We start from the raw sequence: 52,946 nt of genomic DNA on the forward strand, positions 1-52,946 counted from the left end.
TCACAACCACCCCAGCTACGTCGATCCCTTCGACGGCGCGGCCACGGGCGTCGGCGGGATCGTCCGCGACATCCTCTCGATGGGTGCGTACCCGATCGCGCTGACCGACAGCCTCTATTTCGGTGACTTCGAGAGGGAGTACCCCCGCTATCTCTTCGAGGGGGTCGTCGAGGGGATCTCGCATTACGGCAACAGCATCGGCGTCCCCACGGTCGCCGGCAGCGTCGCCTTCCACGACGGCTACGAGGGTAACCCCCTGGTGAACGTCGCCTGCGTGGGGCTGACCGACTCCGACCGACTCGTCACCGCAGAGGCACAGGAGCCCGGCAACAAGCTCGTCCTCGTGGGCCGAGAAACCGGCCGTGACGGCATGGGTGGCGCTTCCTTCGCGAGCGAAGACCTCGCCGAGGACGCCGAGACCGAGGACCGCCCCGCGGTCCAGGTCGGCGATCCCTACAGCGAGAAGCTCCTGATCGAGTGCAACGAGCAACTGATTGACGAGGACCTGATCGAATCGGCCCGCGACCTCGGCGCGGCCGGACTGGGCGGGGCGTCCTCGGAACTGGTCGCGAAAGGCGGGCTCGGAGCCGCGATCGAACTCGAACGGGTCCATCAGCGCGAACCCGGGATGAACGGCACCGAGATCCTGCTGTCGGAGTCTCAGGAGCGGATGGTCTACGAAGTCAGGCCCGACGACGTCGACCGCGTCAGCGAGATCGCCGAGCGCTACGACCTGCAAGCCTCTCTCATCGGCGAGACGACAGAGGACGGGATCTACCACTGCACCTTCGAGGGCGAGACGGTCGTCGAGGCCGACGCGGAATTCCTCGGCGAGGGTGCACCGATGAACGACCTCGATCACGTCGAGCCGGCCCAGCCCGAGCGTGACCTGCCCGAACTCGATCTCGAAACGGCTTTCGAGACTGTCGTCGGGTCACCAAACACCGCGAGCAAACGCTGGGTCTACCGCCAGTACGACCACGAAGTGCAGGTCCGGACGGCCACGCCGCCGGGCGACGACGCGGCCGTTCTATCTATCCGGAAAGCAGAACAGGGACTGGCGATCTCGGCCGGTGCGGACCCCAACTGGACGGCCGCGGCACCCTACGAGGGCGCTCGTGCGGTCGGACTGGAGAACGCGACCAACATCGCCGCGAAGGGTGCGACCCCACTGGCCGCAGTTGACTGTCTCAACGGCGGCAACCCCGAGAAGTCAGACGTCTACGGCGGGTTCAAGGCGATCGTCGACGGGCTGGCCGACATCTGTTCGACGCTCGAGACACCGGTCGTCGGCGGTAACGTCTCGCTGTACAACGACTCCGTCGAGGGACCGATCCCGCCGACGCCGACGCTGACGATGGTCGGCACGAAAGATGGCTACGACGCCCCACCGATGGCACTATCCGGCGACGGGACGCTGCTTCTGGTCGGCGGGACCGACGACGAGCCCGCCCTCGGTGGTTCCGAGCTACTCGCCCAACTTGGCGGGAGCGATCGCTTCCCCGAACTCCCGGCGGATCCCGCCGAGTTGATCGAGACGATCGCCAAGGTCGCGGACTTCGAGAGCACGCTGGCGACCCACGACGTCAGCCACGGTGGCCTGGCGGTCACGCTCGCGGAGATGGTCTCCGACGACGCCGGGGTGGACGTGACCGTCGAGAGTCCGATCGCCCTGTTCGACGAACAGCCCGGCCGGGTCGTCGTCGAAACGACCGACCCCGAGGCCGTACGCGAGGCGTTCGACGGCGTCGCCCCCGTCCAGGAGCTGGGAGAGGCGACGTCCGACGGCACGCTCTCGATCGCGGCCGGCGAAGCGTCGCTGGCCGCCGACGCGGCCGACGTGGCCGAGTTGCGTGGCGTCATCGAAGAGGAGCTGTAGGTTTCTGCTGGAGGCGTCGAGAGTCGTCCTGGTGCCGTCGACAGGATCGAAGACGAACTGTGGGTTTTTGTCGATAGTGGTCGAATCGCTGCCCATGAATGAGAGATCCCCGCTGGAACGGGCTCGTGAGAACCTCACCGGGATCGTCTCCGTACTCGTCACCGGGATCTGGCTCGCCGCGATGTTCACTGGACAGGGGTGGTGGCTCCCGTTCATGTTGTTCGGGTACATCGTGATCGTCCCGCTGACGGCGCTCCTGTTCGGCGACGAGGACGACGTCGCCGAGTGGTGGGACGATGAGGACAGTGTCGAGAGCACGAAAGCGAAAGAGCACACCGACGACCAGCTCGACGCCCTGGAGACGCTGCGCGAACGATACGCCCGCGGTGAACTCACCGACGAGCAGTTCGAACGCAAGGTCGAGCGGCTGCTCGAAACGGAGACGCTCGAAGACATCGAGGACCGATCCCGCGCCGCGTCAAGCCGCGAAGACCCGGCGGGCGATCGGGAACCGGAACGGGAGTTCTCGTAGTCGCGATCATCAACAGTTATCGCCCTCCCGCCCTCGAAGGCAGGTATGACCGACTTCTCACGGCGAGTCGAACAGGTGTCGATCTCGGGGATCCGCGAGGTGTTCGAGGCCGCGGGCGAGGACGCGATCAACCTCGGACTCGGACAGCCGGACTTTCCGACGCCCGAGCACGCCCGCCAGGCCGCCATCGAAGCGATCCGGGCCGGCGACGCCGACGGCTACACCTCGAACAAGGGGACCCGCGAACTCCGGGAGGCGATCAGCGCGAAACACGCCCGGGACAACGACCTCGACGTCGATCCCGAGGACGTCATCGCGACAGCGGGCGGCAGCGAGGCGCTGCACCTCGCCCTGGAGGCACACGTCGACGCGGGCGAGGAAGTGATCTTCCCGGACCCGGGCTTCGTCTCCTACGACGCGCTGACCCGCCTCGCCGACGGCACCCCCAGGCCCGTCCCGCTACGGGAGGATCTGACGCTCGATCCCGAAACGGTCGAGGAGGCGATCACCGACGACACCGCCGCGTTCGTGGTCAACAGCCCCGCCAATCCGACGGGTGCAGCCCAGTCGCCCGCGGACATGCGGGAGTTCGCCCGGATCGCCGACGAACACGACGTGCTCTGTATCACCGACGAGGTGTACGAACACATCGTCTTCGAGGGCGAGCACCGCTCGCCGCTGGAGTTCTCAGAGGAGGGCAACGTCGTCCTGATCAACGCCTGCTCGAAGACCTACTCGATGACCGGGTGGCGGCTCGGCTGGGTCACCGGTCCGACCGACCGGATCGAGCGGATGTTGCGCGTCCACCAGTACATCCAGGCCTGTGCCAGCGCACCCGCCCAGTACGCCGCCGAGGCCGCACTGTCGGGTCCACAGGACGCCGTCGGGGAGATGGTCACCGCCTTCCAGCGGCGGCGAGACGTCCTGCTCGACGGCTTCGACGACATGGGACTGACGTATCCGACCCCGAAGGGCGCGTTCTACGCGATGCCGAAGGTACCCGACGGCTGGGTCGAGGAAGTGCTCGACCGCGGTGTCGTGGTCGTGCCCGGCGACGCCTTCGGCCAGCACGGCGAGGGGTACGCCCGGATCTCGTACGCGACCGGGATCGAAGAGCTGAAAGACGCGATCGAGATCATGGACGACGCGACGCGGGCGATCCGGTAGCTCGTCGTTTCCGGTTTTCTTCGCAGCAATGCACACGGTCGTAGATTTGGACCCGATGCCAGACGTGCTCACGGTGTTGCGCGCGTCTGCCGTGGTTCACATCCTGGCTCGCAGCAGTCGCTCGCGAGTTTGCGAGCGACAGAATGCTCGGTCAGGGATTTGAACCCTGGTCCTCGGCTCGAAAGGCCAAGATGATTGGCCGGACTACACCAACCGAGCGTTCGACATCGGGAACGATGGCTTGCGGGTTTATAAATTACACCAATCGGAGCGAGCACGGGTCGTGCTACACTATCTCGCAGACGGGAGCAGGACCGCGACGACGAGCGGAGCGTCGATCGCTGTCGCAACATCCATACCCACTGGGAGATACCGACGCGTATGGGACTGTTCGATCGGCTGTTCGGCTCGTCCGCGGGCACGTCGCGGGTCGCACTGCTCGTCGACGGGCCGAACGTTCTCCGCGAGGAGTTCGACGTCGACCTGGACGACCTCCGGGACGTCGCGAGCGCACGTGGCCGACTCGTGAGGACGCGACTATATCTCGACGAACACGCGACCCCCGGACTGATCCAGGCGGCCGAGGCCCGCGGGTTCGAGGTCGTCACGACCAGCGGCGACGTCGACGTCAAACTTGCCGTCGACGCGGCAGCCATCGCCGCCCGCGGTGACGCCGACGTGCTGGCGATCGCCTCCCGCGACACCGACTTCAAACCGGTGCTGGAACTCGCCGCACGCGAGGGGCTCCGGACGGTCGCGATCGCACCCGGCACGTACGGCCGCTCCGACGCGCTTCGGAACGCCGCTCACGAGGCAGTCACGCTTGACGGCGAAAGCTGACATCTATCTCTACAGACCGGCAAAAAGAGGAGCTCAGCGACGGACTCCGATCGATTCACGACCTGTGGAATCTTTTATTAGGTTAGCCTGAGATATCTTCAGTAGTATGGGAACGAATACCTCTCAAGGTCCGTTGTACAGCTTCTATCGAAATCGGGTCGGCGAGCCGGACACCGACGACGAGGTTCGCGGCTACTGGGTGTTCCTGATCGGCTTGCTCCTCGGGGTCGCCGGGCTCGTCCTGTTTTTCCTCAGCGAGTCTGCGGTCGGAGCCGACGGGTTCACGCTCCGTGAGGGAAGTATCATGCTACTGGCGGTCGGGCTGTCGATGCTCGTCGCCGGACCAGTGATTCGGCTCCCACTGCAGTCGTGGGCGACCTACGCGGCGTATCTCGGCCAGGCGGTCTGTTTCGCTGCCGTCGCCTGGTTCACCGTCGTCTTCCCGACCGACTGGCCGACGCTCACCGGCAACCAGCCAGTGATCTTTCTGTATGCCGCCGGGCTGGCGATCATCACGCTGGCCGGCGTCGCCGGTTCGGTCATCGGCGGGGCGACTCGCGAAGCGCTCGAAACCAGCGAACAACGCACCTCGGAACTTGAAGCCGAGTTGGAGGCGACACGACAGGAGCGCGAAACCATCCAGTCGGAGCTGACCTCCGACCTCGAAGAACTCGAAGGACTCGTCGATTCGCTACACACCAGTCAGGCACAGTTCGAGCTATACGAGGACCGGGCAGCGCAGTGGCGCTGGCGGCTGCGCCACCGCAACGGGAACGTCATCGCCGACAGCGGCGAGAGTTACACCCGCAAGCACAACGCGAAAAAGGGGATGGCGAGCGTTAGACGTAACGCCCTCGGCGCGACGCTGCTGGAGATCGTCCCCGAACCACAGGAAGAGCCCGAGGATGCGCTCGAAGCGGCCCCGCTCATTCCAGACATGAACGACGAGAGCCGGGCGACGTTCGAGTTGTACGAGGACAGCGCCGGACAGTGGCGCTGGCGGCTGGTCCACGACAACGGCAACGTCATCGCCGACAGCGGTGAAGGCTACTCCAGCAAACAGAAAGCGCGACAGGGGATCGACAGCGTCAAAGGGAACGCTGGCCCGGCCAGTTACCTGCAGTTCGATCCGGCGTCGTTCGAGATCTACCGCGACAGTGCTGGCGAGTGGCGGTTCCGCCTGCTCCATCGCAACGGGAACATCCTCGCGGCGGCTAGCGAAGGGTACACCCGCCGGCGAGACGCCAAACGGGCTGTCGACTCGTTGCGAGAGGACGTCTCGGACGACCGGTTCGAGACCTACGAGGACAACCGCGGCGAAACCCGCTGGCGCTGGCGGGCCGCAAACGGTGAGATCGTCGCCACGAGCGGCGAGGGATACAGCTCCAGATCGGACGCCGAAGAGGCAGTCGAGCGCGTCCAGCGTCTCGCGCCCGAGGCAGACGCGCTCGATGTCGGGCTCGCGGCGTTCGAGGTCTTCGAGGATGAGGGAGAGGAATGGCGCTGGCGGCTGCGCCACCGCAACGGGAACGTCATCGCCGACAGCGGCGAGGGCTACGCGGAGCGCAACAAGGTCCACGACGCCATCGAGAGCGTCAAGAAGAACGCTCCCGGGGCCGACATCGAATAGGGGTCCAGCCGAGCACTCCCGTCGCGTAGCTACTTTCTCGAATATTAAGACTGTCAGCGTTCGCGACTACGGCTTTGCTGGCGTTCGCGACACTGCCGTCGCTCACCGTCTACGACGTCCCGGTGAAGGCTCACTATCAGCCATTGCGACGAGAAGCACTTAAACGATCGTCACTCTGACTCGAACAGGTCCGGGTTTTCGAGAGCGAACTCGATACCTTCACGGAAACCGGCCCGGAACCACGCGCGGCGCTTCGCGTCGACGTCGCCCCCACTCGCTGCCGAGAGATCGCTCGCGTCGATATCTGCAAGGTCGCCCGCGTCCGCCTTCCCGCCAGTGGATTCGGGCGATGCATCGACGCTCGACTCCGGCCCGGCGTCGTCCGACTCCGTGGTCGCGTCCGCCGGCGTCGAGCCGTCGCCTCCGACCCCCGGGTCGATGTCGTCGACGTCCGGGACGTCCACGTCTTCTGCTTCGGGCTCGGGATCGCCGTTCTCGGCCCACTGTTCGAGACTGCCGTACTCGTCTTTGATCTCCGCGAAGGTCGCGTCCGCGTCTGCCGGACCGAGGAACTGTTCGAGGACCTGCTTGTAGAACATCTTGACGTGCTGTCCCTCTTCGGCGAGGCGGTCGAGGTCGACCGGCCACTCCTCGGCGATCTTCTCGGCTGCGTCCGACTGCTGGTCGGTCTTGAAGTTCGTCTCGACGATCTCGACTTCGTCGGGATACTGCTCGGAGCTCATCGTCCCCGCTATCGCTCCCGATCACTATCAAATGCGGGGGATGTCGCCCCCGTCCAGGGAATTATATTTATCCAGGCCGCCACACTGTACGCCCGTGACTGCGTTGTCGAATCTCGTCTACATCGTCGCGTTTGCATTCACGTCGCTGACCTGTTTTGCCAGCCTCGCCCGTGCCAAACGAATCGAGGATCGCGATACACGGATCGGACTGATTGGGCTGCTCACAGGGAGCGGCGCGTGGGCCGGCGCACACACCGCAGTGCTCCTGCTCCCCGGCTTTCAACTGAAGAACGCAGCCTACCTGGTCGGGCTCGTCTTCGGCTTCTCGACGGTCTGGGCGTGGCTGTACTTCACGTCGGCATACACCGGGCGAACCTATCACCGGGAGTCGACGTTCCGGCGTGCCGGCATCGCGACGTACCTGCTCGTCGTCGCCGTCAAGCTCACGAACCCGCTGCACTCCCAGTACTACGAGGCTACGCTCGTCGAGGACGGGTTCACGCACCTAGTGATCCAGCAGGGGGTCGTCCACTGGACGGTGACGGGGCTGTCCTACGCGCTGGCCTCGATCGGGCTGTTCATGCTCTTCGAGCAGTTCGCCGAGTCCGATCACGGCACCCGGATCGTCGCCGCACTCGCGTCGCTGACGGCAGTGCCGGTCGTCCTCGACATCGCGGCGTACTCGATCCCGCAACTCGTCAACATCATCCACGCGCCTTTCGGCGTCGCCGCGTTTGCGCTCGGCGCGCTCTTTCTCTACCAGGAGCGGTTCCTGGCCGTCCACTTCTCGGCCGACGTCGACGACGCGGTCGTCTTTCTCGACGACAACGATCGGATTCGGGACTACAACGATGCCGCCACACGGATCGTCCCCGGGCTAGACGGAATGCGGGGTGAATCAGTCGAACATGTGGAACCGCTTGCGGACGCACTCGGCGCGGGGCGGACTGTTCTCGATATTCGGATCGATGCCGAAACGCGTCATTTCCTGGTGACTGAAAGCGACTTCTCGCTCGGCCAGACCGGGTACGGACGGATGATCGTGTTGACCGACGTCACCCGGATCGAGCGCCAGCGCCGTGAGCTGAAACGCCACAACGATCAACTGGAGGATCTATCCGTCGGTATCCGCCACGAGTTGCGCAACACACTCCAGATCGTCGCCGGGAATATCGAGGCCGCCGAACAGTACGTCGAACGCGACCCGGAGACGGCAGCCCGCGCGCTCTCGACAGCGTCTGCGACGACCAAGCGGATGCGCGAGATTGTCGACGATCTGTCGATGCTGGCCGAGTACAGCCAGACAGTCGAAGGGACCCAGCGAGTGCCGTTTCGCGAGACCGCCGAGGCAGCCTGGCGACGAGCCGATCCTGACGGACTCGAACTACAGCTAGAGGGGGACGGCGCCCTCGAGGCCGACGAGAGTCGGTTCGAGGAGTTGCTCTACCGCGCGTTCCTCTTCGCCGACGCCGTCGAGGGATCGTCGGTCACGCTCGCGCTCGATGGTAACGGGCTGGTGTTCGAGACTGACGGTGACCGTCCAGTGGGGACCAGCGCGGAGACGTTCTTCGAGTTCGAGGAGTCGGTCCCGACTGCCGAGGCCGGGATGGCGTTGCCGAGCCTCCGGGCGCTCGCCCGCGCTCACGGCTGGGAACCCGTCTTCGATTCCGGCTACGACGAAGGCGTCCGGATCGTGGTCGAAGGCGTCGTGACGTCTCCGGGCGCGGTCGCTGCGGAGTGACCGAGACGGTCACGGCGGACAACTTGCCGGTCTCGGCACCCCCGAACGCACAGCCGGCAGTATCAAGAGCGTCGCTTCCCAACGAGTCCACGAATGCCCCAGGAGATCCGGGAATTGGATCCGACCACCGTCGAACGGATCGCCGCCGGCGAGGTCGTCGAGCGACCCGCCTCGGTCGTCAAGGAGCTGGTCGAGAACAGTCTCGACGCCGACGCCTCGCGGATCCGCGTCGCCGTCGCGAGCGGCGGCACCGAGTCGATCCGCGTCAGTGACGACGGCGTCGGCATGGACGAAGACGCGCTCCGGCAGGCGGTCAGACAGCACACGACTTCGAAGATCCGCGACATCGACGACCTGGAGGGGGGTCTCGCGACGCTCGGCTTCCGCGGCGAGGCCCTGCACGCGATCGGTGCAGTCTCTCGCACGACGATCACCTCCCGGCCGCGAGACGAACGCGCTGACCGTGGCGCGGAGATAACCGTCGAAGGTGGCGACGCTGGAACCGTCCAGCCGGCCGGGTGTCCGGTCGGGACGACCGTCGAAGTCGAGGACCTGTTCTACAACGTGCCCGCCCGCCGGAAGTACCTCGCACAGGACGCTACGGAGTTCGCCCACGTCAACAGCGTCGTCACCGCGTACGCGCTGGCCAATCCCGACGTCGCCGTGACGTTGGAACACGACGGTCGAGAGGTCTTCTCGACGACCGGACGGGGGAACCTCACGGAGACGGTCCTCGATGTCTACGGACGCGAGGTCGCGCAGGCGATGATCGAGATCGACGACGGGAAACTCCCCGAGGGGCCCCTGGAAGGTGTCTCGGGGCTGGTCAGCCATCCCGAGACCAACCGCGCAAGCCGGGAGTACCTCTCGACGTACGTCAACGGACGGTTCGTCACCGCCGACGCCGTCCGCGAGGCCGTGCTGGAGGCCTACGAGGGGCAACTCGCGAGCGACCGGTATCCCTTCGCCGTCCTGTTCGTCGAGGTCGACCCCGCACTGGTCGACGTCAACGTCCACCCCCGGAAGATGGACGTCAGGTTCGCGAACAGCGAGGGCGTTCGCGAGCAGATCACCGCCGCCGTCGAGGACGCGCTCCGGCGTGAAGGTGCCCTCCGATCGCGGGCGCCACGCGGCCAATCGGCCCCCGAGCAGACGGAAATCTCCCCTGGGGAGGGGTCGAACGAAGCGGGCGACGTCGTCGAGGGCGACTCGACCGTGGCCAGCACCGACGCGTCGGCTGGGAGTCGTCCCGAAAACGGCCCGGCCGGAGCGCCAGAGACGCCCGGAACGCCGGCATCAGACGGATCGGCGTCACCTGCAGCAGACGACAGTGATCGACCCGACACGGACCGGGAGTCGAGCGCGTCGGGATCGGACAGTCGGACCGGCGAAGCCGCATCGAGTGGCAAGCCGGGCGTCACCGAGAGCGATCGATCGAAGTCCCCTGGCGACAGTCGCCCGGGAACTCCCGAGGAGCGGCGTGCGGGCGCCTCCGAAGGCAGCTACTCGGACGCTTTCGAGGGTAACTACTCGGGCACCGCTGAGGACAGCTATCCGGAGACGACGGACGCGGCGCCCGGAGGTACAGAGACGACGAACGCGACGTCCGGGCAAGCAGAAACGACGGATTCGACACCGTCGGTGACGGCGACGGAACAACAGCGGTTCGGCGACGACGATCCCGCGGTACAGTCGTTCGACTCGCTGCCGTCGATGCGCGTGCTCGGACAGATCCAGGACAGCTACGTAGTCGCCGAGACCGGCGACGGACTGGTGCTGGTCGACCAGCACGCGGCGGACGAACGGATCAACTACGAGCGACTTCGCGAACAGTTCCTCGGGGAGACGACGACACAGGTGCTTGCAGACGCCGTCGAGATCGAGCTGACCGCCCGGGAGTCGGCGCTGTTCGAGCAGTTCACCGAGGCGCTGTCACGCCTGGGATTTCAGGCCGAGCGGATCGACGGCCGGACCATCGAGGTGCGGACGGTCCCGTCGCTGATCGCCGAGGCCGGCGGCCCCGAACTCGTCCGTGACGTCCTCTCGTCGTTCGTCGAGCGCGACAGCGACGCCGCCGGGACGGTCGAGGCAGTCGCCGACGAACTGCTGGCCGATCTGGCCTGCTATCCATCAGTGACGGCCAACACCTCGATGACAGACGGCTCGATCGTCTCACTGCTGGAGGCGCTCGCCGACTGCGAGAACCCGTATGCCTGTCCGCACGGCCGCCCGGTGTTGATCGAAATCGACGCCGAAGAGATCGAAACCCGTTTCGAACGGGATTATCCCGGACACGCCTAGGTCACCTTCCAGTCGGGTGCGACACTAGACCTAAGCCCTTCCATTGTGATACCTCGGTATGGTCGAACTGGTGACTGTTGGGGACACGTCTCTTCGGCTGTCGCCGAGGGACAACGAGCGACTCGAGACGGCGACCGACGTTCGAATGTACGCGACCGGCACCGAGAGTAACGTCGCAGTCGCGGCCAGTCGGTTCGGAACCGACGCGGTCTGGCTCTCGAAACTGCCCGAGACGCCGCTCGGTCGTCGTGTCGTCTCTGAACTCCACGAACACGGGATCGAGACGCAGGTCGACTGGAGCGACGACGGCCGGCAGGGGTTGACGTTCTACGAACCGCCGTGCGAGCCACGCGAGCGCGTCCGGATCGACGACCGCGGGTCGGCGGCGGCCGCGACAATGACACCCGGCGACCTCGATATGAATCTCGTCCAGTCGGCCTCGAGTGTCTTTGTCGCCGGCAGCACCCTCGCGCTCTCGGAGACGGCGGCCGAAACGGGGGCGGCGGTGCTTCGGGCCGGCAGCAGCGGAGAAGGCGTATCCGCGCTGGAGCTGGACTATCGGCCGGAGCTGTGGTCGCCGGACGCGGCTCGCGAAACGCTGACCGGCGTCTTCGACTCGGTCGACGTGCTGTTCGCGTCCGAGGACGACGTGCGAGACGTACTCGACCAGAGCGGACAGGCCAGAGAGATCGCCCCGACAGTGGCCGCGGAATGGGGCTTCCAGATGGTCGTGCTCACCCGCAGCGAATACGGTGCGCTGGTCTATCACGACGGCGTCATTCACGACCGCGACGCGATCGAGACCGAGGCAGTCGACGAGACCGGACAGCACGACGCGTTCATCGGTGCCTTCCTCGCGACGCTACTCGATGGCGACGGGCCGGACGTGGCGCTGTCGAACGCCGTCGCGACGGCTGCCCTCGCCCGGACGATTCCCGGCCCGCTGGCGACGGTCGACGACGACGAAGTCGAGCGGCTCGTCGACTCGATCGACCAGAGCGGCTTCTGATACTGCCGGCTGTAACTTTTCGAAATGATTCGGCACGCCGGCGTACCGAATATCTTTAGAACTTACAGCCGGCAGTATGAGCGACCCTGGGCGCGTCATCAGGCCCGTTCGACGGTCAACTCGACCGTCCACCGGTCGTCGCTGTGGGCGTCCAGCGTCTCGTAGAACTGGCGCAACCCTGCGGACTCCGTCGCCGGCAGGACGTATAACTCGACGGTCCCTCCGCGGACCGCGACCCGAAAGACGTCCCCCGTCTGTTCGTCGTGTACGAGATACAGCGGCATCGGGAGGTCCAGCCAGTCGCCGTAGGTGTAGGCTCCGCCCCCGAGTATCTCCTCGACGAGCGCCTGCAATCCCGATTCGGACCAGTCGGTCGTCGGCCGGAGGCGAAATACCGTCTCGCCCTCGTACTCGACCCCGCCACTGTACGGATAGCGGCGCTGTGGTCGGGCCGGGATCTCGAACGACGGATCCGTGGTCACACCGGTCGCTACGGCGTGATAGAATATAAAAACGCGCCCACGATCGACTACTCTTCGGCGGCTTTCTCGCCGGTTCGGTCCTTGACTTGACCGACGAATTCATCGACCGAGACACGCTTTTCACCGACGGTCGCGCCGACGAGCGCGCCGAGGCCGGCCCCGGTACTGGCCGCGTTGCGACTGATGAGACCGCCGACGAACGCCCCGACCGAGGCGCCTATTGCTGCGTACTTTGCACGACTGATCGTCTGTTTGATTCGCTTGCCCATACTTCTACTACGTGTCGGAGCGTAAAAAGATATGTGTACTCTCGGCCCTACTCGACGGGATAGCCTTCGTCTTCCAGGTAGTCCTCGACGCGGTCGACGTGATCGCCCTGGAGTTCGATCCGGCCGTCGTCGACGGTCCCGCCACAGGCGAGTTTGGATTTGAGATCCGACGCCAGTTCCCCGACGTCGACGTCGTCGGGATCGAGTCCGTCGACGATCGTCATCTGCTTGCCGTACCGCCGCTCGTCTGTTTCGACCGAGACCTCCTGGGACTGCTTTGCGACGTCCTCACAGACGCAGAGTTCTTCCGGGAGTCCACACGTCGGGCAGACCTCTGCCATTACCTGGTATACGACCGGCGGAGTGAAAAGCCCTGCCCCCGCGTTCGAGAAACGACTGTCGACGCGTTGTCCGTGTTCCGCTCGCGGAACCACTGGATGTCGGCCTGCGACGCTATTCGAGTTCGTCTTCCTCGACCGGCGCGCGCATGTCGTCGATGACCAGCACGAGAACGTTGTTCGTCTCGTCTTTGCCGTCGATCGTGCCGATAATCTGCAGGCCAGCAGACGGCGTCGGGCCGGCGGTGATCGTATCGCCCGGCTCGAAGTCGGACATCGACCCCTGGAGGTAGATCTCGGCGCGGCACTTCTCGGGATGGTGGACGCTCGTCAGGTTGATCTCGGTGACGTTTGCCTCCTCGACGTACTCACCGTTGTGATAGAGCGAGACGTCAGCCGAGCGGTCCATCTGCTGGATCTGCAGCGCGTCGTAGGCCTTTGCTGTCGGTTTGTACCCGCCTTTCGGACCCGGAACGCCTTCGACCAGCTGCAGGGCCTTGAGGCTCTGCATCTGGTTTCGGATCGTCCCGGCGCTGCGGTCGATCTCCTCGGCGATCCGCTCGCCTTTGACCGCGCTGTCGCTCTCGCGGTAGCTGTTTACCAGTTCCTGCAGGATCGTCTGTTGACTCGCTGTGAGCTCGATGCCTGACATAGTCGGTGTTCGTAACTCCGTACCGACGGCTAAAACTGTTTTTGTATAGGTCGATCGTTCACGATGTGAAAACCCGCCAGCTAGTATACGCTGATCCCGTGCGACTCCCGTGCGTGTTCGAGGAGTTCCTCCGTGCTCTCGAACTCGGCGCCACAGGTACACGTGTGATACCCCGTCTGGGATTGCTGGCGTGTCGCCATACACGTCACTGTTCGTGCCCGAGTATAATAATTGTTTGTGGATGTTTGGTACCGCGACACACACATCAGGGGAGGGAAAACTACACATCTGACGGCTCAATAGGTGGAAATTCGGGTATTTTCGAAAGAACGTTCACACAGTTTCCGCACGGAATGTGGGAAGGATCGTCTCTGGCCGGGGCGCGCACCGCTCGTTCAACCGGGGGCATATCGTTCGTTCAGCCGGAGCGCGCACCATTGGATGTCCAGCGATCGGGCCCGTTCGGTCCGATAATCACGCTGAAGACCCTGGGGTGTCCTGTATCGGGTATGTTCGACGAGATCATGAAGAAATTCGAGGACAGCCCGAGTCAGCAGCGGGTGATCCGCCTCTTGCTCGAACGGGGGTTTTCAGTCAATGACGAGGGGCGGGTCGTCTCCGGGGGAATCGAGATCCCGAACACGGGGATCGCCCGCGAGATCGATGTCGACCGGCGAGTCGTCGACGCCACGACCGACGCGATCCTGGCGGACCCGGAGTTGCGTCGCATCTTCCAGAACATCTCCGCGATCCCGAGTCTGATGGATCTCGCGCCGGTGCTGGATCTGACTGTCTTGACGGTGACTGTCGGTGACGCCGAGGAGACGGGGATCGTCGCCACAGTCACGAGTGCGATCGCCGAGCAGGACATCGCGATCCGGCAGGTCATCAGCGACGACCCGGAGTTCTCCGACGAGCCGAAGCTGTACGTCATCACCGGCCAGCAACTCCCCGGCGAACTGATCAACGAGATCCGCAACATGCCGTTCGTCCGGAAGATCGAATTGCAGTGAGGGCAGAGCGCCCCGTGTTCACTCCTCGTCGGCGTCGATCACGCGCTTGCCGGCCGCCTGCGGAACGACGCGCTTCTCGGCGTCGCGCCACTCGCGTTCGAGCTCCCGGCCCTCGAACAATCGGTCGAGAAACACGGCCAGTGCGGCGATCTCCGAGTGTGGCTGGTTCGTCACGCCGACGTTGAAATCGGCGCGTTCGTAGACCTCGAAAGGGACTTTCTCCGCGCCGACGACGACGAGCAACGGTTCCTCTCGATGGACAGAACGGATCTCGTCTTCGACGTCCTGGACCGGCTGGCCGTACATCGTCAGGTGTGCGATCGCCCCGTCCCACGATCGGACCCGACCCAGCGGCTGGTCGGTCACTTCGACCTCGAAGGGGCCGCCGAAGCGATCGGTGATGTCGGTGACGGTCTCCTTGCGTCCCGAGGCCGCCGCTTCGAGAACGAGCCGATCGGCTCCGAGCGCGCGCGCAGTAAGCCCGACGTGGGTGGTCATCCGTTCGTCGCGGCCCGGGCGATGACCGAGTCTGAGGACGACGACCGGCGGTTCGTCTTGCATACCTACCCCGTCTCTCGGCACAGGTTAGCCGCTTTCGGATCGATCAGCGGTTCGGAGGATTACAGTGCGTCGTCGATGGCCTGCGAGATCGTCTCGAAGTCGTAACTATCGAGGGCGGTGTCGTTCACGAACACCGTCGGCGTGGCCTCGACGCCGAGGCTGTCGCCGAACTGTTTGTCGGCCTGGATCGTCTCGCTGTACTGCTCGTCGACAGCAGCGCTTCGAACGAGACCGGGATCGGCACCCACGTCTTCGGCCAGTGATTCGTAGAGGTCGGGACCCAGATCTGACTGGTTGCGGTACAGTCGCTGTGAATATTCCCAGTAGGCCGCGCTTCCGGCGGTGTCCTGGACGGCGCGGGCCGCGTTCGGAGCGCGCCAGGACTCCTCGCTCAGCGGAAGCGGGAACTCGTGGTGCTCGTACCGGATCGTCCCCGGCTGGATGTACTCTTCACCCAGGTCCGGGAAGTGCTCGACCACGTAGCTGGCGCAGTGACCGCAGACGTAGTCCTCGAAGACCATGACCGTCACGTCGGCGTCGGGATCGCCGAGTACGGGCGTCGGAAGGAGTCCGTCCTCGTCTGGTGTGACCGTCGATTCGGACGCGTCCGGCTGATAGAGTTTCCCCTCCGGGTCCCCCCCTTCGCTCAGGGCGCCACAGCCTGCCAGTCCAGCCGCTCCTGTGACGGCCGCACCTGCGAGAAATCTCCGGCGTGTCGTCGACGTTCGTTCTGTCATGGGTGTGGATCCGCGTTTGCCCCTGATAATGTTGATCATCCTGGCTTGTGTTGCCCGTTCCATCGTCGTCGCTACGCGGTCGTCGCGACACGATCGACGTCCTCCACGCACAGCCGGCAGAATCGGCGTGCCGATGGCAAGGGCCAAAACCCTCCGGCCGCTACGGCAGGGCGTGCAGATCGTCGGCTACGAGACGGGTGCGCCGGACGGCGAGCCTGCATTGATCCTCGCCGCAGACGGTGACCTCGAGCGAGAGCCACTCCGGTCGGGCGAGCGACTCGCGCTGACGCTGGAAGAGCGCCACTGTGCCGGGACGATCGACGGCTCCGGCGACACGGCGCGCCATCTCGCCTGTGACGCGCCAGAAGCCCCCTACTGTCCCCAGCACACCGATCGCTGGCCGTGTGCACGCTGTACAGGTGACTGTAACCTGCCCCTGGAGACCTGCCGCGAGGAGCACGCGGTCTACCTGGCGGCGTTCGCACCGGCGACGTTCAAGGTGGGCGTCACCCGCTCGTGGCGACTCGAAACCCGGCTTCGCGAGCAAGGGGCCGACCGGGCAGCCCACGTCCGGACGGTCGAAAACGGTCGCATCGCCAGACAGATCGAGGCGGACATCGCCGCTGACGTCGGCGATCGGGTCCGGGTCCCAACGAAGATCGAGGGGCTTCACCGCGCCGTCGACTCGGACGCCTGGGCGGATCTGCTGGACGCGTACGATCCCATTGCGACCTATACCTTCGAGTACGGGCTCGACCTCGCTGACCGACCAGTCGTCGAAACGATGGCGACCGGAACGGTTCGGGGCTCGAAAGGGCGCGTGCTCGTCCTCGAACGGGGCGGGAGCACGTACGCCGTAGACATGCGCGAACTGGTCGGGTACGACGTCAGCCGTCAGGCCGCATCGCGGCAGTTGCAATCCAGTTTGAGTGCCTTCGAGTGACTCGTTCCACTCCGTGCTTTCGACGGGTTTATATTTTCAGATCCATCTTGGCGGCACAAAACACTTATAGCGGCGTTAAGCAGTCAGATGTGTGCAACGCGAATACGCACTCGTGGGGGCGGCGGCGGTGGTACTTGCCGTCTCCATTCTGCTCGCCCTGGTCGCACCGGGCGCCCTGGCGGACATCGAAGACGACTCGGAGCCGACCCCCGACGGGGAGTTGCGTCTCTCGGAGATCCGTCTCACGCCACTCGACGTCTCCGGGGACTCGGCGACGCTGACGGTGACGAACTGGATCTCACACGAGGGCGGGACGTCCGAGAACGTCTCGCTGCTCGTCCGCGTGATCGATACCGACACGGGTCTCGTCGAGACGCGGGCACGCCGATCGATCGGCGTGCTCGAAGGCGATAGCGACGACCCCGTCGGCCTGAACGTGACGGTCGAGCGATCCGGCGGCTATCGCTTCGAGACGCTGGTGTTCGTCGATAGCGAGCGTCGAGCGACTCGGTCGGCGGGAATCGACGGAATCGAGGCACTCCAGCCGACCACCGCGAACACGGGGCTGCAGTTTCACGAGTTCGGTCCGCTGTTCCCGACGATAACCTACGACGTCGTCGCCTCGGATGACGGTGACGTGACGCTCAACACGACGGCGTTTCTGACGAACCGCGGCGATCAGCCGGCCGATGACCTGCAGTTGCTCGTGCGCGCCCGCCAGTCCGACTCGAACATTGTCGCCGACCGGGCCACCGTCGAGGTCGAGGACGTTCGTCCCGGCCGGACGAGTACGCCGACCGCCCGCCTGTCCGTCCCCGACAACTACTCCTACCAGCTCGACGCGATCCTCACTCGCGACGACGTGATCGTCGACACCGCGGCCGCCGCGGCGAACCTCGATCCCACGGAGACGGTCGACGTGAACCGGACGACCCGGTCGGTCGACCTGAGCGTCGACGACTTCGTCGCAGATGAGCCCGATGACGGGCGGGAGCGTGAACCGCGAACCACGATGACCAAGACCGGCGGCGGTGACGGCCCCGGATTCGGCGTCGCCGTCGCACTCGTCGCCGTCCTCGCAAGTACCCTCCTGCTCAGGCGGATACACCATGACTGACACGGACCACCCCACTGACGATCCGGACGAACAGGCAGCACAAGCACGTTCGGAGGGGCCTGACGACCCCACGGACGCGCAATCCGATGGCGTGGCCGAGACGCCGTCCGACGAAACGGACACGAGCGACACCATCTCTGTCGGCGCGGAAAGCCGTGACGAACAGCAGACAGCGTCTCGGAGCGACTCCGGGGAGCAGGGTCGGAGACGTTCCGCTGGCAGGGACGAGCGGTCACTGCGAGAACGGCTCGAACTGCTCGCGCTGATCGGGCTGGCACTGTTCGCTGCCATCACCGCGTACGGCTTCTACACGAACGCCAGCCAGGCGATCTCGGAGTTCGTCTCCGCGTCGTACGTGTCGCTGTTCCAGGCGGCGTTCAACCTCGCGCTGCTGTTGCTGGCGCTGGCGGGCCTCTCGCTGCTGGCGCGCCGACAGTTCGATTTCGCCGGCTAGACCCATCCACAAGACAACGCTTTTCCGAACCCCACGCAAAGACCTGGGCATGACAGACGACGAGGAACCAGACCAGTCCGACGCCGAGGAACAGGAAGACATCCCCTCCCCCCGGAACACGCCCCGGGCGTCCGATCCCGACGAGGCAAGCGAGCGTAGCGAAGAGGGAGACGACAGCGAGGGCGGCGAGGACGGGAAATCCTTCCGCGAGCGGGTCGAGGAGATCCGCCAGCAGCGAGCCGAGGAGCGAGAAGAGGGCGAAGGCAGCGAGATGAGTCGCGAAGAGCGCATGGAAGAGATGATGGGCGGTGGCGGCCCCGGCGGGATGGGTGGCGGCAACCCCTTCGCACAGATGATGGGTGGCATGATGGGCGGCGGTCCCGGCGGTCCCGGCGGCATGGGCGGCGGCCCCGGCGGCCGCGGCCGCGAGGAAGAAGGCGACAACGAAGAGATGGTTCGCGAACTGCGCAAACTCCGGGACGAGGTCCACGACCTCCGGCGGTCGGTCGACCGGATCGCCGACGCGCTCGAAGACTAACCCCGGTTTTCCGCCACCATTCCACTCGGATAGCTCTCGGTGGCTCGGGGAGCGCTCGAAGGCTAACCCCGGTTTTCCGCCAACCATTCGGTTGCAAAATCGATCAGCGCCGACTGTTCCAGCAGCGTTGCCTCCGCTTCGCCGACGGCCCCACGCTCGACGCCGATTTCCCGTTCGAACGCCGCTCCGAGCGCTTCGAAGTCGTCAGTACTTGTCTCGATGTCGTCAAGGGTGACGACCACGCGTTCGCCGTCCCTGCGGATCGGCACCCGGTACTCGGTCCGCTCGGTCGGAACGTCAGCGCGATACTCCGCGAGATGGACCGACGTGTTCGTCCCGTAGTCGGTCCCAAGCATCAGGATTCGCCCGTCGCGGTCGTAGACGCGAGCCAGCGGCGAGCCCTCGCCGAGCCCGAAATCGAGCCGGTGATCGCCAACTATCGCCTCGGCGTCGGCACCGAGTGCCGCAAACGAAAAGACAGGGTGACGGCTCCGGACGGCCTCCGGGTATGTCCGGAGACACTCGGGAATGTCACCGACGCCGTAGCTCGGCGTGACGGCGGGCCAGTACGGCGGCATCGAGGCGCGGATCGGCTCGACCCAGTCTTCGGGAACCGGCGGGTTCGACCACTCTTCGGGATCGGTGTACAGGCGGTACAAGGCGACTGCCCCGGGGCTTGACCCCGGGGTTGAAGCCGACAGCATTAATGCACAAAATACGCTCCAAAACACTTTTTGAGTTTCAGAACGTATCAAAACGTGTGTCAAAACGATATACAGTGACAGTCCCAGACGAAGATGGGGAGTGGCTTGATGACCAGCCTCATCTCTCACCGAGTGGACTGCTACAAAAAGCAATCCAAGAACAGCGAGAAAAAGAAGAATCTGACTAACCACGATGAAACACACGCTTCGCTTCCGTGCGTACCTTTCCGACGGCGTGGCGAGCGAAGCGTGGCGGCAAATCGACATTCTTCGACAGATTCGCAATCACGCTATCCGAGACTACTATAGTAGTGACTACAACAACCGGCCATCCGACTACGACCAACACGACAAACTCACCGAGTGGACAGACCGTTGGCCGACGTTTGCCGAACCCTCGCAACACGCCGCTCAACAGGCCATAAGTCAAATCCACGACGATATTGAGACACTCCAAGAGCGGCGAGACGAAGGCTACGATGTTGGGCGGTTGCGGTGGCAAGGCAAAGGTGAATTTCGGTCAGTGTCGTACAATCAGTCCAGTCGCTTCAACGTGGATAACAACACGGGCAACGATCGATTCGTACGACTTCGACTCGAAAAGATTGGCTGGTTCAAGATTCGAGCAGAACGCGACGTACCACCAGCAGACGACATTGATGAGGTTATCCTCAAGAAAGAGACAACTGGTGAATGGTATGTCTCACTCGTGACCACTGTGGAAGACACGCCCGAGAAACCGCCGCTCAGAGACATTGACCCCGAGGACTGCGTAGGTGTTGACCTTGGCATTACCAGCTACATCCACACCTCGGAGAATCTGTCTGTGGACACGCTTGACCTGTCCGATGAGTACGACCGCTATGCACGCGAACAGCGGAGACTCGCCCGGAAAGAACATGGCTCTGCCAACTGGGAGAACCAACGTCGGAAGGTCGCACAAGCAAAACGGACAATCAAGCGGAAGGTGCGAGACTACCAGCATAAGTTGACGACGTGGCTCGTCACAGAATACGACGTTGTGGCCGTTGAAGACTTGAATGTGAAGCCGATGCTGGAAACCAGTCAGAACGCCAAAAACAAGCAAGACGCCGCGTGGTCGCAGTTTCTTGAATTGTTGGAATACAAGGCTGACCTGCACGGCACACACGTTGTGGAAGTGGAGCCAGCAGGCACGACGAAAGAGTGCGCTGTGTGTGGTGTCGAAACAGCCAAGCCACTCTGGGTACGCGAACATTCCTGTCCGGCGTGCGGCCACTCGCAAGACCGCGACCTGAACGCGGCGAAGAATATTCTCTCTCGTGGTTTGAAGCAGATAGGGGCGGGACGCTCCGAATCAACGCCTGTGCAGACTGCGCTCCCTACGTTCACACCTCAGCGAGAGGGGGTGGATGCAAAGCGCGTCGTTGAAGCAGGAAGCCCCGGAGTCGTACGGAAGACGTCGTCTTCCGTGATGACGAGAGACGGAGTCTCTCGAACCACTTGACCCCGGGGTGGGTTCACCAGCAAAGTATCGCCGGACTCGACGCCCAGTGCGCGGACGTCCTCGACGAGCCGATCCGTCGTCACTGGCTCGTCGGTTCGCTCGACGAGTTCGCGATCGCCCATGCGTCCGGCACTCGCCCGACCGTGTTAAAGTTAGCTTCGCCGACCAGCCGTCCCGGGACAGGCGATCGACTCACCACCGCGCGTCGTCCCAGTCGATCCAGTCCTGTTCCCAGCCGGGCCGGGACTCGGCGTGTTTGCGGGCGAACTCCCGGTCCTCGCGGCGGGTTCGGTTGCGTTCGATCTCGTGGGTGGATTCGCCGTCGACCAGCATCGGCTGGAAGGCGACAGTACCGTGGCGTTCGATCTCGCCGCCCTTCGAGACGACCGACAGCGTCTGCGTGCCGGCACCGAGCGGCATGACGAGCCGGCCGTCCGGTGCCAGTTGTTCGAGCAGCGCTCGCGGCGGCTCGACCGCGCCCGCCTCCAGCAGGATACAGTCATAGGGTGCGTATGCAGCAAGCCCCTCCGCGCCGTCTCGACAGTCGACGAGTACCTCGTCGTAACCCGCTTTCGAGAGGTTCGAGCGCGCCTCGTAGACGAGCTGTCGGTTGATGTCGATCGCGTGCGTGTCGGTCGCGCCGACGATCTCGGCGATCACCGCGACGGTGTAGCCCACGCCGGCACCGACGACCAGCGCGCGATCGTCGGGTTTCGGGGCGAGGGCGTCCAGCAAGCGCGCGGCAGTGCTGGGTGCGAGCACGCGCGTTCCGTGGCGCTCCCCGGTCCGGTCGGCGTAGGGAGCGTCGTCCACGAAGGGCTCGCGTTCGACCGCTCGCATTGCCAGCGACACCTCCTCGTCTTCGAGACAGCCTTTGCTCTCGTGTTCCAGGCTGTCGACCATGTCCTCGCGCAGTACCGCGGGGTCCATATCCGTCGTTTCGGCCGCGTCGTAATGAATGGCGCGCTAGACGAGGGCGAGGAGAGCGACAGTCCCGCTCAGCACGACCACGCCGATGCCGAACAGTACCTTGTTTGCAATCGAATCCGCGGTCCAGAGTCCGAGCGAATACGATCGGTCCGACAGCGGTGCAAACGGTCTGATTCCCATCGGCGTCACCAGGTCGCCGACCAGGTGTCCGAGCACCGAAAACGCCACGACGCTGCCGCTATACACCCCAAGCGTCGCCGGCGTGTAGACGGCGAGTTCGGGGACCGACGACGCGACTGCCGCCCCGGTGTAGTAGACCGGAATCGCCACTGCGAGTCCGAGGGCGCTGGCCGCCCAGACGGTGTGGGTGATCCCGCGGTGAGCGACCAGTGGCAACCGAACGTCGGCGTCCGGCATCGATGCGGTGGTGAAGACGACCGCAACGCCGACGATACCGAGCACGACATGTCCGGTCAGCGCGAGCGCCGCGAAGACCGGCGCGAACAGGACGAGGTTGACCCCCTGGTGGCCAGTGCGGTACACGCCGAACTCTGGGGAGCCGAGACATACATATCTGTCCGTCCGGCGAGCCCGCAGTATTAGGACTCGGGGAACCCTACAGCGGTACATGTGCACACTGGTGTTCGCCTGGCAGACCTTCGCCGAGGCGCCGATCGTCGCGGCGGCCAACCGCGACGAGGCGCTTGATCGGCCGTCACGACCGCCCGAGACGTTCGATTCGGGCCCGGCAGTGCTCGCCCCGCGGGACGGCGAGGCCGGCGGGACGTGGATCGGCGTCAACGATCGGGACGTGTTCGTCGCGATCACCAACCGCTGGACCGACGTCGAACTGGCGGGCGACCGCTCTCGCGGGTTGCTCGTCCGTGACGCGCTCGGCCGGGAGAGCGCCGAAGACGCCGTCCGCTACGTCGAACGCGAACTCGACGCGCGTAGTTACGAGCCGTTCAACCTCGTCGTCGCCGATCGCTCCGCGGCGCTGTTCGTCGAGTACGACGGCAGGGTGGCGATCCGGAACCTCGACCCGGGCGTCCACGCCGTCGCGAACACGGGCGCCGACGGCCGGTACGCGATCCCGGACCGCCGCCGCGAGCACGCCCAGAGACAGGCCGAGAACGTCGACCGCCTGCGGACGGAGCTCCAGCCCGAGCCCGGAGAGGACGCCGAGACGTGGCGACGCCGGGCGCGGGAAGCGATCCGCGATCACGAGTACGGCGTCTGCGTCCACGGCGACGGGTTCGGCACGCGCTCGTCGTCGTTGATCACGGTCGGTAGCGACGGCGTCACCTATCACTTCGCGGACGGACCGCCCTGCGAGACCGACTACCGGCCGATCGAAGCCGACCTGTAGCCCACCGCGAGAGATCGAAAGCCACCTTTAAGCGAATCCGGGCGCGAACAGCACACATGAGCACGTCATCGGCCGAGGACGATCTCTCGGAAGACCAGCGGCGCGGTCTCGAACTCATCCGGGAAACCGGGGGGATCCACCAGAGCGACTTCTGGAAGGAACTTGACGTCAGCTCCCGGAAGGGAAGCCGTATCGTCGAGTCGCTCGTCGAAGAGGACCTGATCGACCGCGAAGACACCGTCTACAACGGCCACAATACGTACTACCTGACGCCGAAAGCCAGGGATCTCGACTTCTCTCTCCTGATGGCCGGCGACATGCTCTCGCCGTTCATCGGTGACGAAGAGGTGAATCCACAGAGCGACGCCTTCACGCAGTGGATCATGAACCTGGCCTACGAGGAGTGACCTGAACCTGGCTGCTACTGCCGACTGTAAGTTCGTACAGATATTCGGCACGCCGGCGTGCCGAATCGTTTCGAAAAGTTACAGCCGGCAATATGAGGAGGTATGGCCGAACAGTCATGGCCGGAATACTTCGGGCAGTCGGAATTAATCTCGATTGATCGTTTCGTTTTCCCTCGATTCGAAACTGCTGAATAGTGCCTCGGCCAATCGGGCCCAATGACCGGACGGGACCACCCGCTCGCGCGGGCCGAACCACTGCTTTTGATCGCCATCGGCGGATTCGTCGGGGCGACGCTCCGGTATGCCATCTCGACGGCACTGCCGGGCGGGTTTCCCTGGGGGACGCTGACGGTGAACGTCCTGGGCAGTTTCGCGCTTGGACTGTTGCTCTACGAAGCCCATCTCACGGACCTGCTGAGCGCGGAGACGCGGCTCATCCTCGGGACGGGCCTGCTCTCGTCGTTTACGACCTACAGCACTTTCGCGGTCGAGACGGCGACGCTCGATCCAGCGATGGCGGTTCTCAACGTCGGCGCGAACTACGCGCTCGGGTTCCTGGCCGTGGTCGGTGCTCGCGCCGTCACCAGGGGGTCGTTGCCGTGACGAGCCCGGCCGTGCTCGTCGGCGTCGGTGGCGTGCTCGGCGCGATCGCCCGCCATCTCGTCGGCGCCCGGATCGAGACGGACAACGCCGACACGTTCGCCGTCAACGTGCTCGGGAGCGTCGCGCTGGGGTTGCTCGTGACGGTGCCGCTCGATGCGCAGCTGGCGTTCGTGTTCGCGACTGGCTTCTGTGGCGCGTTCACGACGTTTTCGTCGTTCGCGTTCGAGACCGTTCGGCTCTACGAGACCGGCCACCGGCGTCGTGCGGTCACCAACGCTGCCGGCTCGCTGGCGGCCGCGCTGGTGGGCGTCGCGCTTGGCGCAGGGCTGGGCAGCGTGCTTGCGGGCGCGATGTGAGACGCGACGACGACACTGCCGACAACGTCAAGGCGGCTGGACCGCCACACCCGAACATGGATCCCGAGCAACTTCGGGCGGACGTCCCGGCACTGGACCGTGCTGTCTATCTCAACACCGGTGCGTCCAGTCCGAGTCCGCGTCGCGTTGTCGAGGCGATGACAGACTTCGCGGAGTACTTCGAGTACGAGGTCCCTGTCGGTGAGGGCGTCTACACGGTCGGCTGGGAGACGTACGAGGCTGCGCGCGAGACGATCGCCGGCTTTCTCGGTGTCGACCCCCGCGAGGTCGCGCTCACCAAGAGCACGGCTGACGGCGTGAATCTGCTCGCCTGCGCGATCGACTGGGAGCCCGGCGACGTGGTCGTCAGGACGGACCTGGAGCATCCTGCCGGGATACTCCCGTGGGACCGGCTGGCCGATCTCGAAGACATCGAGGTCCGGGTGCTCGAGACGGAGGACGGCCGAGTCGATCTCGACGCGGTCGCGGCTGCCGCCGAGGACGCGCGACTGTTCGCCGTGAGTTCGCTCACCTGGACTCACGGGACGCGCCTGCCGGTCAGCGAGATCGCCGAAATCGCTCACGACGCCGGCGCGAAAGTGCTCGTCGACGCCGTCCAGTCGCCCGGCCAGTATCCCGTCGATCTCGAGCAGTGGGGTGCGGACTTCGTCGTCGGATCCGGTCACAAGTGGCTGCTCGGCCCCTGGGGCAGCGGCTTCACCTACGTCGACAGCGACGCGATCGACGCGCTGGTGCCCCGCCGGATCGGCTACCGGTCGGTCGAGACGCCGACCGATCCGGAGTACGCGTTCAGCGAGGGAGCGTCTCGCTTCGAGGTCGGCACCGCCTCGCCGTTGCCACACGTCGGTCTCGCCGAAGCGATGGATCTCCTCGAGGAGATCGGCATGGAGACCGTCGAGTCCAGGATCGCACGCCTCACCGATCGACTCAAGGACGGGATCGACGACGAGCGGCTGCTCAGCCCCCGCGAGTACGAGTCCGGCCTGGTAACGTTCCGGGTCGACGACCCCGAGGCGACCGTCGAGCGTCTCCGCGAGCGGGACGTGATCGTCCGGTCGCTCCCGTACCCGAAGGCCGTGCGGGCGTCGGTCCACGCGTTCAATACGGCCGAGGACGTCGACGCGTTGCTCGACGGGCTGTAGCCTCGAAAACGGAGAAGCTCACTCGTCACCGACCGGACGACGACGGAGCTCGTCGATCCGGGCGCGGAGTTGATCGAGTTCCGACTCCAGTTCCTCGCGACGGTCGATCAGTCCGCTCAGCTCTTCTGTGTTGACCGAGTGGTCCTGTTCCAGCGACGCCTCCAGGGAGTCGTTAGTCGCCTGCACGAGATAGATAGCGACCTGCAACACTTCCTGGGGGGACTCGGTCGCCTCCAGCAGTGACAGCTCGCCGGACTGCATCGCATACCTGATCAACGGGACCTCCTCCTCGGCGTGGTAGGTCGTCGTCGTCGAGAGGCCGGTCACGGGGTTGTACCGGTCGTGTGACTGCTCGGTGCGCACGACGTTGAACGGTTCCTCCAGGGACGGATACGTCTCCGCGAGGTCACGGAGTTTGTCCGCAGCGGTCACGTCCAGCTGGGCTTCGACGTCACCGAAAAACTGCTTGGAGCCGGTGAGACTCAGCGCAACGGCGAAGAAGACGCCCGGCCGATTCTCGGCGAGCGCCCGGATCCGCTCGCGAACCTCCTCGTGCTCGCCTTCGAGTGTGAGCCGTTCGAGTTCGTCCAGCAACGTCCGGGTCCCCGATTCACGCTCGATGTATTCGGTCACGAGCGCGCCCGGAAGCTCGGCCTCGTCGGTGTCGTCCCGGCCATTCATATCACCCCGTTCGTGCCCCGAGCCTAAACGCTTTTGTAGGCTGTTCCCCGGCACGGGGAACGGACTCGATCACGGACGACGAGTTGTCACTGTCGCGGCTCCGTCTCACGGACGTCAGCTACGGCTGCCCGAACGAGCTTCGCCTGGGCCTTCTGGAGGTGTTCGCTCACCGTGCTGGAAGCACAGCCGAGTCGCTCGGCGACGTCTGCGTGCGTGACGCGTCGCGGCTGTTGGAAGTAGCCCATCTCGAGTGCGACTTCGAGCACTTCTCGCTGGCGCTCACTCAACGCTGCGAGCGGGTCGGTCCGTCCGCCAGCGTGTTCGCCGATCGCCCGAACGTCGATCTCGACGATGCTCGGCATCGATCGGAGAACCGACTGTAACACTTCGGACTCACCGACCAGCCGGGCGGTGACGCTCCCGTCGCGGTAAACGACCGGCTTCACGACGACTAGCCCCTCCGTGCTGGCCGCCTCCAGCACCGTCGCTAACTGTGAGACGGGATCGACTCGCAAGTAGCAATAGAACCGTCCGTCGTCGATCGTCGTGACGTCCCACGAGACCGGGATCCCCGTCCGTTCGATCGCCTCGCGGAACGCTGCCTCGTCGCCGGTGATCGAATACAACAGCGTCGGTCGATCGGTATCCCCGAGGTTCCAGTCGACCAATCGCGTCTCGGCCACGAACGGCGCGTCGGCGATCACCTCGAAGAACGGCGGCACAGACTCCGGGTCCGGTGTCGCCGTCAACTCCATATACTTCACACCCGCACCTGGTCGGCCGTATCGTAAAAATGCCCCGGCTATAGACGGCACAATCGCTACCGGGTCGGCACACCTCTGTCGCGATATGTCGACTCCACCTTCGATCACTGTCGAGGGACTCCGCCGGGAGTTCGGGCCGATCACCGCGCTCGACGGCGTCGATCTCGCTCTCGACGGCCCAGCGATCGTGGGCATCGCCGGCCCGAACGGTTCGGGCAAGACGACGCTGATCAAGTGTCTGCTCGGTCTGCTCGGTCCGACCGGCGGATCGAGCGCGATCGGCGGGGCGGACTCGCTCTCGCTGTCGCATGACGACCGAGCCCGGATCGGCTACATGCCACAACACGAGGCAGTGTACCGCGATCTGACCGTCCGGGAGAACCTCGCGTTCTTCGCCAGCCTGTATGACCTCCCGGACCGCGAGCGTGCGGTCGATCGGGCACTCTCGTTCGTCGATCTGCACGAGCGGGCCGACGCCCGCATCAGCGATCTCTCGGGCGGGATGATCCGCCGGGCGAGCCTCGCCTGCGCGCTCGTCCACGATCCCGACGTCGTCTTTCTCGACGAACCGACAGTCGGGCTCGACCCGAAGCTGCGGGCGAATATGTGGGACGCGTTCCGCAGACGTCGGGAAGCAGGGGCCCTGATACTCGTCTCGACGCATTACCTCGGCGAGGTCCGCAACTGCGACCGCGTCCTCTTTCTGCGGGACGGACGCGTCCTCGCGTTCGACACGCCGACGGCGTTCCTCGACCGAACGGGAGCTGAAGACATGGAAGGTGCCTTCCTGGCACTCCTCGAAAAGGAGGAATCGGCATGAACGGGACGATTCCGGTCGCCACGCGTATCCTCCTGTCGCTGCGGGGCGACCGCCGGACGCTGGCGCTGGTGGTGGTCGTGCCGGCGTTTCTCATCTGGCTGCTCAGCGAGGTGTTCGCCCGCCCCGAACCGGTCGCACCGATCCTGCTGGGGGTGTTCGTGTTTTTCCTGACGTATATCCTCACGGCGATCGGCTTTCTCCGTGAGCGGACGGCCGGGACGCTCGAACGCGTGCTGGTTGCCCCCGTCTCCAGAAGCGGACTCGTCCTCGGATACGTCGTCGGCTTCGGCGTTCTCGCGACCGTTCAGTCGCTCGTGTTGCTCCTGGCAGCCGTGGCCTTTCTCGACGTGAGCTTTGCCAACGGCGTGGCCCTGTTCGTCCTGATCGAGCTGCTGGGGGCGCTCACGGCACTGGGTACCGGGGTCGTCCTCTCGCTGTTCGCACAGAACGAGTTCCAGGCGATCCAGTTCATTCCAGTGGTCATCACGCCCCAGGTCATCCTCGGCGGAACGTTCATGCCCGTCGAAGAGTTGCCGACGTACCTCGAGTATCCGGCGCGACTGATGCCGATCACCTATCTGATCGACGCCATGGAGTACGTCGTCCTCGATGTCGGGACGACCAGCGAGTTCTGGACCGCAGTCGCCGTGCTGGTCGGGTTCGTCATCGCGGCGATCGGCGTCGCCAGATTCGTCGTCGGACGCACCGGGTGAGCGGCGACGACAGGCGCGGGCGCGCCCCCCTCGTCCCGGTTCGCTGAACGTCTCTGCATCGGACGAGGATGTCCACCTCGGGCACAATCCTCTTGGCCGCCCGGCCTGGATGACCCAGTATGTCCGAGTGTCCCTACTGTGGCGGCCCGATCTCGGAGGCGGATCGCTACTGCCCGCGCTGTGGCGAACGCCAGACCGACCGCGGCGACCGCGAGGGGTTTCTCGATCCGGCCGTCGTCCAGTACCTCGACGGGATCCGCAACGGCGCGCGCACCTTCGATCCGGACTCGCCGTACCACGACCAGTTCGAACAGGAAGTGGCCGCTGCTATCGGAGATTTCGCGCACCTGCTGGGCGCAGGTATCGATCTCCACGACGTGCTCGCAGTCGATCAGTCGGCACCGATAGAGTCGCCGGCCAATCCAGTCGAGGCCGATCCCGCGACCCGACAGCTGCTGGGATTGGCCGTGCTTCTCGGGCTCATCACCGAATCTTTCTCCGGTGTCGACAGCGACGAACTGCTCGCGAGCTACCACGACCTTCAGAATCGGTAATCAGACGGATCGTTTCTACGGCCGGTGGCTCGGTCCGAGCACGCCGGGCGTCTCGAAGACTCCGAGCGTCTCGACTTCGACGCGGGTCGCGTGATCCGGCCCGTCGGTTTCGCAGTTCTCGCCGGTAAAGAGGTTACAGGGGTCGACGGCGTTTCGCAGGTCGACCGTCGCCGACCCGTCGCCGAAGTTGATCACGATGACGACCGACTGCTCGTCCGTCTCGCGGCCGAACACGACCACGTCGTCGGGATCGACGTTGCTGTGTGGTGCCTGCGCGAGGTCGGCCGCCGGCCCGAGGACGTCCAGTTCGTGATAGAGGTCGAACAGGTCATGGTAGAACTGGATGTGCTCTGCTGGATACGCATTCCAGTTCATGAACGCCCGCTTGTAGGGGTCGTTCTTGATGTCGTCGTCCGAGCGGTCGTCGTCATCGTCGAAGGCGCTCTCGCGTGGCCGCCCGTATTCGCCGATGAGTCGCTCCTGCCCGTAGAGGACGAATGGCACGCCAGGCAGCGTCACGGCGGCGGCCATCGCCGCCCGCTGGGCCTTGGCGACGTTTTCGCGCCGTCCTTCGGTCTTGGCCTCGTAATAGAGGCGTCGCTCGTCGTGGTTCTCGGTCGTGTTGAGGATCCGGGTAAAGGTCGGGAAGCCGTCGATGAATCGCTGTTCGATCGCCCGGACGAGATCCGAGGCGGGGCGGTCGCCGCGAGCGACGGCGTGGGCGGCGTCCATGAACCCGGTCGTGTCGAAGTGGGCGTCGAACTCCGATTCGGCGAAGGCGGGCAGCCGCGGGATCGTCTCGTCGAGCAGCATGAACTCGCTGTCCATCGCCCGGACGCGCCGGCGCAGTTCCTTCCAGAAGGAGTGGGGCACGCCCCAGGCAATGTCACACCGGAAGGCGTCTACTTTCGGGGCCCAGTACTCCGCGGCGGCCATGATGTGCTCGCGAAGCGCCACGTTGCCGTAGTTGAGGTTCGGCTGCAGACGCGTCCCGAAGAAGTACGTCGCCGCGGGCGCGGCGTCGGTTTTGGTTCCGTCGGCCCGCCGGTCAAACCAGTCGAAGTATTTGGAGTTCTCGTTCCACTCTTCGACGTGTGGCAGGACGTACTTGTCCCCGATGTCCTCGCCCAGTTCGGCGATCGTATCCTGGAAGCGGGGGTTCGTCCAGCCGGCGTGGTTGATCACCAGGTCGAAACACACCCTGATGTCGTGATCGTGGCAGGTCTCGACGAACCGGTCGTACTCCTCCATCGTGCCCAGGTCCTCGGCGACGTCGAAGTAGTCTTCCGTCGAGTAGGCGTGCGGGCCACCCGGCGCGCGGTCGACCTGCGCGGACCAGGCGGGAACGATCGGCGTCAGCCAGACGACGTCGATCCCCAGTTCGTCGAGATAGGGGACCTTCTCGGTCAGGAATTCGAAGTCGGTCTCGCCGGGTTCGCTCGCGAACGAGCGCGTGAAGATCTCGTAGACGACGGCGTCGTCGAGCCATTCAGGCGGACGGTTGGGCAACTCGACGGTGCCGGCCTCGGGATCGAGGAGGATCTCGTCGACGTTGCCCACGACCTGCCCGTCGTAAGGTGCGGCGAACAGTCGTGCCGGATCGTCGAGCGCGTCGGCGGGGATCCGGACCTGCTGGCCGACGACTTCGTCCGACTCCGAGGGCGGGGTCGCCACTTCGGTGATCGGCGACTCGATCGTCACGTCCGCAAGCGAGAGGCTCGTCCCGTCCTCCGGGAGCCACTCGACGGTAAGATCGTCGCGAAAGGCGTTGCTCGTCGGGGACAGTTCCGCGTCGGCCAGCAGGACAAACTCCTCGCGCTCCTCGTCGTACCGGCCGTCGAGTTCGAGACGGGGTGGCCCGCCGGCGTCGTCGGGGGCTCGCGGAAAGACGCGGACGGTCTGGTGGTATGTCCCGTCCGGAGCGTCCAGTTCGAAGAGGTACGTGCCCGGCACGTCCGGCTGGAACTCGGCAGTGTGGTGGTCGCCGTGGTCGTACTGCTCGACGTCGTCGTAGGGCGTCGGCGCGAACTCGACGACTGCGTCGCTGTCCTCGGGTTGCTCGACCAGCGACCACGAGAACGTCTCGGGATCGTAGGGGTCGGGATCGCGTTCGGACGCCCCGTCGATCGTCGGCGAGAGGTTGTCCCGATCGAGACCGTGGCGGCTGTCGACGAAGATCGGGTCCACGATCTTCTCGTCGGCGTGCATGAACCGAGGCGGACCGGGATGGTGGCCGTTCGGGAAGTCTGGCGAAGACATCGTTCGTACCGACTTTCGAATATCTCTCCGTATATCCTTTGTGATGTATCGGATATGCGGAGAAACGGTCGGGTGACTCGGCAGATGGGGTACCTGTCCCCGGAACTCGCCGTGGCGCAAGACGGCCGATCGAACGACTGCCCCTTCCGGAAGGCCTTTGCTCGCGAGTCACCAGTGCTGGCGTGTGAGCAGCGAGCAACACCGACGCGTCACAGTCCACGGCGACAAGGAAGTCGTCGTGGAGTTCGACCCCGAGCTCACCTTCGAGTGCGTCGATGAGTGCACGTGGTGTTGCCATCACGGGGTGTTGCTGTACGAGCAGGACTTCTTCAAGCTGGCCAACCACGCCAGTCTCAGCGACGCGACCGTCCAGCGCAAGGGCACGGACTTCATCAAGCGCGAGCCGAAAGACCGTGACGAACACGTCGACGTCGACGGGCAGGCCTGCTACTTCCTGCGGGAGGACGGCCTCTGTGAACTCCACGCCGAGCACGACTGGAAGCCCGCCCGGTGTTCGACGTTTCCCCTGGAAGTCTCCGTCGAGGACGGTGAGATCCACGTCTCCGTCAGGGACAAGGCCCGGGAGTACTGTGACGGGCTGCACGTCAGCGACCGCCGCGTGATCGACAACCTGGAGGCGTTCCTGCCCGAGGTACTGTGGGAGCTTGACGATCCGACGACGCGGAAAGAACTCTAGCAGTACTGTCAGCGACGCACGCCCTACTCGCGTTCGCCTGCACCGACGGCGCTCTCACCGACGGGCGTCTGTCCCTCGATCAGTTCCTTGCCGCCCATGTAGGGTCGCAGCGGTTCGGGGACCGTGACGGTGCCGTCGTCGTTCTGGTAGTACTCCAGGATGGCGACCATCACGCGCGGGAGCGCGAGCCCGGAGCCGTTGAGCGTGTGGACGTACTCGGCGGACTCGTGGCGCTCGGGCCGGTAGCGGATCCCGGCGCGGCGAGCCTGGAAGTCCTCGAAGTTCGACACCGAAGAGACTTCCAGCCACCGCCCGCCCTCTTCGGGGCCGTCCGTCATGTCGTCGGCGGGGGCCCACACCTCGATGTCGTACTTCTTGGCCTGGGTGAATCCCATGTCACCGGTACACATCTCCAGCACGCGATAGGGCAGATCGAGCCGATCGAGCACTTCTTCGGCCTCTTCGAGCAGTCCCTCCAGGCGGTCGTAGCTGTCCTCCGGGCGGACGAAGTTGACCATCTCGACCTTGTTGAACTGGTGGACGCGGACGATTCCGCGGGTCTCGGTGCCGTGTTCGCCGGCCTCGCGTCGGAAGTTGGGCGTGTACGCCTGGTACTTCAGCGGGAGGTCGTCGTCCAGCAGGATCTCGTCGCGGTGCATGTTCGTCACCGGGACCTCCGCGGTGGGACAGAGCCACAGATCGTCGTCGTCGTAGGGTTCGTCGTTACCGCCACCGAGACGGTAGGCGTCCTCGACGAACTTGGGGAACTGCCCGGTCCCCTCCATGGACTTCGATCGGACGGGGATCGGCGGGAAGACCTCGCGGTAGCCCTGCTCGCGGTGGACGTCCCGCATGAACTCGATGAGCGCGTGCTCCAGCCGGGCGGCCTCGCCTTTCAGGAAGTAAAAGCCGCCGCCGGAGACTTTCGCACCGCGGTCGAAATCGAGGATGTCCAGTTCCTCGCCGAGATCGTAGTGAGGGTCGATTTCCGCCGGCAGGTCCCGAAGCTCGTCGAATCCGCGCCGATAGCGTTTGACGTTGTCGCTCTCGTCCTCGCCGACCGGGACGTCCTCGTGGGGGATCTGGGGAATCTCGAGCAGCGCCTGCTCCAGTTTCGCTTCCAGTTCGTCGGCACGCTCCTCGATGTCCTGTAGCTCGTCTTTGAGTTCCTGAGAGCGCTCGATGGCCTCCTGGGCTTCCTCCTCTTTTCCTTCCTGCTTCAGTTCGCCGATCTGACTGGAAATCTCGTTGCGCTCGTGGCGCAGGCTGTCCCCTTCGGCCTTCAGATCGCGCCACTGCTCGTCGATTTCGAGGATGCGATCGAGATCGACCCCCTCGACGCCCTTCTTCTCGATGGCGTCGCGGATCTGCTCGGGGTTCTCCCGCAGATACTGCCGTGGAATCATTGTGCGTGACTTCTGGGTGACGGGTGAAAATCGTAGCGATACCGTGGCCCGGTGTGACACGCAGCGACAGGGGGTCGTGACGTCAGTGACCGATCACAGCCACAGCAGCTGCGCGTGGCGGGTTCCCTCGAGTTCCATGACGTGGTCCTCGTCGACGAACCCCTCTTCGATCGCCAGCTCGACGGCAGTGTCGCCGACGAGATTCGCCGTCGAACAGCGTGCGAGACTCGCCGCGACGGTGTCCGGATCTGCCGGCTCGCCGTCGTAGAACTCCTCGGTGACGGTCAGCGAGACGTCGTCGTTCTCGAACGTCTCGCCGAGGACGTCGGCGTCGCAGACGGCGACGAGCAACCCTTCCTGGGTGTCTCGCTCGGAGAGCAGCAGGCTGGATTCGGTCGCCATCGGTCACTCCATGAGCCGCTCTTGCTGTTCGGCACGCAACTCCTCGGCTTCCTCGGCGACCTCCTCGGCGCGGTCGTACTCGCCGGTCTCCTCGAGCGCCCGTGCCTTCTCTTCGAGGACCTCCGCGTTTCTGAATCCGAGACGGGTCGCGTTGTCGAAGGCGGTGAGCGCCTCTTCGGCGAGCCCGCGCTCAAGCAGGAAGAAGCCACGATTGTACCACGCCTGTCCGGAACGCTCGTCGATCTCGACGGCGCGTTCGGCGTGTTCCAGCGCCTGCTCGCCCCGTCCGGACTCCCAGAGCGCATAGGCCAGGTTCGTCTCGGCGGCGGCAGCGTGTTCCGACTCGTCGTCGATCCGGAGTGCCTCTCTGTACGCCCCGACCGCCTGGTCGTACTCCTCCAGCTGTGCGTGCGCGACCCCCTTGTTCACCCACGCCTCCTGTTCGAGGCCGTCGTCCTCGGCGAATCGGGCGGCCCGCTCGAAGGCATCGACCGCCTGCTCGTGGCGGTTGATCCCCATGTAGCTGAGCCCGACGTCGAGCAGCTGCTCGGCGTCGACCTGTTCGGGGCCGACGTTGTGCTCGTCGAGCATGTCCGCCAGCGCGCGGCTATCGACGGGATCGACCCGGTCGGGGTCGACCTCAAGCTCGGGCGGGTCGAGATCGAACCCCTCGTAGGGGTCGCCGAATCCCTGCCCCTCCGAGAAGTCGTGATCGCGGCGTTCGTCGTCAGTCATACTCCGACGTTGGCGAACCAGAGGGTTAAGGGCTACGTCACAGACATACGCGTATGAGCAAGCGACTGTTCGTCAGCGTCGATCTCGACGGGCTGGCCGACGAAGTTTCGGCCGTCCTGGAACTGTTCGAGGGCGCCAGTGGACTGAACTTCGTCGACCCCGAGCAGGCCCACGTCACGCTGAAGTTCCTCGGCGACACCGGCGAGGACCGCGTCCCGGAACTGATCGACGAACTGGAGAGAGCCGTCGAGACCGCCGACGTCGACCCCTTCCCGGCGCAGTTCGGCGGGCTCGGCGTGTTCCCCAGCCTGGAGTACATCAGCGTCGTCTGGCTCGGGGTTCGGGAAGGCGGGGACCAGCTAACTACCCTGTACGAGGCGATCGAAGATCGGACCGTCGCGATGGGCTTCGATCCGGAAGATCACGACTTCACGCCGCACGTCACGCTCGCGCGGATGAACCACGCCGGCGGCAAGGAACTCGTTCAGGATGTTGTCGAACAGCGCGATCCGGACGCTGGCTCGCTCCGCGTCGAGGACGTCCGGCTCACCGAGAGCGTTCTCACCGACGACGGGCCCGTATACTCGACGCTCGAATCGTTCGAGTTATAATTTTTCAATCACAAACTAGGGGCAGTCTTGGTCCTGAAAAGCGCAGTTAGGCGGGCCGAACGACTTAGGCCGGCCAAAGTGATAATATTGCTGATAAGTCTTAAGTGTCCCAAGCCCATACTCGGGAGTGATGGATATCTGGTTCAATCTGACGCTGGTGTTCGTCGCGGGATTTATCACCGCGCTGGCGACCGGGCTGGGCGCGATCCCGTTCTTTCTGGTCGACGAGATCAGCGACCGCTGGAACGTGGGGCTGTGGGGCCTCGCGTCCGGGATCATGGTCGCGGCGTCGGTGTTCGGCCTGATCCTCGAAGGGCTGGAAAACGGCGGCGGTCAGCCGGTTCCAAAACTCGTCGCCGGCCTCCTCACTGGCGTCGTGCTCGTCGTCGTGAGCCACCGGATCCTCCAGGACAGTGACCTCGACCCCAGGGAGTACGAGGAGGCGGATTTCAAGAAACTCGTCCTCATCCTCGGTATTCTGACGGTACACAGCTTTCCCGAGGGCGTCGCGGTGGGCGTGTCGTTCGCGGAGTTGGGATTCGAGGGCGTCGAGGGGTTCGTGATCGCGGGGCAACTCGTGCCGCTGCTCGCAGTGTTCATGACGGTCGCGATTTCGATCCACAACGTCCCGGAGGGGATCGCGATCTCGATCCCGCTGCGGGCGATGGACGTCAGCGAATGGCGGATGGTCGGCTGGGCGATTTTCTCCAGCCTGCCACAGCCGATCGGGGCCGTGATCGCGTTCGCGTTCGTCCGGCTCGCACGGGAGTTTCTACCCTTTGGTTTCGGGTTCGCCGCCGGGGCGATGATCTACCTCGTGCTTACGGAGTTCGTTCCGGAAGCGCTTGATCAGGGTTCTGATCTGCCCGGCGGCGGGCGTCGTGAGCTAACTGCCGGTATCCTTTCCGGGATCGCGTTGATGGCGCCACTGGCGTTCATCTAGCGTCATAGTGATTGCTGTACCGATTTACCGGTACGACCGACACCTGCAGACTCGCTTCGCTCGACTTCCGAGCCCTGTCTCACGTCGTTCGACAGGACGACACCGTGCGGTCGACCCGGCAGGGACGTCCAGCAATCACTACACCATACCCAACTATATCGGGCCAAGGGTATTGCCTCCACATCTCTAACGGTAGGTTGCCGGCAGCGACCGGCGGAGTCGAATGCCAACCTGTAACCACTGCAACGCACACGTCTCGGATCAGTTCGCGCGTGTCTTCGCAAACGAGTTCGGCGAGATACTCGCGTGCCCGAACTGCTCGGCAAACGCGGGGATCGCAGAGGTAGCGCAGCAGCGCGCCCGCGAAGTATCGAATGCCGGGTGATCACTACGTTTACATCGTGCAGTGTAGCGACGACACGTTCTATACCGGGTACACGACCGACGTCCAGCGTCGAGTCGCCGAGCATCAGGCCGGAAACGGTGCGAAGTACACGCGCGGACGCACGCCGGTCGAACTCGTCCACGTGGAATCGTACGACAGCAAAAGCGAGGCGATGTCCCGCGAATACGAGATCAAACAGCTCTCACGAGCTGATAAAGAGCGGCTGATCGACGGCCAGACGTGACGCGGGCTCATCAAAGAGGTGTGAGTACGATGTCCGTGGCCTCGTAGTCCTCGAAGTATGCGCCGTGTCCGCCCATCGTTACCCGCCCCTCCTCGTCGGTGTGGCCGACAAGTCCGATTTCCCCGAAAAACGAGTTCGTGCTGGGCTCGGCGAAGCTCTGTCGGACGGTTGTGAGCTGGCCTTCCATCGTCTCCCAGGTCGAATCCTCCTCAGCAGGGGCCTCTCGAACGCGTGCCCTGAACCCGACGGCGTTTCCTTCGCGGAGATGGAGTGCCGTGTTGAGTGCCGCATCCCGGAGGTTCGCGGTCTCATAGGGTAGCGACCGCGCATCCGTGGTGTACACTTCTTCGCTTTCGTCCCAGTGCTGCGACATGAACTGCATGAACGCCAGCCCGTAGAGCCGCTCCGTGTCGAACTCGAGCCCGATCACCTCGTCTTCCTCTTCGTTAGGCATGCCGATGACACCCGCCTGCTGGTCGACCGTGAGCAGCGTATCGAGTTCCTGATCCCAGGCTCGCACAAGCGTCGCCGTGTCTTCGAAGTCGTACGTGGCTGCCTCTTCTCCGTCGCTGTAGAGACACAGCGCGATAAACGTCCCCTCGGCGTAGCTCTCCGCCAGCGTGTCTTCGATCTGTTCGTAGACCTCCGGGGAGGTCCCGATCAGGATCTCGTGAGACGCCGCTTCGACCCGGTCCTCGATGCTCGACAGCAGTTGATCGTTCGTGTGGATGTCTTGTACCTGCATCCGATTGTCCGACGGTTGCACGATCGGATAGATAAGCGTTGTCGTGCGAATATCACATTTCGTATCGACTGCTCAGGCCCGCTCCTGCCCTTGTGTCTGCCCGAATGCCTCTGTTTTCCATCAGGCGGAGTGTCCGGAGTGTCAGACCTGATAATCACGAACACTTTTTAAGTACGGTGGGAACACAACGCCGTATAATGGCCACGAATACAGGAAACGTACTCGTCGTCTGTCGACCGGACAACCGGGAGCACGTCGTCGAGACGTTGCAACCGGCGACCGCCGACATTCCTATCGAAACAGTAACGTCCGTTCCGGACGCGCAGTCGGCCATCGAGACGACGGATGTCATCTGCGTCGTGAGTTTCGTCGAGGTACGTGACGCACGTGGCAACGAGTGGGTCAGCGGTATCGAACTGTACGAGGACGTCGCCGGCCGATCTACCAACATCCCGTTCGTCCTCATCTCCGAAACCGGCAACGACGACATCGTGGAGATGGCCCTCGATGCGGGCGTCTCGAACCTTGTCCGGCCGTGGCCCGGCGACCGCCCCGAGCGCGATCTCCAGGAAATCGTCGAACAGATCGTCACGCGGCGTCGCATCTACACGACCGTCGACGCGGCCACTGACGGGGATCTGGACGTGCGGATCGACGTATCCGATCTCGAAGGGGACTTCCGGGAGATTGCAACCCGAGTCAACGGGATGATCGACTCCATCCAGGAGGACCTCGAACGACGCGAGCGTGTCGCACAGGATCTCGACACGTCGATCCAGCAACTTCGTTCTCGCTCCGAGCGAGTCGCGGACAGCTCCGAAGACATCAGTGAGGGCACCCGAGACATGACGAGCCGGATCGAGCAGGCAAACAGCGAGGTTTCGACGCTGTCGGCAACCGTCGAAGAGATCGCGGCCACGTCCGACGATGTCGCCCAGACGAGCGAAGACGCGGTCGAAGCCGCCGACGACGGCCAGCAGTCGGCCGACAGTGCGATGGAGGCGATGGAAAAAATCGACGAAGCGGCAACCGGGGTCACAGAAGACGTCACCAGCCTCCAGGAGCGGGTCGACGAGATCGACGAGGTCGTCGAACTGATCAACGACATCGCCGATCAGACGAACATCCTGGCGCTGAACGCCAACATCGAGGCGGCTCGTGCCGGCAAATCAGGTGACGGGTTCGCCGTGGTCGCAAACGAAGTCAAGAACCTCGCGACGGAAGCCCAGGAACACGCCGAAACGATCGAAGACATGCTCGAGGGTGTCCAGCGCGATACGGAAACGACCGTCGAGAGTCTCGAACAGGCGACCGAGGAGATCGACACCGGCGTTTCCGAGGTGGAAGCGACGATGGACGCGCTGGACGACATCGCCGAAAAGATCCGGGAGGCCACGACCGGGATGGAAGAAGTCGCAAACGCGACTGACGACCAGGCCGCCTCGACCGAACAGGTCGCCTCGATGATGGACGAGATTGCCGGGATGGCCGAAGACACCGCCGACGAGGTCACGGAAATCGCCGACGCCAACAGCGAACAGGTCGCCGAGATCAGCCAGCTCGAACAGTCGATGCGACAGCTGGTCGAAGACGATCGAACGTCTCGAAGGAGAGAACTCGCTGATGACTGACTCCGGTCGACGCAGCGACTCGACACTCACTGTCTTCGACATTCGCTGCCTTCGACGCGTCTGACCGCAGCCGACTGCGAGGAACTGATTTCCCTTGCTCGTCACCGAGGACTTTTTGCCCTGTGGGTCCCGAACCGATGGTATGAACGAAGACCTGCTGGACATCATCTGTTGCCCGCTCGATAAATCCGAACTCGAACTCGACGTTCGAGACCGCGACGACGGCGAGATCGTCAGCGGAACGCTGACGTGCACGGAGTGTGGCGAAGCGTACCCGATCGAGGACGGGATCCCGAATCTGTTGCCGCCGGACATGCGAGAGGAGACGACGGCCTGATCGCCCTCACAGGAACGATCTTTCTCGCTTCGACGTGTGCTCAGAGTGACGACAACGACAGACGGACAACGGTCACTGTCATCCTGTCAGCTGATAAATGGCGACGAGGACGCCGGCGAGAACGACGAACGATCCCAGCAAAACGACAGTGTTGTCCAACACGAGCGCAGCCACCGCAGCGATCACCAGCGCGATACCACCGAGGACGAGGACGGCCACCTCGGGACGGAGGGGTAAATCGGACGCGTCCGGGTCGGCCGTCCCCGACCGAGAGGACGTTGCCCGTGGCTGTGGTTTCGAAAGCGATTCGTCGACGGCCACTTCTCGCGTTTCGCTTTCGGGTTCGGAAAGGACGACGTCGACGTACCTGGTCGTCGCACCGTAGGCGGTGACGACCTTGAGTTTTCCACGGACAGGGCCTGATCCCGACACGTCGACGGTGACCCGCCGCGTCGAGTCGCTCGCGACGTGATGGTTGTTCGCCGATAGCGTTGCGATTTCCGAGAGTGCGTCGTCCAGATGCAGGTGCACGTGGACCGACTCGCCGTGGTTCTGCAGGACCACGTCGAACGATCCGCTCACCTCGACCTCGTTCGGGACCTCGAGCCCGTGCAGCTGACCTCGGTTGACGTGGACCGGCAGCGTATCTGTCACGCCCGTCACTGCGCAGCGATAGTAGAAAAAGCTTCATCGTGAATATAATATATCTTATCATTATTCTCTGATATTTATTCCTCCGTCTGCTCCCGTATATTATTAGTACAGGAGGCCGACTCTCCGGGTACGATGGGGCCCGTGACGTGGCAGACAGCGGATCGAGACCCGGACGAAGATTCTGTTCCCCGTTCACGGACGCGGGCGACGCGACCCGCCAACTCGAACAAGCGCCGGAGCTGGTACGGATTGGGGTCCCTGACGTACATCGAAAAGAGCTGGTTCGGGCGGGTACTCCACGATGTCGTCTACACCTACGCTGACGTCACAGTATTCAGCCTTCCCATGCTCTTGTACGTCTGGGTGACCCAGCCGTTCGTGGACCGGGCACTGACCGCCCCGGCGCTGGTCACGTGGATCACCATGGTGGGCGTCGCAACACTGATCAGAGGAGGGTGGATCAGACCCCTCGGCACGGAGACGCTCGGATGGGTGTCGGGACGCTACGCTCTGCTCCCGGTTCGGGTTGCATATTACAACCTCACTCTGATCGTCGCCGTCTTCGGTGGTCTCGCAGTTGAAGGCCTCGTCGGACGTACGGGGCTCGCAGTCGCCTGGGCGACCTGTGTCGGTATCGGCGCCACGCTGGTGTTTCCGACGGTCGTCGACATCACGTATCACCGATTCGCCCAGTGGCGTCGGTGATCCGGAGTACGGACCCGGTTTCCCGCTTCGATCCAACGGCTTGTCCATGACTCCGGATGCGCGGAGACGAGGCCCCGCATGGGTCTGATACGGATTATTGCGTCTGTTCCGCATCGACCGCGGGGCGGTCGGAGTGGCGAATCGTTACAATCGCCCTGCGAATCGACAGAAGTGCGCTGGCCGAGATTTGAACTCGGGTTAGGACCGTGGCAGGGTCCTGTGATACCACTACACCACCAGCGCTCACGTCGTCCGCCCGCCGGTCGGGCGCACGTCAGTTCGCATTCTAAGCAACCGCCGAGAAGAATAAAAGGCTTCCGAATCGCCGTCCCGCCACCGGATTTGGCCGTCAGACTGCCGTTCCGTCCCGGAAATTCGATTTTTGGAAACTGACTTCGAGCGTGTCCATGTGATCGCTGTGCACTGGCAGCGGGTCAGCCGATGACGCGGTGCCGAGCGCGGTACGTGCTGTCACACCGTGACTCCGGTCGTGAGGGTCGCTCGCAGGCGTGCGACGGCGTCTCACCACCACTGGAATCCGCTACCCTTTTAGGTACGGACCGAAGACTAATCGCTACAGTCTAGTGGCGTGGCGTGGAAGCGTCACGGCATGACGACCAGCGTGCTCGTGCCGTCGTCCCTCACCCGGGAAGCCGAGGACAAACGCGAGGCGACTCGCAAACTCGGTTACGTGGCCCGCGCGGCCACGGTCTTCCGGGCGGATCGGCTGACGATCATCCCCGACCCTGACGGCGAAGGGAAGTTGGACGGCGGGTTCGTCGAAACCGTCTTACGGTACGCCGCGACGCCGCCGTACCTCCGAAAGGAGGTGTGGGGCAAGCGGGGCGAACTAGAGTCCGTCGGCGTCTTGCCGCCGCTCCACGTGACACCACGGACCGGCTCCGGATCGGACGATTCGGGGTCGTTGAGACAGGGACTCGTGACCGAGGTCGGATCTGATGGGCGCGTTCGGGTCAATTGCGGCATGCAACACCCGATCTCGCTCGGCGTCCCCTCCGATATGGAGGTCGCCGAGGGGGAGCGCGTTGCCGTCAGGATCTATTCGCGACGACCGGTCCGCGCGAAACTCGTCGACGAACCCCTTCCGGGGTTTATCGTCGACCGTGCGGACCTGGACGAAGCGCTCTCGCGTGCCGACGCTGGCGTACGGATCGCCTCCTCGCGCTACGGCGTCGAACTCACAACCGACCGTCTCGGCCAGCTGGTCGAGACGATCCAGAGTGAGGACGACGGCGCGGGCGATCTGACCGTCGCGTTCGGTTCACCGGAGCGCGGGTTGCCTGCCATCTTGGGGATCGACCCCGACGATGTCGGGCCGACTGAGATCGATGCGGTCACCAGATCCGAATCGGACGCCACCCGATTCGACCTCTGGCTGAACACGATCCCGGATCAAGGCAGCGAGGTGGTGCGAACCGAAGAAGCGATGTTCGCAACACTGGCCTGCCTCAGTCTCACGGAGTGAGAATCCGATGCCACAACCAAGCAGACCACGCAAAGGCTCGATGGGCTTCGGCCCGCGCAAGCGGACGGCCAGCGAGACGCCGCGGTTCAACAGCTGGCCCGACGACGACGGACAGCCTGGCGTACAGGGTTTCGCCGGTTACAAGGCCGGGATGACACACGTCGTGCTCATCAACGACGAACCCAACTCGCCACGCGAGGGAATGGAGACGACCGTTCCCGTCACCGTCGTCGAGACGCCGCCGATGCGCGCTGTGGCGCTTCGAGCCTACGAAGACACGCCGTACGGGCTCCGACCGCTGACGGAAGTCTGGACCGACGAGTTCCACCCGGAACTCGAGCGGACTCTGGACCTTCCCGAGGAGCCGTCCGACGGTGCAGAGGAACAGATCGAGGACGCTCTCGAATCGGGCGAACTGGGTGACGTGCGTCTCATCACGCACACCGTGCCCAGCGAACTCGACGGCGTCCCGAAAAAGAAGCCCGACGTGATGGAGACACGCGTCGGCGGCGGCTCGCTCGCAGACCGCGTCGAGCACGGGCTGGACCTCATCGAAGACGGTGGGGAACACTCGATGAACGACGTGTTCCGCGCGGGCGAGTACGCCGACGTCGCGGGCACCACCAAGGGCAAAGGGACACAGGGTCCCGTCAAGCGCTGGGGCGTCCAGAAGCGCAAGGGCAAACACGCCCGCCAGGGATGGCGCCGACGGATCGGCAACCTCGGTCCGTGGAACCCGTCTCGCGTGCGCTCGACGGTCCCCCAGCAGGGCCAGACTGGCTACCACCAGCGGACAGAGCTGAACAAGCGTATCCTCGATATCGGTGACGACGACGTCACCCCCGAGGGTGGATTCGTCAACTACGGCGAGGTCGACGGCAATTACACGCTGGTGAAGGGATCGCTGCCGGGCCCGGAAAAGCGCCTGGTGCGCTTCCGCCCGGCCGTGCGCCCGAGCGACAGCCCGCGACTCGATCCCGAGTTGCGCTACGTCTCCACCGACTCCAACCAGGGGTGACCTGAATGCAGGCTACAGTATACGATCTGGACGGCGACGCCGACGACGAGGTCGATCTGCCGGCGGTCTTCGAGACGACCGTTCGGCCGGATCTGATCTCGCGTGCGGTCGAAGCCGCCCAGGCAAACCGAAAGCAGGACTACGGCAGCGACGACTACGCCGGCCTCCGTACCCCTGCCGAATCGTTCGGCAGCGGTCGCGGGCAGGCACACGTCCCGCGCCAGGACGGTACCGCAAAGCGGGTCCCCCAGGCCGTTTCCGGCCGCCGGGCACACCCGCCGAAAGAACAGAAAGATCGCGGCCTCGATCTCAACGACAAGGAACGCCAGAAGGCGATCCGTTCGGCGATCGCGGCGACCGCCGACGCAGAGGTCGTCGCCGAGCGCGGCCACGAGTTCGACGGGAATCTCGAACTCCCGCTGGTCGTCAGCGACGACTTCGAAGACCTCGTGAAGACGCAGGATGTCGTCGACGTGCTCGACGATCTCGGCGTTCACGCCGACATCGAGCGCGCGGACGACACGAAGATCAAGGCCGGCCAGGGCAAATCCCGCGGACGGAAGTACCGCCGGCCGAAGTCGATTCTGTTCGTCACGAGCGACGAGCCCTCGAAGGCCGCGCGGAACCTCGCCGGCGCCGACGTCGCGACCGCGGCGGAGGTCAACGCGGAAGACCTCGCACCCGGTGGCGACGCAGGCCGCCTGACGATCTGGACCGAAAGCGCACTCGCGGAGGTGGCTGACCGATGAGCGTACGCGACGTCATCAAGCATCCGCACGTCACCGAGAAGGCGATGGACAAGATGGACTTCCAGAACAAGCTGCTGTTCATCGCTGACATCGATGCGACGAAGGCCGAGATCGCCGACGCCATCGAGACGCAGTTCGATGTCACTGTCGAGAACGTGACGACGATGGTGACGATGGACGGCGACAAGAAGGCAGAAGTGACGCTTTCGGAGGACGACGACGCACAGGAAGTCGCCTCTCGAATCGGGGTGTTCTAAGATGGGACGACGCATTCGCGGACAGCGACGTGGTCGCGGCACACCGACGTTCCGTGCCCCGTCGCACCGCTACAAATCCGATCTGCAGCATCGCACGGTCGAAGACGGCGACGTCGTCTCCGGGACGGTCGTCGACATCGAACACGACCCGGCCCGTTCGGCGCCGATCGCGGCCGTCGAGTTCGAGGACAGCGAGGGACAGGGTCCCTCGGGCAGCCGGGCGGAGCCCGGCGACGGCGATCAGCGGCTCGTGCTGGCTCCCGAGGGTATCGGGGTCGGCGACGAGATCCAGGTCGGCGTCAGTGCCGAGATCGCACCCGGCAACACCCTGCCGCTGGCGGAGATCCCGGAGGGTGTTCCGGTGTGCAACATCGAGGCCAAACAGGGCGACGGCGGCAAGTTCGCCCGTGCCTCTGGTGTCAACGGTCGGCTTATCAGTCACGACCGGTCGGTTGCGGTCGTGCAGCTGCCCAGCGGGGAGTTCAAGCGACTCGATCCACAGTGTCGGGCCACGATCGGCGTGGTCGCCGGCGGTGGTCGGACCGAGAAACCGCTGGTCAAGGCCGGGAAGAAACACCACAAGGCGAAAGCACGCGGCATGGTCTGGCCGCGGGTTCGCGGGGTCGCGATGAACGCGGTCGACCACCCGTTCGGTGGCGGTGGCCGCCAGCACCCTGGCAAGCCCAAATCGATCTCCCGGAACGCCCCGCCGGGCCGGAAGGTCGGGGACATCTCCTCGCGACGCACGGGTCGCGGTGGTAACGAATGAGCTCGGACTATCAGATCGGCCACGAAGGCGAGTTTACCTACCGTGGCTACACGCTCGAGGAGTTGCAGGACATGGAGCTCGAGGAAGTCGCGGAACTGTTGCCCGCACGCATGCGGCGAAGTATCGAACGCGGCCTGTCCTACGAGAAACAGCAGTTGCTCGAGGAAGCCCGCGAGGCCGACGAGGACGAGACGGCCAACGACCCGATCCGAACCCACCTGCGGGACATGCCGGTCCTGCCGGAGTTCGTCGGGTTGACCTTCGCCGTCCACAACGGCCAGAGCTTCGAGCGTGTGAAGGTCGAGCCGGAGATGCTCGGTCACTACCTCGGTGAGTTCCAGCTCACCCGCACGTCGGTCGAACACGGACAGGCCGGTATCGGGGCGACCCGATCCTCGAAGTTCGTACCGCTCAAGTAACTATGGGAATCAGCTACTCAGTCGACGCCGACCCCGAGACGACCGCGAAAGCGATGCTCCGGGAGCGGCAGATGAGCCACAAGCACAGCAAGGCCATCGCCCGGGAAATCAAGGGCAAGACAGCCGGCGAGGCTGTCGAGTACCTCGAGGCTGTCATCGAGGGGGACCAGCCGGTCCCCTTCCGACAGCACAACTCGGGCGTCGGCCACCGGAAAAACATCGACGGCTGGGACGCCGGTCGCTTCCCAGAGAAGGCCAGCAAGGCCTTCCTGGACCTGCTCGAAAACGCGATCAACAACGCCGACGAGCAGGGCTTCGACGGTGAGAGCATGACGGTCATGCACTGTGCCGCCCACAAGGTCGGCGAAGTCGAAGGCCGCCAGCCCCGCGCGATGGGGCGAGCCTCGCCGTTCAACAGCATGGAAGTCGACGTCGAACTCATCCTCGAGGAGGTCGAAGAATAATGGCGGACGAACAGCAGTTCATCGAGGACGGACTCCAGCGGACCCAGATCGACGAGTTCTTCGCCGAAGAGCTGGGCCGTGCGGGCTACGGCGGCATGGACGTCGCCAAGACGCCGATGGGGACTCAGATCGTCCTCAAGGCCGAAAAGCCCGGGATGGTCATCGGCAAGGGCGGGAAGAACATCCGCAAGCTCACGAACACGCTCGAAGAGCGGTTCGACCTGGAGGACCCACAGGTGGACGTCCAGGAAGTCGAAGAGCCGGACTTGAACGCCCAGATCGTCGCCGACCGGCTGGCGAACGCCCTGGAGCGTGGCTGGTACTTCCGGAAGGCCGGTCACACCACGATCGACCGGATCATGGAAGCCGGCGCGAAGGGTGCCGAGATCGTCCTCTCGGGGAAGGTCACGGGTGCACGCTCGCGCGTGGAGAAGTTCAACCGTGGCTACATCAAGCACAACGGTGAGCCTGCCCAGAACATCGTCGACCACGGGCAGGGCGTCGCAGTGATGAAGCTCGGCACGATCGGTGTGGACGTCAAGATCATCCCGCCGGACGCCGAGCTGCCCGACGACTTCGAGATCTACGAGGACGTCGACGTCGCCGATTACGTCGAGGACGTCGAGGGCGAGACCGTCGAGGAACTCCTCGAGGGCGAACCCGAAGAGGATGAGGCCGCAGCGCCCGAAGCCGCCGAGGAGACGCCCGACGTCGACGAAGAGGTCGTCGAGGAAGCGCCCGAAGACTTCGAGGACGTCGACGTGCCTGACGACGATGACGTCGAGGAGGAACTCGACGAACTCGAAGAGGCCGTCGACGAGGAACTCGACGAGGAGACCGAGGCGGAAGCCGAGGAACTCCTGGACGAAATGGACGACGAACCGGCCGACGCCGACGACGAGTCGGCGTCAGCCGACACCGACGAGGAGGATGAACAATGAGCATCATCCACGTCGAAGAGCTGCGTGACATGACGCCCGCGGAACGGCAGAACGAGCTCGAAGAGCTCGAGACGGAGCTGCTGAACGCCGAGGCCGTCAAGGCCGCCGGTGGTGCGCCGGACAATCCCGGACGTATCGGCGAGCTCCGTCGGACGATCGCGCGGATCAAAACGATCCAGCGCGAAGAGGGTGATCTCGAATGAGATCACCGCACCGTCGCAGCGGCGTCAGCAGCGAGAAGCGAGACCTCGACGAGGAGGAACAGTAAGATGACACGCACGCCCGAGACGCTCGCGCGACACGAACTGGTCGGACTCGACGTTCGCGTCACTGTGGCGTCCGATCCCGACCTGCTGGATATCGAAGGCGAGGTCGTCATGGAGACGACCAACACGTTGCACGTCGAGCGAGCCGACCGGGCGTGGCAGGTGCCGAAGGCCGCCGCGACGTTTGCGTTCACCCTGCCGAGCGGTGAGACAGTCCGCATCGAGGGCGAGCGACTCGTCGCGCGACCGGCCCGACGCACAGAACACACAGGTGATTCCACATGGCGATAGGACTGAACGTACAACAGCCGGAGACGAGCTGTGACGACGAGAACTGTCCGTTCCACGGCACCCTCTCGGTGCGCGGACAGACGCTCGAAGGCACAGTCGCCTCCACAGACATGGAGAAGACCGTCGTCGTCGAGCGCGAATACGACGTCAAGGTACCCAAGTACGACCGCTACATGAAACGGCGGTCCCGGGTGCCAGCGCACGCACCGCCGTGCCTCGACATCGAGGTCGGCGACACGGTCACGATAGCAGAGACACGACCGCTCTCGAAGACGAAATCTCACGTCGTCGTCGACGTGACCCCCGAAGGAGGTGAGGAGTGATGGAAGCGCTGAAAGCAGACGTCACCCAGGGCCTGGAGAAAGGCTCGCTGATCAACTGTGCCGACAACACCGGCGCACGCGAACTCAAAGTGATCAGCATCAGCAACTACCAGGGAACCAAGAACCGCCATCCCAAGGCGGGTCTGGGTGACAAGATCACCGTCTCGGTCACCAAGGGGACGCCGGAGATGCGTCGCCAGGTGCTCGAGGCGGTCGTCATCCGCCAGCGCAAGCCCATCCGTCGGCCCGACGGTACGCGCGTCAAATACGAAGACAACGCGGCCGTCATCGTCGACGAGAACGAGGACCCCCGCGGGACCGAGATCAAGGGTCCCGTCGCGCGGGAAGTCGCAGAGCGGTTCGGCAGTATCGCCTCGACAGCGACAATGATCGTATAGAACCATGAGCAAGCAACCATCGAAACAGCGAACCCAGACACGGCGCGCCCCGCTGCACGAGAAGCAAAAGCAGGTCCGGGCGACGCTGGCGGCGGATCTCCGCGAGGAGTACGGCCAGCGGTCGGTCCGCGTCAACGAGGGCGACACCGTCGAGGTCATGCGCGGCGACTTTGCCGGCGAGGAAGGCGACGTCGTCGATGTCGACCTCAGAGACGCTGTCGTACACGTCGAGGACGTGACCCTCGAGACGGCCGACGGGGAAGAGGTCCCCCGGCCGCTCGAGCCGAGCAACCTCCGCGTGATCGACCTCGACCTCGAGGACGATCGTCGGCAGGCGCGTCTGGAAAGCGAGGAGGATAGCGCATGAGCAATCATCAGAAACGACTCTCGGTACCGAACAGTTGGCCAGTCGAGCGAAAGACACAGACGTTCACCGTCAAGGCCGACGCCGGCCCGCACGGTGAGGACGGCGTCCCCCTGCTGATCGTCCTTCGGGACGTGCTCGGGTACGTCGACAACCGCAAGGAAGCCCGCTACGCGCTGAATCAGGATCAGATCCTGATCAACGGCACGCCCGAGAGCGACGAATCGCGCCCGGTCGGGATGTTCGACATCCTGGCGTTTACCGAGCGCGAGGAGTACTACCGGGTGTTCCCCGGCCAGGGTGGCCGGCTCGCGCTGACGGCCATCGACGAAGACGCAGCCGAGTCCAAACTCGGCAAGATCGTCGGCAAGCAGTACGTCCCCGGCGGCGACGTCCAGATGACGTTGCACGACGGACACACGCTGCTGGTCGACGACGCCAGCGAGTACGCCCCCGGCGACTCGATCGTCATCGCCAACGACGACGACGAGATCGTCGCCCACTTCGAGTACGAGGAGGGTGCACTCGTCACTGCAGTCGACGGCCAGCACGCCGGCGAGATCGGCACGATCGACGAGGTCCAGGTCACCGCCAGCTCCTCGCCGAACAACGTCCTGGTCGCCCAGGAAGACGGTGCAGGCTTCGAGACGATCGAAGAGTACGTCGTCGTCATCGACGAGAACTTCACGAGTGACGACGAGGACGAGCAGGCCGCGCCCGAGGCCGACGCAGGGGCCGAGACGCCCGACGAGGCCGACGCGGAGACGGACGACGAGGAAGCCACCGAGGCGGACGCTGAAGAAGACGGAGGTGACGACGAATGAGCTCCGAGACCGAGAGTAGCTTCCACGAGATGCGCGAGCCGCGCATCGAGAAAGTCGTCGTCCACATGGGTGTCGGCGAAGGCGGTCGAGAACTCGCCAACGCCGAGGACATCCTCGAGGAGGTCACCGGCCAGGAGTCCGTTCGGACCCAGGCCAAAGAGACCGTCGGCGAGTTCAACATCCGTCAGGGAGACCCGATCGGTGCGAAGGTCACGCTACGGGACGAACAGGCCGAGCAGTTCCTGGAGACGGCACTGCCCCTGGTCGATCTCGACGCGGGACAGTTCGACGACACGGGCAACTTCAGCTTCGGTGTCGAGGAACACACCGAGTTCCCGAGCCAGGAGTACGACCCGACGATCGGGATCTACGGGCTGGACGTGACGGTCAACCTCGTCCGTCCGGGCTACCGCGTCGCCAAGCGCGAAAAGGCCGCCCGTTCGATTCCCTCGAACCACCGACTCGATCCGGAGGACGCGGTCGAGTTCGTCGAGTCGATCTTCGATGTGGAGGTGAACGAATGAGCGAATCCGAGCAGGAATCGAAAGAAGCCACTGGCGAGCAGGCCGCGAAGCGAACCGAGCAGATGCAGGCCTGCCAGCGTTGCGGTCGCGAGCAGGGACTGGTCGGGAAGTACGATATCTGGCTGTGTCGCCAGTGCTTCCGAGAGATCTCCCGCGACATGGGCTTCAAGAAGTACAGCTAACAATGACAGGAAACGATCCACTCAGCAACGCGCTGTCGGCGATCGACAACGCCGAGGGCGTCGGAAAGCTGACACAGACAGTCGAGCCCGCCTCGAACGAGATCGGCAGCGTACTCGAAGTCTTCTACGACAGCGGGTACATCGGCGGCTTCGAGTTCGTCGACGACGGTAAAGCCGGGAAGTTCGAGGTCGAACTAAAGGGTGCGATCAACGAGTGTGGCTCCGTCCAGCCCCGCTACTCGGCGGGCGCTGACGAGTTCGAGAAGTGGGAGAAGCGGTTCCTCCCCGCGCAGGACTACGGCGCACTCGTTGTTACCACCAGCCACGGGATCATGAGCCACTACGAGGCCCGCCAGCAGGGCGTCGGTGGCCAGGTGATCGCATACGTCTACTAACAATGGCACGAACAGTACTCGAAATTCCGGACGATGTCAGCGCCGAGATGGACCATCTCGAGCTGACAGTCGAGGGACCGCAGGGCAGCGTTACGCGCCGACTCTGGTACCCGGACGTCTCAGTCGATGTTGAGAGCGACGAGGTCGTCATCGAGTCCGACGAAGACGACGCCAAGACGCGCGCGACTGTCGGGACCTTCGAGAGCCACGTGGAGAACATGTTCCACGGGGTCACCGAAGGCTGGGAATACAAGATGGAGATCTTCTACTCTCACTTCCCGATGCAGGTCCGCGCCGAAAGCGACGAGGTCGTCATCGAGAACTTCCTCGGGGAGAAGGCCCCGCGGAAGACGCCGATCCACGGTGACACCGAGGTCGACGTCGACGGCGAGGAGATCACGCTCTCCGGGCCGAGCATCGAGGACGTCGGCCAGACGGCTGCTGATATCGAGCAGCTGACCCGCGTCACGGACAAGGACGTCCGGGTCTTCCAGGACGGCGTCTACATCACCGAGAAACCGAACCGAGGTGACGCCTGATGGCAGATAACAACGAGACAGACGCCGACGAGTTCGAGGAGTTGACAGACATCAGCGGCGTCGGCGACGCGAAAGCCGAGGCGCTGCGCGAGGCCGGCTTCGAGACGATCGAAGACGTCCGCGCCGCCTCCCAGGAAGAACTCGCGGAGGCCGACGGCGTCGGGAACGCGCTCGCTGCGCGTATCAAAGCCGACGTCGGCGGGCTCGAAGTCTCCGAAGAGGCCGCGGGCGAGGTCGAGGAAGAAGCACCCGAGGAGACATCAGAAGCCGAAGAAGAAGTCGAGACGGAGCTCCAGCCCCGAGGGCTGGTCGAGAAGACGCCGGATCTGGACGAGGACACCGAACGGCTGCTGACCCAGCGCAAGCGGGTCGGCAAGCCGCAGTTCAACCGCCAGGACTACCACAAGAAAAAGCGCACTCCGACTTCCTGGCGCGAACCCCGCGGTGGCCTCTCCAAGCAGCGGCGAGGCATCAAGGGCAAGGGGCCGAAAGTCGAAGCCGGCTTCCGGACGCCCAAGGAAGTACGCGGCCTGCACCCCAGCGGCTTCGAGGAGGTCCGCGTGCACAACGTGGACGACCTCGACGACGTCGACGGTGACACCCAGGCTGTACGCATCGCCTCGAAAGTCGGCGCGCGCAAGCGCGAACGGATCGAGGAAGCCGCCGAGGACGCCGGCATTCGCGTCCTCAATCCCACATACGTTGAAGTGGAGGTGTCAGAATGAGTGATCTTAGCGCACAGAAGCGACTGGCCGCGGACGTGCTGGACGTCGGCAAGAACCGGATCTGGTTCGATCCCGACGCACAGGGCGAGATCGCCGACGCGATCACACGTGAGGACGTCCGCGAACTGGTCGATGAGGGACTCATCCAGACGAAGGAAGCCGGCGGCAACTCCCGCGGTCGCGCCAAAGAGCGCCAGCAGAAACGCTCCTATGGCCACCAGAAGGGACACGGTTCCCGCAAAGGGAAAGCCGGCGGTCGCGAGAACGAGAAAGACGACTGGCAGTCGCGCATCCGCGCTCAGCGGCGTCGGCTGCGCGAGCTTCGCGACGAGGAAGAGACGCTGAGTCCCACGGAGTATCGCACGCTATACAACCGCGCGAGCGGCGGCGAGTTCGATTCGGTCGCCGACCTCGAGCGGTATATCGACGAACAATTCGGTGAGAATTGATGGCGACAGGACCACGATACAACGTTCCGATGCGCCGGCGCCGCGAGGCCCGGACGGATTACCATCAGCGGTTGCGCCTGTTGAAATCCGGCGAACCCCGCTTGGTCGCTCGCAAGAGCAACAAACATGTCAGGGCGCAGCTGGTGACGACGGGTCCCAACGGCGACGTGACGGCCGCGAGCGCAGTCTCCAGCGACCTCGAGGAATACGGCTGGGAAGCCCCAACGGGTAATCTCCCCGCCGCGTACCTCACGGGGCTGCTGGCCGGACTGCGGGCCGTCGAGGCCGGCTTCGAGTCGGCCGTGCTGGACAT

68 protein-coding genes, 2 tRNA genes and 1 pseudogene (2 of these 71 running past the window's edge) are annotated in these 52,946 nt (G+C 64.5%); 51 read left to right on the forward strand and 20 right to left on the reverse strand.

The genetic code is table 11. The annotated features are described in order from the left end of the window. From purL to OB916_RS04370, 3 genes are all read left to right on the forward strand, one after another. Positions 1–1,879: the 3' portion of a phosphoribosylformylglycinamidine synthase subunit PurL gene (purL, locus tag OB916_RS04360; protein ID WP_315908057.1), read on the forward strand. Its footprint begins 248 nt before the window's first position; only the last 1,879 of its 2,127 coding nucleotides appear in the window; its start codon lies off the left edge, out of view; its stop codon occupies positions 1,877–1,879. 94 nt (positions 1,880–1,973) lie between these two features. After that, a complete protein-coding gene (locus tag OB916_RS04365) occupies positions 1,974–2,411 on the forward strand; it encodes an SHOCT domain-containing protein (RefSeq protein ID WP_315908058.1) in 438 nt (145 codons plus the stop codon). A gap of 45 nt (positions 2,412–2,456) precedes the next feature. Then, positions 2,457–3,578, forward strand: coding sequence for a pyridoxal phosphate-dependent aminotransferase (locus OB916_RS04370; protein WP_315908059.1), 1,122 nt, complete (start codon positions 2,457–2,459; stop codon positions 3,576–3,578). 144 nt (positions 3,579–3,722) lie between these two features. Here the strand turns inward: OB916_RS04370 and OB916_RS04375 are convergent. Continuing rightward, positions 3,723–3,797: transfer RNA gene (locus tag OB916_RS04375), tRNA-Glu, on the reverse strand. 162 nt (positions 3,798–3,959) lie between these two features. On the opposite strand from OB916_RS04375, the gene OB916_RS04380 reads away from it, so the two are divergent. After that, entirely contained in the window at positions 3,960–4,418 is a 459-nt protein-coding gene (locus tag OB916_RS04380) for an NYN domain-containing protein (RefSeq protein ID WP_315908060.1), read from the forward strand. Between the two features lie 106 nt (positions 4,419–4,524). Further along, complete coding sequence (locus OB916_RS04385; RefSeq protein WP_315908061.1) at positions 4,525–6,048, forward strand: HVO_2922 family protein; 1,524 nt, start codon at positions 4,525–4,527, stop codon at positions 6,046–6,048. A 170-nt stretch (positions 6,049–6,218) separates the two neighbouring features. Here OB916_RS04385 and OB916_RS04390 read toward each other — a convergent pair whose 3' ends face one another. Next, positions 6,219–6,791 (reverse strand): hypothetical protein, encoded by a 573-nt coding sequence (locus OB916_RS04390; RefSeq protein ID WP_315908062.1) that lies wholly within the window; start codon positions 6,789–6,791, stop codon positions 6,219–6,221. Between the two features lie 94 nt (positions 6,792–6,885). Here OB916_RS04390 and OB916_RS04395 point away from each other — a divergent pair, with 94 nt between their 5' ends. The 3 genes from OB916_RS04395 (at position 6,886) to OB916_RS04405 (ending at position 11,842) form a co-directional block, all read left to right on the forward strand. After that, positions 6,886–8,532, forward strand: a complete 1,647-nt coding sequence (locus OB916_RS04395; protein ID WP_315908063.1) for a histidine kinase N-terminal 7TM domain-containing protein — start codon at positions 6,886–6,888, stop codon at positions 8,530–8,532. A gap of 93 nt (positions 8,533–8,625) precedes the next feature. Further along, positions 8,626–10,833 carry a DNA mismatch repair endonuclease MutL gene (mutL, locus tag OB916_RS04400; protein ID WP_315908064.1) on the forward strand — a complete coding sequence of 736 codons (2,208 nt, stop codon included), beginning with the start codon at positions 8,626–8,628 and terminating at the stop codon, positions 10,831–10,833. Positions 10,834–10,891: 58 nt separating this feature from the next. Next, positions 10,892–11,842, forward strand: coding sequence for a sugar kinase (locus tag OB916_RS04405; protein WP_315908065.1), 951 nt, complete (start codon positions 10,892–10,894; stop codon positions 11,840–11,842). 98 nt (positions 11,843–11,940) lie between these two features. On the opposite strand, the gene OB916_RS04410 is transcribed toward OB916_RS04405, so the two are convergent. The 4 genes from OB916_RS04410 to OB916_RS04425 form a co-directional block, all read right to left on the reverse strand. Continuing rightward, a complete protein-coding gene (locus OB916_RS04410) occupies positions 11,941–12,324 on the reverse strand; it encodes a hypothetical protein (RefSeq protein WP_315908066.1) in 384 nt (127 codons plus the stop codon). A gap of 47 nt (positions 12,325–12,371) precedes the next feature. After that, on the reverse strand, positions 12,372–12,593 hold the full coding sequence (locus tag OB916_RS04415) for a glycine zipper 2TM domain-containing protein (RefSeq protein ID WP_315908067.1): 222 nt from the start codon (positions 12,591–12,593) through the stop codon (positions 12,372–12,374). 47 nt (positions 12,594–12,640) lie between these two features. Further along, complete coding sequence (yciH, locus tag OB916_RS04420) at positions 12,641–12,934, reverse strand: stress response translation initiation inhibitor YciH (RefSeq protein ID WP_315908068.1); 294 nt, start codon at positions 12,932–12,934, stop codon at positions 12,641–12,643. 112 nt (positions 12,935–13,046) lie between these two features. Beyond that, the gene (locus OB916_RS04425) at positions 13,047–13,583 is read right to left on the reverse strand and encodes an HTH domain-containing protein (protein ID WP_315908069.1); all 537 of its coding nucleotides are present in this window, start codon (positions 13,581–13,583) and stop codon (positions 13,047–13,049) included. Positions 13,584–14,092: 509 nt separating this feature from the next. Here OB916_RS04425 and OB916_RS04430 point away from each other — a divergent pair. Continuing rightward, the gene (locus OB916_RS04430) at positions 14,093–14,596 is read left to right on the forward strand and encodes an amino acid-binding protein (RefSeq protein WP_315908070.1); all 504 of its coding nucleotides are present in this window, start codon (positions 14,093–14,095) and stop codon (positions 14,594–14,596) included. 18 nt (positions 14,597–14,614) lie between these two features. Here OB916_RS04430 and OB916_RS04435 read toward each other — a convergent pair whose 3' ends face one another. Continuing rightward, positions 14,615–15,157 carry a tRNA (cytidine(56)-2'-O)-methyltransferase gene (locus OB916_RS04435; RefSeq protein ID WP_315908071.1) on the reverse strand — a complete coding sequence of 181 codons (543 nt, stop codon included), beginning with the start codon at positions 15,155–15,157 and terminating at the stop codon, positions 14,615–14,617. Between the two features lie 59 nt (positions 15,158–15,216). Further along, on the reverse strand, positions 15,217–15,894 hold the full coding sequence (locus OB916_RS04440; RefSeq protein WP_315908072.1) for a DsbA family protein: 678 nt from the start codon (positions 15,892–15,894) through the stop codon (positions 15,217–15,219). A gap of 133 nt (positions 15,895–16,027) precedes the next feature. Here OB916_RS04440 and OB916_RS04445 point away from each other — a divergent pair, with 133 nt between their 5' ends. The 4 genes from OB916_RS04445 (at position 16,028) to OB916_RS04460 (ending at position 18,946) form a co-directional block, all read left to right on the forward strand. Then, complete coding sequence (locus tag OB916_RS04445; RefSeq protein WP_390884023.1) at positions 16,028–16,837, forward strand: DUF2797 domain-containing protein; 810 nt, start codon at positions 16,028–16,030, stop codon at positions 16,835–16,837. Positions 16,838–16,928: 91 nt separating this feature from the next. Beyond that, positions 16,929–17,954, forward strand: a complete 1,026-nt coding sequence (locus OB916_RS04450; RefSeq protein WP_315908073.1) for a DUF7490 domain-containing protein — start codon at positions 16,929–16,931, stop codon at positions 17,952–17,954. Next, positions 17,947–18,408 carry a hypothetical protein gene (locus OB916_RS04455; RefSeq protein ID WP_315908074.1) on the forward strand — a complete coding sequence of 154 codons (462 nt, stop codon included), beginning with the start codon at positions 17,947–17,949 and terminating at the stop codon, positions 18,406–18,408. Before OB916_RS04450 ends, OB916_RS04455 begins: the two co-directional genes overlap by 8 nt. A 49-nt stretch (positions 18,409–18,457) precedes the next feature. After that, positions 18,458–18,946 (forward strand): hypothetical protein, encoded by a 489-nt coding sequence (locus OB916_RS04460; RefSeq protein WP_315908075.1) that lies wholly within the window; start codon positions 18,458–18,460, stop codon positions 18,944–18,946. 62 nt (positions 18,947–19,008) lie between these two features. On the opposite strand, the pseudogene OB916_RS04465 reads toward OB916_RS04460, so the two are convergent. Then, positions 19,009–19,593, reverse strand: a pseudogene (locus OB916_RS04465) (aminoglycoside N(3)-acetyltransferase); the annotation flags it as partial. Between the two features lie 250 nt (positions 19,594–19,843). On the opposite strand from OB916_RS04465, the gene OB916_RS04470 reads away from it, so the two are divergent. Continuing rightward, entirely contained in the window at positions 19,844–21,136 is a 1,293-nt protein-coding gene (locus OB916_RS04470; protein WP_315908077.1) for an RNA-guided endonuclease InsQ/TnpB family protein, read from the forward strand. Between the two features lie 192 nt (positions 21,137–21,328). Here the strand turns inward: OB916_RS04470 and OB916_RS04475 are convergent, their stop codons facing one another. Further along, positions 21,329–22,066: a protein-L-isoaspartate O-methyltransferase family protein gene (locus OB916_RS04475; RefSeq protein ID WP_315908078.1), complete on the reverse strand. Its 738-nt coding sequence runs from the start codon at positions 22,064–22,066 to the stop codon at positions 21,329–21,331. A gap of 36 nt (positions 22,067–22,102) precedes the next feature. Next, complete coding sequence (locus tag OB916_RS04480) at positions 22,103–22,609, reverse strand: metal-dependent hydrolase (protein WP_315908079.1); 507 nt, start codon at positions 22,607–22,609, stop codon at positions 22,103–22,105. Positions 22,610–22,694: 85 nt separating this feature from the next. Here OB916_RS04480 and OB916_RS04485 point away from each other — a divergent pair, with 85 nt between their 5' ends. From OB916_RS04485 to OB916_RS04505, 5 genes are all read left to right on the forward strand, one after another. Beyond that, positions 22,695–23,435: an NRDE family protein gene (locus OB916_RS04485; RefSeq protein ID WP_315908080.1), complete on the forward strand. Its 741-nt coding sequence runs from the start codon at positions 22,695–22,697 to the stop codon at positions 23,433–23,435. A gap of 56 nt (positions 23,436–23,491) precedes the next feature. Next, positions 23,492–23,842, forward strand: a complete 351-nt coding sequence (locus OB916_RS04490; protein WP_315908081.1) for a helix-turn-helix transcriptional regulator — start codon at positions 23,492–23,494, stop codon at positions 23,840–23,842. A 216-nt stretch (positions 23,843–24,058) separates the two neighbouring features. Beyond that, complete coding sequence (locus tag OB916_RS04495; protein WP_315908082.1) at positions 24,059–24,445, forward strand: fluoride efflux transporter FluC; 387 nt, start codon at positions 24,059–24,061, stop codon at positions 24,443–24,445. Beyond that, positions 24,442–24,801 carry a fluoride efflux transporter FluC gene (locus tag OB916_RS04500; RefSeq protein WP_315908083.1) on the forward strand — a complete coding sequence of 120 codons (360 nt, stop codon included), beginning with the start codon at positions 24,442–24,444 and terminating at the stop codon, positions 24,799–24,801. The genes OB916_RS04495 and OB916_RS04500 overlap by 4 nt, the downstream gene beginning before the upstream one ends. A 56-nt stretch (positions 24,802–24,857) precedes the next feature. Then, positions 24,858–25,964, forward strand: a complete 1,107-nt coding sequence (locus tag OB916_RS04505) for an aminotransferase class V-fold PLP-dependent enzyme (protein ID WP_315908136.1) — start codon at positions 24,858–24,860, stop codon at positions 25,962–25,964. Positions 25,965–25,982: 18 nt separating this feature from the next. Here OB916_RS04505 and OB916_RS04510 read toward each other — a convergent pair whose 3' ends face one another. Further along, the gene (locus OB916_RS04510; protein ID WP_315908084.1) at positions 25,983–26,645 is read right to left on the reverse strand and encodes a hypothetical protein; all 663 of its coding nucleotides are present in this window, start codon (positions 26,643–26,645) and stop codon (positions 25,983–25,985) included. Positions 26,646–26,731: 86 nt separating this feature from the next. Beyond that, complete coding sequence (locus tag OB916_RS04515; protein WP_315908085.1) at positions 26,732–27,400, reverse strand: helix-turn-helix domain-containing protein; 669 nt, start codon at positions 27,398–27,400, stop codon at positions 26,732–26,734. A 94-nt stretch (positions 27,401–27,494) separates the two neighbouring features. On the opposite strand from OB916_RS04515, the gene OB916_RS04520 reads away from it, so the two are divergent. From OB916_RS04520 to OB916_RS04530, 3 genes are all read left to right on the forward strand, one after another. Then, entirely contained in the window at positions 27,495–28,229 is a 735-nt protein-coding gene (locus OB916_RS04520) for an ABC transporter ATP-binding protein (protein WP_315908086.1), read from the forward strand. Then, positions 28,226–28,942 (forward strand): ABC transporter permease, encoded by a 717-nt coding sequence (locus OB916_RS04525; RefSeq protein ID WP_315908087.1) that lies wholly within the window; start codon positions 28,226–28,228, stop codon positions 28,940–28,942. The genes OB916_RS04520 and OB916_RS04525 overlap by 4 nt, the downstream gene beginning before the upstream one ends. A gap of 119 nt (positions 28,943–29,061) precedes the next feature. Next, the gene (locus tag OB916_RS04530) at positions 29,062–29,496 is read left to right on the forward strand and encodes a zinc ribbon domain-containing protein (RefSeq protein ID WP_315908088.1); all 435 of its coding nucleotides are present in this window, start codon (positions 29,062–29,064) and stop codon (positions 29,494–29,496) included. Positions 29,497–29,511: 15 nt separating this feature from the next. Here the strand turns inward: OB916_RS04530 and OB916_RS04535 are convergent, their stop codons facing one another. Further along, positions 29,512–31,755 carry an alpha-amylase family glycosyl hydrolase gene (locus OB916_RS04535; protein ID WP_315908089.1) on the reverse strand — a complete coding sequence of 748 codons (2,244 nt, stop codon included), beginning with the start codon at positions 31,753–31,755 and terminating at the stop codon, positions 29,512–29,514. Positions 31,756–31,939: 184 nt separating this feature from the next. On the opposite strand from OB916_RS04535, the gene OB916_RS04540 reads away from it, so the two are divergent. Then, positions 31,940–32,452, forward strand: coding sequence for a YkgJ family cysteine cluster protein (locus tag OB916_RS04540; RefSeq protein WP_315908090.1), 513 nt, complete (start codon positions 31,940–31,942; stop codon positions 32,450–32,452). A 23-nt stretch (positions 32,453–32,475) separates the two neighbouring features. Here the strand turns inward: OB916_RS04540 and serS are convergent, their stop codons facing one another. From serS to OB916_RS04555, 3 genes are all read right to left on the reverse strand, one after another. Next, the gene (serS, locus tag OB916_RS04545) at positions 32,476–33,858 is read right to left on the reverse strand and encodes a serine--tRNA ligase (RefSeq protein WP_315908091.1); all 1,383 of its coding nucleotides are present in this window, start codon (positions 33,856–33,858) and stop codon (positions 32,476–32,478) included. 93 nt (positions 33,859–33,951) lie between these two features. Further along, positions 33,952–34,242, reverse strand: coding sequence for a DUF424 domain-containing protein (locus OB916_RS04550; RefSeq protein WP_315908137.1), 291 nt, complete (start codon positions 34,240–34,242; stop codon positions 33,952–33,954). 21 nt (positions 34,243–34,263) lie between these two features. Further along, entirely contained in the window at positions 34,264–34,995 is a 732-nt protein-coding gene (locus OB916_RS04555; protein ID WP_315908092.1) for a tetratricopeptide repeat protein, read from the reverse strand. A 53-nt stretch (positions 34,996–35,048) separates the two neighbouring features. Here OB916_RS04555 and thpR point away from each other — a divergent pair, with 53 nt between their 5' ends. The 4 genes from thpR to OB916_RS04575 all read left to right on the forward strand — a co-directional run bounded on the left by thpR (position 35,049) and on the right by OB916_RS04575 (position 37,178). Then, complete coding sequence (gene thpR, locus OB916_RS04560; RefSeq protein ID WP_315908093.1) at positions 35,049–35,606, forward strand: RNA 2',3'-cyclic phosphodiesterase; 558 nt, start codon at positions 35,049–35,051, stop codon at positions 35,604–35,606. Positions 35,607–35,736: 130 nt separating this feature from the next. Next, positions 35,737–36,549, forward strand: coding sequence for a ZIP family metal transporter (locus OB916_RS04565; RefSeq protein ID WP_315908094.1), 813 nt, complete (start codon positions 35,737–35,739; stop codon positions 36,547–36,549). A 223-nt stretch (positions 36,550–36,772) separates the two neighbouring features. Further along, on the forward strand, positions 36,773–36,934 hold the full coding sequence (locus tag OB916_RS04570; RefSeq protein ID WP_315908095.1) for a DUF7563 family protein: 162 nt from the start codon (positions 36,773–36,775) through the stop codon (positions 36,932–36,934). After that, the gene (locus OB916_RS04575; RefSeq protein ID WP_315908096.1) at positions 36,924–37,178 is read left to right on the forward strand and encodes a GIY-YIG nuclease family protein; all 255 of its coding nucleotides are present in this window, start codon (positions 36,924–36,926) and stop codon (positions 37,176–37,178) included. The genes OB916_RS04570 and OB916_RS04575 overlap by 11 nt, the downstream gene beginning before the upstream one ends. Positions 37,179–37,188: 10 nt before the next feature. On the opposite strand, the gene OB916_RS04580 is transcribed toward OB916_RS04575, so the two are convergent. Beyond that, positions 37,189–37,923 (reverse strand): TrmB family transcriptional regulator sugar-binding domain-containing protein, encoded by a 735-nt coding sequence (locus tag OB916_RS04580; RefSeq protein ID WP_315908097.1) that lies wholly within the window; start codon positions 37,921–37,923, stop codon positions 37,189–37,191. A gap of 197 nt (positions 37,924–38,120) precedes the next feature. Between OB916_RS04580 and OB916_RS04585 the strand changes: the two genes are divergently transcribed. Together OB916_RS04585 and OB916_RS04590 are read left to right on the forward strand one after the other, a co-directional pair. Next, a complete protein-coding gene (locus OB916_RS04585) occupies positions 38,121–39,554 on the forward strand; it encodes a methyl-accepting chemotaxis protein (protein WP_315908098.1) in 1,434 nt (477 codons plus the stop codon). A gap of 142 nt (positions 39,555–39,696) precedes the next feature. Continuing rightward, a complete protein-coding gene (locus tag OB916_RS04590; RefSeq protein WP_315908099.1) occupies positions 39,697–39,891 on the forward strand; it encodes a methytransferase partner Trm112 in 195 nt (64 codons plus the stop codon). Positions 39,892–39,969: 78 nt separating this feature from the next. On the opposite strand, the gene OB916_RS04595 is transcribed toward OB916_RS04590, so the two are convergent. Further along, positions 39,970–40,545 carry a DUF7524 family protein gene (locus tag OB916_RS04595; protein ID WP_315908100.1) on the reverse strand — a complete coding sequence of 192 codons (576 nt, stop codon included), beginning with the start codon at positions 40,543–40,545 and terminating at the stop codon, positions 39,970–39,972. 249 nt (positions 40,546–40,794) lie between these two features. Between OB916_RS04595 and OB916_RS04600 the strand changes: the two genes are divergently transcribed. Then, on the forward strand, positions 40,795–41,250 hold the full coding sequence (locus tag OB916_RS04600; protein ID WP_315908101.1) for a hypothetical protein: 456 nt from the start codon (positions 40,795–40,797) through the stop codon (positions 41,248–41,250). Between the two features lie 172 nt (positions 41,251–41,422). Here OB916_RS04600 and OB916_RS04605 read toward each other — a convergent pair. After that, positions 41,423–41,493, reverse strand: a tRNA-Gly gene (locus OB916_RS04605). Between the two features lie 367 nt (positions 41,494–41,860). Here OB916_RS04605 and OB916_RS04610 point away from each other — a divergent pair. The 21 genes from OB916_RS04610 to OB916_RS04710 form a co-directional block, all read left to right on the forward strand. Continuing rightward, positions 41,861–42,736, forward strand: a complete 876-nt coding sequence (locus OB916_RS04610; protein ID WP_315908102.1) for an RNA methyltransferase — start codon at positions 41,861–41,863, stop codon at positions 42,734–42,736. A gap of 7 nt (positions 42,737–42,743) precedes the next feature. Next, positions 42,744–43,754 (forward strand): 50S ribosomal protein L3, encoded by a 1,011-nt coding sequence (locus OB916_RS04615; protein ID WP_315908103.1) that lies wholly within the window; start codon positions 42,744–42,746, stop codon positions 43,752–43,754. 5 nt (positions 43,755–43,759) lie between these two features. Continuing rightward, entirely contained in the window at positions 43,760–44,503 is a 744-nt protein-coding gene (gene rpl4p, locus OB916_RS04620; protein WP_315908104.1) for a 50S ribosomal protein L4, read from the forward strand. Further along, positions 44,500–44,760 (forward strand): 50S ribosomal protein L23, encoded by a 261-nt coding sequence (locus OB916_RS04625; protein ID WP_315908105.1) that lies wholly within the window; start codon positions 44,500–44,502, stop codon positions 44,758–44,760. The genes rpl4p and OB916_RS04625 overlap by 4 nt, the downstream gene beginning before the upstream one ends. Position 44,761: 1 nt before the next feature. Further along, positions 44,762–45,529: a 50S ribosomal protein L2 gene (locus OB916_RS04630; protein ID WP_315908106.1), complete on the forward strand. Its 768-nt coding sequence runs from the start codon at positions 44,762–44,764 to the stop codon at positions 45,527–45,529. Then, positions 45,526–45,948: a 30S ribosomal protein S19 gene (locus OB916_RS04635; RefSeq protein ID WP_315908107.1), complete on the forward strand. Its 423-nt coding sequence runs from the start codon at positions 45,526–45,528 to the stop codon at positions 45,946–45,948. Before OB916_RS04630 ends, OB916_RS04635 begins: the two co-directional genes overlap by 4 nt. A 2-nt stretch (positions 45,949–45,950) precedes the next feature. Further along, on the forward strand, positions 45,951–46,412 hold the full coding sequence (locus tag OB916_RS04640) for a 50S ribosomal protein L22 (RefSeq protein ID WP_315908108.1): 462 nt from the start codon (positions 45,951–45,953) through the stop codon (positions 46,410–46,412). Continuing rightward, the gene (locus OB916_RS04645) at positions 46,412–47,353 is read left to right on the forward strand and encodes a 30S ribosomal protein S3 (RefSeq protein ID WP_315908109.1); all 942 of its coding nucleotides are present in this window, start codon (positions 46,412–46,414) and stop codon (positions 47,351–47,353) included. The genes OB916_RS04640 and OB916_RS04645 overlap by 1 nt, the downstream gene beginning before the upstream one ends. Further along, positions 47,350–47,556 (forward strand): 50S ribosomal protein L29, encoded by a 207-nt coding sequence (gene rpmC / locus OB916_RS04650; RefSeq protein WP_315908110.1) that lies wholly within the window; start codon positions 47,350–47,352, stop codon positions 47,554–47,556. Before OB916_RS04645 ends, rpmC begins: the two co-directional genes overlap by 4 nt. Before the next feature lie 66 nt (positions 47,557–47,622). Further along, positions 47,623–47,910: a ribonuclease P protein component 1 gene (locus tag OB916_RS04655; protein WP_315908111.1), complete on the forward strand. Its 288-nt coding sequence runs from the start codon at positions 47,623–47,625 to the stop codon at positions 47,908–47,910. Further along, entirely contained in the window at positions 47,901–48,233 is a 333-nt protein-coding gene (locus OB916_RS04660) for a 30S ribosomal protein S17 (RefSeq protein ID WP_229111742.1), read from the forward strand. Before OB916_RS04655 ends, OB916_RS04660 begins: the two co-directional genes overlap by 10 nt. Next, positions 48,233–48,631 carry a 50S ribosomal protein L14 gene (locus OB916_RS04665; protein WP_315908112.1) on the forward strand — a complete coding sequence of 133 codons (399 nt, stop codon included), beginning with the start codon at positions 48,233–48,235 and terminating at the stop codon, positions 48,629–48,631. The genes OB916_RS04660 and OB916_RS04665 overlap by 1 nt, the downstream gene beginning before the upstream one ends. A gap of 4 nt (positions 48,632–48,635) precedes the next feature. Next, positions 48,636–48,998 carry a 50S ribosomal protein L24 gene (gene rplX / locus OB916_RS04670; RefSeq protein ID WP_315908113.1) on the forward strand — a complete coding sequence of 121 codons (363 nt, stop codon included), beginning with the start codon at positions 48,636–48,638 and terminating at the stop codon, positions 48,996–48,998. Next, positions 48,995–49,819: a 30S ribosomal protein S4e gene (locus OB916_RS04675; protein ID WP_315908114.1), complete on the forward strand. Its 825-nt coding sequence runs from the start codon at positions 48,995–48,997 to the stop codon at positions 49,817–49,819. The genes rplX and OB916_RS04675 overlap by 4 nt, the downstream gene beginning before the upstream one ends. Continuing rightward, positions 49,816–50,343 carry a 50S ribosomal protein L5 gene (locus OB916_RS04680; RefSeq protein ID WP_315908115.1) on the forward strand — a complete coding sequence of 176 codons (528 nt, stop codon included), beginning with the start codon at positions 49,816–49,818 and terminating at the stop codon, positions 50,341–50,343. Before OB916_RS04675 ends, OB916_RS04680 begins: the two co-directional genes overlap by 4 nt. Beyond that, positions 50,340–50,525 carry a 30S ribosomal protein S14 gene (locus OB916_RS04685; RefSeq protein WP_315908116.1) on the forward strand — a complete coding sequence of 62 codons (186 nt, stop codon included), beginning with the start codon at positions 50,340–50,342 and terminating at the stop codon, positions 50,523–50,525. The genes OB916_RS04680 and OB916_RS04685 overlap by 4 nt, the downstream gene beginning before the upstream one ends. A 2-nt stretch (positions 50,526–50,527) precedes the next feature. Then, complete coding sequence (locus OB916_RS04690) at positions 50,528–50,920, forward strand: 30S ribosomal protein S8 (RefSeq protein WP_315908117.1); 393 nt, start codon at positions 50,528–50,530, stop codon at positions 50,918–50,920. 2 nt (positions 50,921–50,922) lie between these two features. Beyond that, the gene (locus OB916_RS04695; RefSeq protein WP_315908118.1) at positions 50,923–51,459 is read left to right on the forward strand and encodes a 50S ribosomal protein L6; all 537 of its coding nucleotides are present in this window, start codon (positions 50,923–50,925) and stop codon (positions 51,457–51,459) included. Beyond that, positions 51,459–52,184, forward strand: a complete 726-nt coding sequence (locus OB916_RS04700) for a 50S ribosomal protein L32e (RefSeq protein ID WP_315908119.1) — start codon at positions 51,459–51,461, stop codon at positions 52,182–52,184. The genes OB916_RS04695 and OB916_RS04700 overlap by 1 nt, the downstream gene beginning before the upstream one ends. Continuing rightward, complete coding sequence (locus tag OB916_RS04705) at positions 52,181–52,633, forward strand: 50S ribosomal protein L19e (RefSeq protein ID WP_315908120.1); 453 nt, start codon at positions 52,181–52,183, stop codon at positions 52,631–52,633. The genes OB916_RS04700 and OB916_RS04705 overlap by 4 nt, the downstream gene beginning before the upstream one ends. After that, on the forward strand, positions 52,633–52,946 hold the 5' portion of the coding sequence (locus OB916_RS04710) for a 50S ribosomal protein L18 (protein WP_315908121.1). Its footprint extends 250 nt past the window's final position; 314 of the gene's 564 nt are visible here — the first part of the coding sequence; its start codon is at positions 52,633–52,635; its stop codon lies beyond the right edge, outside the window. The genes OB916_RS04705 and OB916_RS04710 overlap by 1 nt, the downstream gene beginning before the upstream one ends.

Origin of the sequence: Halapricum hydrolyticum, assembly GCF_025517535.1 — an archaeon.
GTDB lineage: Archaea > Halobacteriota > Halobacteria > Halobacteriales > Haloarculaceae > Halapricum > Halapricum hydrolyticum.

What these genes read in the sequence shown, in the direction of transcription:
- OB916_RS04630 (WP_315908106.1), top strand. Translation starts at nt 44,762, where the DNA reads ATGGGACGACGCATTCGCGGACAGCGACGTGGTCGCGGCACACCGACG.
- OB916_RS04515 (WP_315908085.1), bottom strand. Translation starts at nt 27,400, where the DNA reads ATGGAGTTGACGGCGACACCGGACCCGGAGTCTGTGCCGCCGTTCTTC.
- OB916_RS04380 (WP_315908060.1), top strand. Translation starts at nt 3,960, where the DNA reads ATGGGACTGTTCGATCGGCTGTTCGGCTCGTCCGCGGGCACGTCGCGG.
- rplX (WP_315908113.1), top strand. Translation starts at nt 48,636, where the DNA reads ATGAGCAAGCAACCATCGAAACAGCGAACCCAGACACGGCGCGCCCCG.
- OB916_RS04455 (WP_315908074.1), top strand. Translation starts at nt 17,947, where the DNA reads ATGACTGACACGGACCACCCCACTGACGATCCGGACGAACAGGCAGCA.
- OB916_RS04405 (WP_315908065.1), top strand. Translation starts at nt 10,892, where the DNA reads ATGGTCGAACTGGTGACTGTTGGGGACACGTCTCTTCGGCTGTCGCCG.
- OB916_RS04470 (WP_315908077.1), top strand. Translation starts at nt 19,844, where the DNA reads ATGAAACACACGCTTCGCTTCCGTGCGTACCTTTCCGACGGCGTGGCG.
- yciH (WP_315908068.1), bottom strand. Translation starts at nt 12,934, where the DNA reads ATGGCAGAGGTCTGCCCGACGTGTGGACTCCCGGAAGAACTCTGCGTC.
- OB916_RS04565 (WP_315908094.1), top strand. Translation starts at nt 35,737, where the DNA reads ATGGATATCTGGTTCAATCTGACGCTGGTGTTCGTCGCGGGATTTATC.
- OB916_RS04575 (WP_315908096.1), top strand. Translation starts at nt 36,924, where the DNA reads ATGCCGGGTGATCACTACGTTTACATCGTGCAGTGTAGCGACGACACG.
- OB916_RS04570 (WP_315908095.1), top strand. Translation starts at nt 36,773, where the DNA reads ATGCCAACCTGTAACCACTGCAACGCACACGTCTCGGATCAGTTCGCG.
- OB916_RS04535 (WP_315908089.1), bottom strand. Translation starts at nt 31,755, where the DNA reads ATGTCTTCGCCAGACTTCCCGAACGGCCACCATCCCGGTCCGCCTCGG.
- OB916_RS04585 (WP_315908098.1), top strand. Translation starts at nt 38,121, where the DNA reads ATGGCCACGAATACAGGAAACGTACTCGTCGTCTGTCGACCGGACAAC.
- OB916_RS04580 (WP_315908097.1), bottom strand. Translation starts at nt 37,923, where the DNA reads ATGCAGGTACAAGACATCCACACGAACGATCAACTGCTGTCGAGCATC.
- OB916_RS04440 (WP_315908072.1), bottom strand. Translation starts at nt 15,894, where the DNA reads ATGACAGAACGAACGTCGACGACACGCCGGAGATTTCTCGCAGGTGCG.
- OB916_RS04415 (WP_315908067.1), bottom strand. Translation starts at nt 12,593, where the DNA reads ATGGGCAAGCGAATCAAACAGACGATCAGTCGTGCAAAGTACGCAGCA.
- OB916_RS04435 (WP_315908071.1), bottom strand. Translation starts at nt 15,157, where the DNA reads ATGCAAGACGAACCGCCGGTCGTCGTCCTCAGACTCGGTCATCGCCCG.
- OB916_RS04675 (WP_315908114.1), top strand. Translation starts at nt 48,995, where the DNA reads ATGAGCAATCATCAGAAACGACTCTCGGTACCGAACAGTTGGCCAGTC.
- OB916_RS04430 (WP_315908070.1), top strand. Translation starts at nt 14,093, where the DNA reads ATGTTCGACGAGATCATGAAGAAATTCGAGGACAGCCCGAGTCAGCAG.
- thpR (WP_315908093.1), top strand. Translation starts at nt 35,049, where the DNA reads ATGAGCAAGCGACTGTTCGTCAGCGTCGATCTCGACGGGCTGGCCGAC.
- OB916_RS04610 (WP_315908102.1), top strand. Translation starts at nt 41,861, where the DNA reads ATGACGACCAGCGTGCTCGTGCCGTCGTCCCTCACCCGGGAAGCCGAG.
- OB916_RS04615 (WP_315908103.1), top strand. Translation starts at nt 42,744, where the DNA reads ATGCCACAACCAAGCAGACCACGCAAAGGCTCGATGGGCTTCGGCCCG.
- OB916_RS04700 (WP_315908119.1), top strand. Translation starts at nt 51,459, where the DNA reads ATGGCAGATAACAACGAGACAGACGCCGACGAGTTCGAGGAGTTGACA.
- OB916_RS04665 (WP_315908112.1), top strand. Translation starts at nt 48,233, where the DNA reads ATGGAAGCGCTGAAAGCAGACGTCACCCAGGGCCTGGAGAAAGGCTCG.
- OB916_RS04685 (WP_315908116.1), top strand. Translation starts at nt 50,340, where the DNA reads ATGAGCGAATCCGAGCAGGAATCGAAAGAAGCCACTGGCGAGCAGGCC.
- OB916_RS04510 (WP_315908084.1), bottom strand. Translation starts at nt 26,645, where the DNA reads ATGAATGGCCGGGACGACACCGACGAGGCCGAGCTTCCGGGCGCGCTC.
- OB916_RS04460 (WP_315908075.1), top strand. Translation starts at nt 18,458, where the DNA reads ATGACAGACGACGAGGAACCAGACCAGTCCGACGCCGAGGAACAGGAA.
- OB916_RS04680 (WP_315908115.1), top strand. Translation starts at nt 49,816, where the DNA reads ATGAGCTCCGAGACCGAGAGTAGCTTCCACGAGATGCGCGAGCCGCGC.
- OB916_RS04490 (WP_315908081.1), top strand. Translation starts at nt 23,492, where the DNA reads ATGAGCACGTCATCGGCCGAGGACGATCTCTCGGAAGACCAGCGGCGC.
- OB916_RS04705 (WP_315908120.1), top strand. Translation starts at nt 52,181, where the DNA reads ATGAGTGATCTTAGCGCACAGAAGCGACTGGCCGCGGACGTGCTGGAC.
- OB916_RS04385 (WP_315908061.1), top strand. Translation starts at nt 4,525, where the DNA reads ATGGGAACGAATACCTCTCAAGGTCCGTTGTACAGCTTCTATCGAAAT.
- OB916_RS04590 (WP_315908099.1), top strand. Translation starts at nt 39,697, where the DNA reads ATGAACGAAGACCTGCTGGACATCATCTGTTGCCCGCTCGATAAATCC.
- OB916_RS04625 (WP_315908105.1), top strand. Translation starts at nt 44,500, where the DNA reads ATGAGCGTACGCGACGTCATCAAGCATCCGCACGTCACCGAGAAGGCG.
- OB916_RS04475 (WP_315908078.1), bottom strand. Translation starts at nt 22,066, where the DNA reads ATGGACCCCGCGGTACTGCGCGAGGACATGGTCGACAGCCTGGAACAC.
- OB916_RS04695 (WP_315908118.1), top strand. Translation starts at nt 50,923, where the DNA reads ATGGCACGAACAGTACTCGAAATTCCGGACGATGTCAGCGCCGAGATG.
- OB916_RS04640 (WP_315908108.1), top strand. Translation starts at nt 45,951, where the DNA reads ATGGGAATCAGCTACTCAGTCGACGCCGACCCCGAGACGACCGCGAAA.
- OB916_RS04690 (WP_315908117.1), top strand. Translation starts at nt 50,528, where the DNA reads ATGACAGGAAACGATCCACTCAGCAACGCGCTGTCGGCGATCGACAAC.
- OB916_RS04520 (WP_315908086.1), top strand. Translation starts at nt 27,495, where the DNA reads ATGTCGACTCCACCTTCGATCACTGTCGAGGGACTCCGCCGGGAGTTC.
- OB916_RS04390 (WP_315908062.1), bottom strand. Translation starts at nt 6,791, where the DNA reads ATGAGCTCCGAGCAGTATCCCGACGAAGTCGAGATCGTCGAGACGAAC.
- OB916_RS04645 (WP_315908109.1), top strand. Translation starts at nt 46,412, where the DNA reads ATGGCGGACGAACAGCAGTTCATCGAGGACGGACTCCAGCGGACCCAG.
- OB916_RS04485 (WP_315908080.1), top strand. Translation starts at nt 22,695, where the DNA reads ATGTGCACACTGGTGTTCGCCTGGCAGACCTTCGCCGAGGCGCCGATC.
- OB916_RS04370 (WP_315908059.1), top strand. Translation starts at nt 2,457, where the DNA reads ATGACCGACTTCTCACGGCGAGTCGAACAGGTGTCGATCTCGGGGATC.
- OB916_RS04525 (WP_315908087.1), top strand. Translation starts at nt 28,226, where the DNA reads ATGAACGGGACGATTCCGGTCGCCACGCGTATCCTCCTGTCGCTGCGG.
- OB916_RS04635 (WP_315908107.1), top strand. Translation starts at nt 45,526, where the DNA reads ATGAGCTCGGACTATCAGATCGGCCACGAAGGCGAGTTTACCTACCGT.
- rpl4p (WP_315908104.1), top strand. Translation starts at nt 43,760, where the DNA reads ATGCAGGCTACAGTATACGATCTGGACGGCGACGCCGACGACGAGGTC.
- OB916_RS04425 (WP_315908069.1), bottom strand. Translation starts at nt 13,583, where the DNA reads ATGTCAGGCATCGAGCTCACAGCGAGTCAACAGACGATCCTGCAGGAA.
- serS (WP_315908091.1), bottom strand. Translation starts at nt 33,858, where the DNA reads ATGATTCCACGGCAGTATCTGCGGGAGAACCCCGAGCAGATCCGCGAC.
- OB916_RS04495 (WP_315908082.1), top strand. Translation starts at nt 24,059, where the DNA reads ATGACCGGACGGGACCACCCGCTCGCGCGGGCCGAACCACTGCTTTTG.
- mutL (WP_315908064.1), top strand. Translation starts at nt 8,626, where the DNA reads ATGCCCCAGGAGATCCGGGAATTGGATCCGACCACCGTCGAACGGATC.
- OB916_RS04505 (WP_315908136.1), top strand. Translation starts at nt 24,858, where the DNA reads ATGGATCCCGAGCAACTTCGGGCGGACGTCCCGGCACTGGACCGTGCT.
- OB916_RS04555 (WP_315908092.1), bottom strand. Translation starts at nt 34,995, where the DNA reads ATGACTGACGACGAACGCCGCGATCACGACTTCTCGGAGGGGCAGGGA.
- OB916_RS04530 (WP_315908088.1), top strand. Translation starts at nt 29,062, where the DNA reads ATGTCCGAGTGTCCCTACTGTGGCGGCCCGATCTCGGAGGCGGATCGC.
- rpmC (WP_315908110.1), top strand. Translation starts at nt 47,350, where the DNA reads ATGAGCATCATCCACGTCGAAGAGCTGCGTGACATGACGCCCGCGGAA.
- OB916_RS04445 (WP_390884023.1), top strand. Translation starts at nt 16,028, where the DNA reads ATGGCAAGGGCCAAAACCCTCCGGCCGCTACGGCAGGGCGTGCAGATC.
- OB916_RS04365 (WP_315908058.1), top strand. Translation starts at nt 1,974, where the DNA reads ATGAATGAGAGATCCCCGCTGGAACGGGCTCGTGAGAACCTCACCGGG.
- OB916_RS04660 (WP_229111742.1), top strand. Translation starts at nt 47,901, where the DNA reads ATGGCGATAGGACTGAACGTACAACAGCCGGAGACGAGCTGTGACGAC.
- OB916_RS04655 (WP_315908111.1), top strand. Translation starts at nt 47,623, where the DNA reads ATGACACGCACGCCCGAGACGCTCGCGCGACACGAACTGGTCGGACTC.